The organism is Streptomyces jeddahensis, assembly GCF_001642995.1.
Classification (GTDB): domain Bacteria; phylum Actinomycetota; class Actinomycetes; order Streptomycetales; family Streptomycetaceae; genus Streptomyces; species Streptomyces jeddahensis.
In genome coordinates, this window is record NZ_LOHS01000091.1 from 1 (window position 1) to 49743 (window position 49743).

Here is a 49743-nt window from a genome sequence, read left to right on the forward strand (position 1 = left end):
CCGTGGCCCCCATGGGGCGCGGCGGGCGCTGCCGTGTCACGCGTGACGCCTCGTGCTACATGATCGGGTCGGGCTCGCGGGCCAGGTCCGCGGCGCCGACCAGGCCGGCCTTGTTGCCGAGCTGGGCGGCGATGACGTCGGCCACGGGCCGCCAGTTGCCGCCGACCAGCCAGCGCTTGTACGACTTGCGGATCGGGTCGAGGACCAGCTCGCCCTCGTCCGAGAGCCCGCCGCCGACGATGAACGCCGACGGGTCGAAGAGCGATGCCAGGTCGGCGAGGCCCGCTCCGGCCCAGCGGGCCAGCTCGCGGTACGAGTCGACGGCGACGGGGTCGCCTTGGCGGGCGGCCATCGAGATGTGCTTGCCCTCGATGCCGTCGGGCGTGCCGTCGCCCATGGAGAGCAGGATCTGCGCGTTCTCGGGGGTGGCGTTGGCCCGCTGCTTCGCGTACCGCACGAGGGCGCGCCCCGATGCGTACTGCTCCCAGCAGCCCTGGCTGCCGCAGCCGCACAGCAGGCCGTCGGGCACCATGCGGATGTGCCCGAACTCGGCGGCCACGCCGAAGTGGCCGCGTCGCAGCTTGTTGCCGATGATGATGCCGCCGCCGAGGCCGGTGCCCAGGGTGATGCAGATGACGTTGCGGTGGCCCTTGCCCGCGCCGAACTTGTACTCGCCCCAGGCGGCCGCGTTGGCGTCGTTCTCGACGACGACCGGGAGGCCTACGCGGTCCTCCACCTCGGCCTTCAGCGGCTCCTGCCGCCAGTCGATGTTGGGTGCGAAGTACACGGTGGAGCGCTGGCGGTTGACGTACCCCGCCGCGCCGATGCCCACGCCGACGATCTCGTGGCCTGCCCGCGCGCCCTCCACGGCGGAGGCGATGGCGTCCACGATGGCCTGCGGTGTGGTGGGGGTCGGCACCTTGAAGGTCGAGAGGATGTTGCCTTCCTCATCGACCACGCCGGCCGCGATCTTCGTGCCGCCGATGTCGACGCCGATGGTGAGTCCCATGTGTCCCTCAGTTTTCGGTCGAGCCCCGCTAAGGCCCACCGTACCGCCTGCTGGGGACGCTCTCAGTCCAGGTCGATGTGTTCCCCGGGACCCGGTCCGTCGTCCTTGGGGCCGGGGCCGCGGGTCCACCGCCGTTCCTGTGCCTCGACGGCGGAGCGGTAGGCGGCGAGGAGCTCGGAGCCGGCGGCCGCCAGGTGGTCGAAGACCTCCGGATTGCGCTCGATCACGGGCTCGACGGCGGCCTTGGCCTGCTGCACGAACTGGTTGACCATCTGCTGCGCCGCACCTCCCGCGGCCGCGCCGAACAGCGGCGACTGGAGGCCGGAGAGCTTGTCCGCCACGGCGTCGACGAGTTTGCGCAGCTCCTCGGCTGCCGAACCGGGCTGGGCCCCCTGCGAGGCGCGGCGGCGCGCCTTCTCGGCCTCGAGGTCCTCGGCGCAGGCCTTCGCCCAGGCGTCGGCGTCGAACGGTCCGGCGGCCTGCGCGTCCTCGCCCGGGACGTGCGCCTCGTCGGCGGGTCCGGAGTCGGGGTGGTCGGTGGCGTCACTCATGAGGACAGACTCCTGCAGGGACCGGGGCTGGTGTCTTCGACGTTACCCGAACGGCGGTGCGCCCTTCACCGTACCGGGCCACAGATCCGGGTCCGGGGCGAAACGGATGCGCAGCTCGCCGTCGCGCAGGCCCGCCCCGTCCACGGTGCAGCGGCGCAGCGCCGACGGCAGCGGGACGATCCGGCGGAACCGCCCGGCGGTGACGACGAGTTCGTCGCCCCGGCGGATCAGCTCGAGCTCGTCCCGGGCACCGCCGGGGAGCGGGATGTGCCAGACCAGCACGCCGTCGTCGGCGAGACGGTCGGCGACGGGCCATTCCACCGGGGCGGGGGCGGCCGAGGGCGGGGGCGCGTCGAGGGCCGCCAGGTCGTCGGCGCCGCGTGGGTCCCGGCCCAGGTGCGCCACTTCGCGGACCGTGTACGCGCCGTCCCACTCGGCGAGCACCTTGCGCTGCTGGGCGGCGAGGCCGCCGAGCCACGGGTCGGCGGACGCCTCGGGCAGCACGCGGTTGGCGATCAGCGCGTCCGTGCGCAGCCCGTGCAGGGCGAGGCCGGTGGCGGCGGTACGCACGGCGTCGGCGCCCGCGGGGCCCGGCTCGGCGACCAGCCGTACCGTCGTGGCCGGGTCCTCGATGACGGCCTGGACGCCTGCGAGTTCGAGGTCCCACCGGGCGGCCGTCTCGTACAGCCAGGCGCCGGGCATGGGGACGCCGGCGATGCGGCCGAGCATCGGGCGCAGCGCGCGGGCGGCCTGCCGTTCCGGGGGCAGCAGCCGGCGCAGATAGCGGCGCAGCTGTTCCGGCAGCGCGAGGACGTCGACGGCCTCCGGGGTCGGGGGCAGGTCCACGACCAGCAGGTCGTACGGGGCCGCTGCCGCGTCGCGCAGGGCGCGCAGCAGGGCCAGTTCGGCGCTGCCGGGGAGGGGCGTGAGCTCCTCGTCGTCGAGGCGGGCGGCGCCCAGCAGGTCCAGCGCCGGGGCGGCGCGGTCCTGGAAGGTGAGCAGGTCGTCCCGGAACCCCTCCGCCGGGTCGGGCCGCACCGCCGTGAGGCCCGGCTCCGGCTGGACCGGGTCCGCGCCGGTGGGCACGCCGAGTGCGGCGCCCAGGGTGTCGGTGCGGTCGGCGGAGATCACGAGGGTGCGGGTGCCCTGGCGGGCGGCCTGGAGTGCGGTGGCCGCCGCGAGGGTGGTGCGGCCGGCGCCGCCGGGGCCGGTCAGGAGGATGGTGCGCATGGGCTCCCTAGCGGGGCTTAGGTACTGGAAGCGGCACCCGCCGTCGTGGGTTGTGCTCACCCGTTCCGCCCTGGGGTACCGCCCAGGCCCTTAAGGCACTGGGGGAGGAACGATTGCCCACAACGAGTCACGCGGAGCGACTGCCCACAACGGGAGCAACGGCTGCTGGCTACTTCGACTCGACGCGCTTCTTCAGGCCTGCCAGGGCGCGGTCGATGATGACCTTCTCCGCCTTGCGCTTGATCATGCCGAGCATGGGGATCTTGACATCGACGGTCAGCTGGTAGGTGACCTCGGTGGCGCCCGGGCCCGCGGGCTTGAGGATGTACGAGCCGTCCAGGGAGCGCAGCATCTGGGACTTGACGAGGGTCCAGCTGACCTCGTTCTCGCCCGTCCAGGTGTACGCCAGCGTCTGATCGTCCTTGATCGCGCCCGCGTCCATGACGAGGCGCACCTGCTCGGCGCGGCCCTTGTCGTCGGTGGCCAGGACCTCGGCCTCCTTCACCTCGCCCGTCCAGTCCGGGTAGCGGGCGAAGTCGGCGATCACCGCCATGACGTCGGCCGGTGCCGCCTCGATGGTGATGCTCGAGCTGGTGTATTCCGCCATCGCCGTGGCTCCTCCAGTTACGGTCCGCTCAGGGCAGGTGTCCATGCAGCGTGAAGGCTACCGCGCACACGTCCGCATGCCGTCACCCGTCCTCGCGTCTCGCGTCCCGCACACCCCGCCGAGCCCTCACCACTCCAGGGCGAAGGGCCGGCCGGAGCCCGCGAAGTGCCCGACGTTCACGCACTCCGTGGCCCCGATGCGCATGCGGCGCACCAGCGGCTGGTGGACGTGGCCGAACAGCGAGTAGCGGGGCCGGGTGCGCCGGATCGCGTCCAGGAGGGCGCGGCTGCCGCGCTCGAAGCGGCGCGCCACCGTGTCGTAGACGAGCTCGGGGACCTCCGGCGGGATGTGCGTGCACAGCACGTCGACCTCGCCGACGGCCTCGATCTTGGCGGCGTACTCCTCGTCGCTGATCTCGTAGGGCGTACGCATCGGGGTGCGCAGGCCGCCGCCGACGAAGCCGAAGACCAGGCCGCCGATCTCGACGCGCTCGCCGTCGAGCACGGTGGTGCCGGGTCCCGCGTACTCGGGCCAGAGGTCCGGCATGTCGACGTTGCCGTAGGTGGCGTACGTCGGGGTGGGGAAGGCCGCGAACATCTCGGCGTACTGCTTGCGTACCGCCTTCTCGATGGCCGTCGCACGGTCCGTGCCGATGCCGGCCCACAGCGCGGCGCCGAAGGCGCGGGCCTCCTCGAAGCGGCGGGCGGTGCGCAGTTCGACGATGCGGTCGGCGTTCTCCCGGCCGAAGAGATCGGGGAAGATGCCGCGGGAGTGGTCGGCGTAGTCGAGGAAGAGGACGAGGTCTCCGAGGCAGACCAGCGCGTCGGCGCCGTCGCCGGCTCTCGCCAGGTCGCGGGCGTTGCCGTGCACATCGCTGACCACGTGGATTCTGGTCCTGCTGTAATCGATGTGTGTAGCTGCCATGGTGATCACCCTAGAGCTGCCGGTCAAACGTGGGTAGAGGGGCCCGGACCTGCGGTAACTTCCCAGTCGGGAATTGCTTGGACTACTGTGCCCGAAGCATCGCCATGCACATGTGACGCAGCGAACATCTGGCCCTGACCCCCTATCGGAGAGGCCGTACCGATCGGTAACGTCCGGGCAGTCCAGTTGTGCTCAGGGTTTCAACTACTGACTCCCGATGAGCACGCCCTGCCCGAGCCTTGGACCGCACCGTCGCATACGCACACCGTCGTGGCGCCAGTGCCCTATGAGGAGCAGCAGTCTTGCGCGAGTTCAGCCTTCCGGCCCTGTACGAGGTCCCTGCGGACGGCAACCTGACCGACATCGTCCGCAGAAACGCCGCACAGCATCCGGACGTCGCCGTCATCGCCCGCAAGGTCGACGGCGTCTGGCAGGACGTCACCGCCGCGGCCTTCCTCGCCGAGGTACAGGCCGCCGCCAAGGGCCTGATCGCCTCCGGAGTACGTCCGGGCGACCGCGTGGGGCTGATGTCCCGCACGCGCTACGAGTGGACGCTCCTGGACTTCGCGATCTGGAGCGCGGGCGCGGTCACCGTGCCGGTGTACGAGACCAGTTCGCCGGAGCAGGTGCAGTGGATCCTCGGTGACTCGGGCGCGGTCGCCTGCATCGTGGAGCTCGACACGCACGCGGCCGCCGTGGAGTCCGTACGCGACCGGCTGCCCGCACTCGGCCCGGTCTGGCAGATCGAGGCCGGCGCCGTCGACGTGCTGCGGCGCGTCGGCAAGGACGTCGACGACGCGACCGTCGAGGAGCGCAGCTCCATCGCCAAGGCGGACGACCCGGCGACCATCGTCTACACCTCGGGCACAACGGGCCGCCCGAAGGGCTGTGTGCTGACGCACCGCAGCTTCTTCGCGGAGTGCGGCAACCTCGTCGAGCGGATGCGGCCGCTGTTCCGTACCGGCGAGTGCTCGGTGCTGCTGTTCCTGCCGCTGGCCCATGTCTTCGGGCGGCTGGTGCAGGTGGCGCCGATGATGGCGCCGATCAAGCTCGGCTGCGTGCCGGACATCAAGAACCTGACCGACGAACTGGCCTCGTTCCGGCCGACGTTGATCCTCGGCGTGCCGCGCGTCTTCGAGAAGGTCTACAACTCGGCGCGGGCCAAGGCGCAGGCGGACGGCAAGGGCAAGATCTTCGACAAGGCCGCGGACACGGCCATCGCGTACAGCCGGGCCCTCGACACCCCGTCGGGCCCGTCGCTCGGCCTGAAGATCAAGCACAAGACCTTCGACAAGCTCGTCTACAGCAAGCTGCGCGCCGTGCTCGGCGGGCGCGGGGAGTACGCGATCTCGGGCGGCGCGCCGCTGGGTGAGCGCCTCGGCCACTTCTTCCGCGGCATCGGCTTCACGGTCCTGGAGGGCTACGGCCTCACGGAGTCCTGCGCGGCCACGGCCTTCAACCCCTGGGACCGGGCGAAGATCGGCACGGTCGGGCAGCCGCTGCCCGGGTCTGTCGTGCGGATCGCGGACGACGGCGAGGTCCTGCTGCACGGTGAGCACCTGTTCAAGGAGTACTGGAACAACCCGGGCGCGACCGAGGAGGCGCTGGCCGACGGGTGGTTCCACACCGGCGACATCGGCACGCTCGACGAGGACGGCTACCTCAGCATCACCGGCCGCAAGAAGGAGATCATCGTCACCGCGGGCGGCAAGAACGTGGCCCCGGCGGTGATCGAGGACCGTATCCGGGCGCACGCGCTCGTCGCCGAGTGCATGGTCGTCGGCGACGGCCGCCCGTTCGTGGGCGCGCTCGTCACCATCGACGAGGAGTTCCTGGGCCGCTGGGCCGAGGACCACGGCAAGCCGGCCGGCTCCACAGCGGCGTCCCTGCGCGATGATCCCGACCTCGTCGCGGCCATCCAGAGCGCCGTGGACGACGGCAACGCGGCCGTCTCCAAGGCCGAGTCCGTACGCAAGTTCCGCATCCTCGCGACGCAGTTCACCGAGGACTCCGGGCATCTGACCCCGTCGCTGAAGCTGAAGCGGAATGTGGTGGCGAAGGACTTCGCGGACGAGATCGAGGCGATCTATCGCGGGTAGCCCCTCGTTGTGGGCAGGCGTTCCGCAGGGCGGAACGGGTGGGCACAACGCCACGACGGCGGTGCGCCTGCATCGAACAGGGCCCCCTCGCGGGGGCCCTGTTCGCTTTCCCCTACAGCAGCGCCTCAAGCCGCTCCGCCAGTAGATCCCACCGCCACCGCTCCTCGACCCACTCCCGGCCCCGCTCGCCCATCCGCTTGCGCAGTTCCGGATCGGCGAGCAGGGTGACGATCCGCTCGGCGGAGGCGCCGGGGTCGCCGCCAGGGACGACCCACCCGGTCTCCCCGTCGAGCACCGCGTCCGGCGCCCCGCCGGAGTCCCCCGCGACGACGGGAAGCCCGGTCGCGGACGCCTCCAGGTACACGATCCCGAGCCCCTCGACGTCGAGACCGCCGCGCCGCGTACGGCACGGCATGGCGAACACGTCACCGGCGCCGTAGTGGGCGGGGAGCTCCTCCCAGGGCACGGCCCCGGTGAGCCGTACGGACCGGGTGACCCCGGTCTCCTCCGCGAGGCGCCGCAGCTCCTTCTCGTACGGCCCGCCGCCCACGACGAGCAGCACGGCATCCGGCTCCTTCGCCAGGATCTGCGGCATCGCGCGGATGAGGGTGTCCTGCCCCTTGCGCGGCACGAGGCGCGAGACGCAGACCACGACAGGCCGGTCGGTCAGGCCCAGCCGGGCGCGGACCGCGTCCCCGCCGGAGCCGGGGTGGAAGGTCTTCTCGTCGACGCCCGGTGGCAGCTGGACCATGCGCGCGGCCGCCTCGGGCGACAGCGCGGCGGCGATCCGGGAGCGCGTGTACTCGCCGAGGTAGGTGAGGGTGTCCGTCGAGTCGCCGATCCGGCGCAGCAGCCCGCGGGATGCGGGCAGCTGGGCCCAGCCGGCCTCGTGGCCGTGCGTGGTGGCCACAAGACGTTCGGCCCCGGCGCGGCGCAGCGCGGGCGCCATCAGCCCGAGCGGCGCGGCCGCCCCGAACCACACCGACGTACAGCCGTGCTCCCGCAGCAGCGACACGGCGCGCCGCGTCACCCGCGGCGTCGGCAGCAGCATGGTCGTACGGTCGCGTACGACGGTGAAGGGCTGCTCGGCGTCGAAGGCCGCCGTGGCCTCGACGCCCTCGCGGCTCCGCTTCCAGGTGGAGGCGTAGACGACGACCCGCTCCGGGTCCAGCCGCAGCGCCATGTTGTGCAGAAATGCCTGGATACCGCCGGGCCTGGGCGGAAAGTCGTTGGTCACGATCAGCGTCTTGTGCATCGTGGCGACAGTACCGAACGGTCGAGCATCATGGCTCTTGCACAGGTCGCCCCGGCATCATGACTGCTCAGGCGCCGGAGAACACGGACGAGGTGGGCATGGCTGGAGCACGTTGGACCCGGATCCCGGCGTACGTCTGGATCCTGACGGCCTGGGGGCTCAGCCGGACGCTCCTGCTGCTCTACGTCTTCAAGGTGTTCGTCTTCCCCGGCCCCGATGTGACGAGCGACATCTCGGTCATCTACCAGGGCTGGTACGAGGTGCTGCGCACCGGCACCTTCCCGCTCGACGACGTCACCTGGCAGTACCCGCCGGCCGCCGCGCTCGCCGTCCTCTCCCCCGCCCTGCTGCCCTCCCTCGACTACGCGTCGGCCTTCTTCGTGCTGGCTTTCCTGGCCGACGCGCTGGTGCTGGCCCTGCTGCTCTACGCCGGCGGGCGGCCGGGCAAGACGCTGCGCGGCGCCTGGGTGTGGGTCGCGGGTGTGGCCCTGCTCGGGCCCACCGCGTACGCCCGCTACGACCTGATGGTGACGGCCGTCGCGGTCGCGGCCCTGCTGGCGGGCGCGCGGCGGCCCCGCATGATGGGCGCGCTCGCGGGGTTCGGTGCGCTGCTGAAGGTGTGGCCGGTGCTGGTCCTGGTCGGTGCGGTGCGCGAGGCCCCGGCCGGCGGCGTGGGGCGCTTCAGGTGGCCTCGCGCCTGGACGTCGGCGGCCGTCACCGGCGGCCTGATCGCGCTCGTGTTCATCGCCGCCATGCCCGGCGCGCTGGCGTTTCTGACCTTCCAGCGGGACCGCGGCACCGAGGTCGAGTCGCTCGGCGCGCTGGTCTTCCACACGGCGCGGCATTTCGGCTGGTCGGGGCAGGTGCTGCTCAACTACGGGTCGGTGGAGTTCCTGGGCCCGTACGTGCCGCTGGTGAGCATGCTCGCGCAGGTGCTGTCGGTGCTGGCCCTCGGCTGGCTGGTGCTGTGGCGGCTGCGCGCCCGCGTCTGGTCGCCGGCCACGCCCGCGGACGCGGCCTTCGTGGCCGTCCTGCTGTTCACGGTCACCAGCCGGGTCATCAGCCCGCAGTACATGGTGTGGCTGGTGGGTCTCGCCGCCGTGTGCCTGGTCTTCCGCGGCAGCCGCATGACGGTGCCGGCCTGGCTGGTGCTGGCCGCGACGCTGGTCACGCTGCTGGAGTTCCCCGTGTGGTTCTCGCACGTGGTGGCCAGCGATGCGCTGGGCGTCACGCTGCTCTACGTACGCAACGGGCTGCTGGTGGCGGCGACCGCCACCGCCGCCGTGCGCTTGTGGCGGCACACGGTGTCGCGGGCGCCGTCCCCGGAGGCGCGCCCGCTGCCCGCTCAGGCGGCCCGGGACCAGGAGGTCCTCCGGCCGTCCTGAACCGCGTGTCCGCTGACGTGACGCGTTGGCGCACCCGCCGTCGTGGTGTTGTGCCCACCCGTTCCGACCTGCGGAACGATTGCCCACAACAGTAGGCCCGCAGCCGCCCACCGGGACGTACGGCTAGGCGCCAGACCGAGGACGTACATCCCGGCGCGGCCCCGACCCACCCACCGGCCGTGGGCGAACCACCCACCGGCCGGCAGACGCACGCGGCCAGGCGGCCCACCGGGCAGACCGCGCACCGTCACGCACCCACCTCGGCCCGCAGGTAGTCACGCCACCGCGCGGTGAAACCCGCCGGCGTGATCTCGAGCACGTCCCGCAGGGCGTCCTCGACCGCGCCCCGCCGCTCCTTGTGCGCACCCACGGCACGGTAGAACGCGTTCAGCTTCTCCTCGCCCCAGTCGCGGGCGATCATCCGGCAGGCGAGCCACCCGCCCTCGTACGCCTCCGCGAGGCGCTGCGCGTCGCCTCCGAAGCGGAAGTCCTCGTCGTCGGGCAGCGCGCCCGGCAGCCGCCCGGCCCGCACCGCACGTGCCAGTTCGGGCGCGGCCTGCTCGGCGGTGCGTCCCGTGCCGCGGTAGCCGACCCAGTCGGCGTAGCCCTCGGAGAGCCACAGCGGGGTCGCGGCCGAGGTGTGCGCACGGGTGGCCACATGGGTCGTCTCGTGGGTGAGGACGACCTGGCGGCCGAACGCGCTGAGCACGCCGAACGCCTCGGGGTTGATCACGATACGGTCGGCCGGCGCCTTGCCGGCGCCACCCACCTCGCCCGTGGTGACGGCCGCTATGCCGCGGTACCCGGACGCCGGCGCCCCGAGCAGCTCCCCCATGCCGTCCAGCGACCTCGGCACCAGGACGACGACGCGCCCCGCCCATGCGCCGCCCCAGGCGTCCTGCACGGCGGGCACCGCACGGTCGGCGAGGCCCGCGTACCGCCTCAGCACCTTCTCGTCCTGCGCCACGCCGAGGACGAGGCTGTGTGCGCCCCGTACGACCCGGACGGGACCCTGCTCCCACAGCTGCTCGGCGGTGTCCTTCGCGGGCCGGTCGGAGGTGACGTACCAGCGGCCGTCGCGGTGCTCGAGGCGGAGGGTGCGGGCCGCGTCCACCGCTCCGCGGTCGTAGCCGTCGAGTCGGTAGCGCAGGTCGACGGCCGCCGTGGCACGGGAGCCGGAGCGGTCGAAGCGGGTCAGCCGGTACTCCCAGGAGGACAGCGGTACGTCCTCGAGGTTCTCGAACTCGGCGCGCCCGACGCCGTCTTGGCCTGTGGCCAGATACGCCGTCTCGTCCCGGTCCAGCACCGCGTCCGCGCGCCGGTCGAGGAGACGCTGCACCTCGGCGGCGGCCGTGTCGCGCGCCACGGGCCCGCCGCATCCGGCGAGCCCGCAGACGAGGGCGAACAGCGCGCACCACAGCACCACCATCCGGGAACCACGCCGTCGACCAGCCACCTTTCCGATCGTACGGGGCGGCATGGGGTGGATCGGACCCCCGTGACGCCGGAAGCCAGGCTCAGACCCGGGTCACCGAGGAGACCGGCATCATCCCCACGGGGTCGTAGCGCACAGGTGCGCCGGGGTAAGGCGCGTGAATCACCTGACCGTTGCCCACGTACATCCCGATGTGGCTCGCGTCCGAGCGATAGGTCACGAGGTCGCCTGGCCGGGCGTCGGCGAGGGACACCTGCCGGCCCGCGTACCGCTGCTCCTGCGAGGTGCGCGGCAGCGCGACGCCCGCCTGCGCGTACGACCACTGCATGAGGCCCGAGCAGTCGAAGCCCGACGGCCCGTTGGCGCCCCACACATAGGGCAGTCCGATGGCCGAGCGGGCGGCGGCGACGGCGGCCGCGGCCCGCGCCGACGGCGGCAGGGCGGAGCCGATCAGATCCGCGAGCGGGGTGCGATCGCTGCGCGAGACCCTGTCGTAGGCCTCACGCTCCGCGGCCGGCAGCGCGTTGAGCAGCCGCCTGGCCTCGGCGAGCTTGTGCTCGACGGTGCGCTTGTGGCGGGCCACGTCCTTGCGGCTCTTCTGCAGCTCCGCGAGCCGGGCTGCGGCTTCCGTGCGCTCCTGGGCGAGGGCGCGCTGGGCCTCCTGGAGGTCCTCGAGCCGGCCGGTCTGCCGGGCGCTCACGCGGTCAAGGGTCGCCGCCTTGTCGAGATAGCCGTCCGGGTCGGAGGAGAGGAGGAGCTGGACGGAGGGATCGATGCCGCCCGAGCGGTACTGCGCCCCGGCGAGCGCCCCGAGCGCCCCCCGCATGGTGTTGATGCGCTCCTGTCCGCGGGCGATCCGGTCCTGGGCGTTCTTCACCTCGGTGCGCAGCATGTCCATGCGCTCGTCCGCGGTGTTGTACGCCTCGGTGGCCTTCTCCGCCTGCTCGTACAGCCGGTCCACCTCGGCGCCGACGTCCGCCGGGTTCTCCCGGGGTGCGGCGCCAGCCGGTGCGGCGGTGAGCGCCGCCGCCGCGGTGGCGGCTGCGGTGGACAGGACGGTGACGGTGGCTCCGCGCCCGCTCCGGCCGAGGCCGGAGTGTGCGCGGCGGCGATGGGACCCCACGGGTGACCGCTCTCCCTTCCGCTGACGAACCCCCGGTTCCGGGGGAAACGACGGCAGACAGTAGCCCGGCGATTACACGGAGACAAAAGGCCGGCGGCTGTTCGAACAGCGCGACGCCCCGCCGGACACGCAGGTCACCGACGGGGCGTGGGATGAGCGGACGGTGCCGGAATTCCCCCGATCGGGGGTCTCGGCCACGGACGGCTCAGATGCGGACGACTCGGCTACGGACGGCTCAGACCCGCACGCCGAACTGGAACGGCATGTTGTTGATCGACTCGTAGCGGACGACCGCGCCGGGCTTGGGGGCGTGCAGGATCTGGCCGTTGCCCGCGTAGAAGCCGACGTGGTGCAGGTCGCTGTAGAAGAAGACCAGGTCGCCGACCCTGAGGTCGCTCTGCGAGTAGATCCGGGTGCCGATGTTGGCCTGCGCCTGCGAGGTGCGGGGTATGGAGACGCCGGCCTGGGCGTACGCCCAGGAGGTGAGGCCGGAGCAGTCGAAGGAGCTGGGACCGCTGGCGCCGTAGACGTAGGGCGAGCCGAGCTTGCTCTGGGCGGCGGAGTAGGCCGAGGCGGCACGGCCGGAGGCCGCCTGGCCGCCCCCGAGGGCGCTGCGGGCGCTGGCGCGGTTGGCGCGCTCTTCCTCGGCGGCCAGGGCCGCCTTCTCCGCGGCGGTCAGAGAGTTGAGTACCTTCTGCGCCTCGGCGAGCTTGCTCTGGATCTGCTCCTTGTTCTCGCGGAGCTCCTTGCGGGTCGTCGCGAGGTCGGCGAGCTTGTCGGCGGCTTCCTGTCGCTGCTGGGCGAGCGAGCGCTGCTTCTCCTGGATCTTGCGGAGCGCCTCGACCTGCTGGCTGCTCAACTGGTCGAGCGTGGACGCCTTGTCGAGGTAGTCGTCCGGGTCGGAGGAGAGGAAGAGCTGGACGGACGGGTCGATGCCGCCCGAGCGGTACTGGGCGCTGGCGAGCGTACCGAGGCCGTCCCGCAGCTCGTTGAGCTCGTCCTGGCCGCGTGCGACCTTGTCCTGCAGATTGTCGATCTGCTTCTCGAGCTTCTGCTGCTTCTCCTTGGCGCCGTTGTACTCCTCGGTCGCGTGCTCGGCCTCTTCGTAGAGCTTGTCGACCTTGGCCTTGACCTCGTCCTTGCTGGGCTTGGCGCTCGGCGCGGCGTTGGCCGCCTGCGAGGTGAGTGCCACGGCTGCGGCGGCGGTTGCGGTGAGCACAGTCACACGGGTGCGGCTCGGCTGCTTGGGTCGACGGTGGGACGCCACGGGGGCGAGCTCCTCTTCCTCCAGCCGCCTACCGAACGAGGTGGGCGGTGCCCCTCCGCCGTCGCTCCCGATAAGCGATCACCCGAGCGGAGGTTCGAGGCCAGACCCTAGTGACCCGACTGTGATCAGTTCAAATCATCCTCATAAAAAACACCGTCACCCAGCGCATTCTTTGCCCTGAACTCACGTGCGGTGATGTCCGCTTGACGCTACGTTGCGTGAAGACTTCGCCAATTCGGGCATTACGCCCAGAGGTTACGCATGAGACATGCGCGGCCTATGTCTCCTATGGGAACAGGACTCGCTTACTCCGCTTAGCCGCGCGAAAAGCGCTTCAGGAGCACCGCGGAGGCGACCGGCCGAGCCCCCACCTTCGCGACGCCGTCGGCCACTTCGCGGTCGGTCGAGACGACCACCACGGGCCGCCCCGGCGGCTCGGCGCGCACCAGCTGGCGGATCAGCTCGTCGGCCGTCACGCCGGGCTTGGAGAACAACACCCGGACCCCGCGCGGCGGCGCGAGCAGCACGGGCGCGGCGAGCTCGGCCCCGTCGAAGACGCAGGTGACCTCGGCACCGGTCTGCGCGGCGAGCAGCGAGAGCTGCCCGAGCAGCCGCAACCGCTGCTTCTCGAGCGGCATCTGCGGATAGCCGGTCTTGGTGACGTTGTAGCCGTCCACGACGAGGTGCACCTGGGGCAGCGCGAGCAGCTGGTCGAGGACGGCCGGGTCGCTGTCCGACAGCGCGCGGGCCGCGATGTCCTTCGGGGTCATCCGGCCCGGCTCCACCGCGTCCACGGTCTCGGCCGGCCGTACGGAGACGGGCGGCAGGGCCAGTTCGCGGCGCAGCCCCTGGGCGGCGTCCAGGACGGTGTCGAGCAGCAGCCGTACGCGCATGTCCTCGACGCTGCGGCCCTCGCGCGCCGCCCGGCGGCTCGCCTCCAGCGCCGCCTCGGTCTCCGAGAGCCGCGCCTTGAGCCGCCGCGCCTCGCTCTCCGCGGCGGACAACTGCGCCTGGCCCTCGGTCCGTACGGCGTCGGCCTCGGCCCGTGCCTTGCGCAGTGCGGCCTCGCCGCGCTTGACGTCGCTGAGGGCCGCGCGCAGCTTGCGCTGCAGCGCGTCGGCCTCCTTCTTGGCCGACTCCAGCTCCGTGCGCAGCCGTTCCGTGTCGATCCTGGTCTGGTCGCGGGCCGCAGTGAGCTCCTCGCGCAGCCGCTCCAGCTCGGCGCGGGTCTCCTCGTCGGCGCGCTCGGCGTGCGCCCGCTGGGCCTCCTCGCCCGCGGCGGTCACCAGCTTCACCCAGCCCGCGGGACGCAGCACATAGGCCGCGGCCGCGACGTCCAGGGGGTCCGCGGCCGGGGGCGGTGCGCCCGAGTCGAGCGCACCGGCGAGTTCGGGCTGGGCCTCGCGCAGCCGCTCCGCGATGCGCTGGCGGAAGATCGGGTCCGTCTCCACGGCCGCCGCCATCGCGTTGGCCGCGAACTTGGCGCGCCGGCTGGGCGTGAAGCGTGCGTACTGTCTGAGCTGCGCGGGCAGTTCAGTGAAGGTCAGCCCGCCGAAGCCGTCCGACACGATCTGGACGACCCGGCGGCGCACGCCGTCGGGCAGCGGGCGGTCGAGCACCTCAGCGGTGCCGTCGGCCGGCTCCCCGCCTGTGGTCTCCACCATCCGTCACCCCAAATGCTTGTGCGGGGCCCGCTCCAGTCAGGAGCCGGCTCCCGGCCTGTCGACGAGTTCCACCTGGTCCACCGCGTTGCACCAGCGGCAGCGCACCGACTCGATGGTCTCACTGACCACCTCGCGCTCCTCGACGGTCGGTTCCCCGGCCAGATCGAGATGCACGTACTCGACGACCTTCGACGAACGGGTCACGTCGAACCGCGTGAGATTGCCGCAGAGCGTGCAGCGCCAGCGGGTCTGGGCCGTCGGCAGGGGAACCGTCATCGTGCCGTCGCTTTCCTTCGAGCTTCAGTGTTCAAGGCTCGCCTCGGGAGCACGGGTGCGCCTGTATCCATGGTGCGTCCGTTTACCTGGTGCGGATGGCACGTAACCCTACGGCCTGCCGGGTACCCCGTGCTCGGGCCCCGGTCGCGGCGAGGCGGTCCGCACGGCTTGGTCCCGTTACGTCATGCTCTGACCGTGATGGGAAAACGGCGTGGTGGCCTGCGCACGGCGATTCACCGGGCGCTGGGGGTACCTCCCATGCCCTCAAGGCAATGGGGGAGGGGCCGGACCGCCCCCGTGACCTACGGCGTGATGGTCCTGTGCTGCCTGATCTTCGTCACCGGACCGGCCGCCGCACTGAACCCCGTGTACGGCACCGGACAGGAGCTGATCACCGCCCAGGTGGCGTACTTCGAGCGCTGGGGCGTGGTGCCCGCGGAGCTGTTCAGCGGGGCGCCGCGGGCAGCTATGACCCCCGCCACGGCGCTGTTCGTGCACGGCAGCTGGCTGCACCTGATGGGGAACATGCTCTTCCTGTACGTCTTCGGCGTGATGGCCGAGGAGCACATGGGCCACATCGAGTTCGCGCTGTTCTATGTGGGCTGCGGCTATCTGGCGCTGCTCGGCTACGCCGCCGCGCACGCGGGCTCGCAGCAGACGCTGGTGGGCGCGTCAGGGGCGATCTCCGCGGTCCTCGGCGCGTTCCTGTTCCTGTTCCCCCGGGCCCGCGTCACCAGCCTGTTCCCGTTCCTGTTCTTCCTGCCGCTGCGCTTCCCGGCCTGGGTGGTCCTGCCCTTCTGGGTGGCGCTGCAGTGGATGGCGATGAGCCGCCCGAGCCAGGGCCCGGGCGTCGCGTACCTGGCCCACCTCGTGGGCTTCTCGCTGGGCTTCCTCTATGCGTGGGCGCGGTACGGGCGGCGGGAGAAGGCGTACGGCAGGGCTACAGTGAAACCCCAGCCCGCGGCCACTGAGGGAGACAGCAAACCGTGATCACCGCGATCGTGCTCATCAAGACCAGCGTGGACCGGATCCCGGAGATCGCCGAATCCATCGCCGCGCTGGACAACGTCAGCGAGGTCTTCTCGGTGACGGGCACCTACGACCTGATCGCCATGGTCCGGGTCAAGGACCACGACGACCTGGCGGACGTGATCCCCGGCCGGATCAGCAAGATCCCGGGCGTGGAGGCCACGGACACGCATGTCGCGTTCCGTACGTACTCGCAGCACGACCTGGAGGCGGCGTTCGCGATCGGCCTCGACTCGTAACCCCGTACCGCAGTGCGGGACGCCGGGACGACGCGGAGATGAAGAGTTCTTCATCTCCGGCTCATCCCCGCGGCGCGTCGGGGCACGCAGGATCGCCTCATGGTCTTCTCCCACCGCATGGCCGCCCTGGCCGCCGTCGTGGCGATACCCCTGGGCATCGCCGCGACCAGCTACGCCCTGACGGACAGCCCCGACACACCCCGGGTACCGCCCAAGGTGGAGCTGGACAGCGGCTCGCCGTCGGCCACCCCCACCACCCCGGAGCCGACACCGAGCGACGAGGTCGTGTCCCGGCCACCGGTCAGCGACAACCCCACGGACGACGATGACGACGACGGCGGCACGGGAGGCCGGGACGACGACGGACCCGGCGACGACGACGGACCGGGCGACGACGGCTGAGCCCGGGCGGCGGGTCTCCGCCCGGGTCCGCATCCTGCTGTGGCTGCTGCTCATGATGGCCGTGGCCTTCGCCGCCGTCGCCGCGACCACCCGCTCGATCCTGCTGCGCGACGTCGACCACCGGGTGGACCAGCTGCTCGCGCAGGAGACCGGCGAGTTCGCCCATTTCGAGGAGCGCGGCGTCGACCCGGAGACCGGCCGGCCGTTCACCGATCCGGCGCGGCTGCTGCGGGTCTTCCTGGAACGGCAGTACGCCGACCCGGACGAGGAGCTGATCGGCCTGGTGGGCCGGCCGGGCACGGACCCCGCACAGCTCACCCAGCCGCGCGAGATCGACGTCAGGCGGCCCCTGCACGAGGACTCCGACGCCGGGCGCCGTATCTTCGAGTCGCCGGAGGCCTCCGGCACCCTGCACCGCGCCGCGGGCGAGATCCGCTGGGCCAAGGTCGTCGTCGCCCGGCACGGCGGCGAACCGGAGGCCGCCTTCGTCGTCGCCTTCCATCCGGCAGGCGAACAGGCGGGCGCGGACGAGGTGTTCCGCATCCTGCTCGCCATCTCCGGCGTCGCCCTGCTGATGACGACGGGCATCGGGTGGGTCGTCGCGGGGCGCATCCTCAAGCCGGTACGGCTGGTGCGCACCGCGGCCGCGCAGCTCACCGAGCAGGACTTGACCCGGCGTATCCCGGTCCGCGGCCGCGACGACGTCGCCGCGCTCGCCGAGACGTTCAACGCGATGCTCGACCGGCTGGAGCGCGCCTTCGCCGCCCAGCGCCAGTTCGTCGACGACGCCGGGCACGAGCTGCGTACCCCGATCACCATCGTGCGCGGCCATCTCGAGCTGATGGGGGACGACCCCGCCGAGCGCGAGGAGACCCTGCGCCTTGTCACCGACGAACTGGACCGGATGAGCCGGATCGTCGAGGACCTGCTGCTCCTCGCCAAGGCCGAGCGCCCCGACTTCGTCAGGCCCGAACCGGTGCAGCTCGCCGAGCTCACCGCGGACGTCTACGTCAAGGCCCGCACCCTGGGCGACCGCCGCTGGGAGCTGGCCGAGACCGCCGACCGGGAGGTGCGCCTCGACCCGCAGCGCATCACGCAGGCGATGGTGCAGCTGGCGCAGAACGCCGTGCAGCACACCGGCCCGGGCCAGCCGATACGCATCGGCTCACGCGGCACGGACCGCGGTGTCGAGCTGTACGTCGCGGACTCGGGGCCCGGCGTGCGCCCCGAGGACGCCGAGGTGATCTTCGAACGGTTCCGCCGCGGCACGGCCCGCCGCGGCACCCGCTCCTCCGGGGCCGGTCTTGGCCTGGCCATCGTCAAGGCGATCGCGGAGGGCCACCGGGGACGGGTACGGCTGCGCGACACGGAGGGCGGCGGCGCCACGTTCGTGCTCGTACTGGAGGAGGAACGCCCATGGGCATGATCGGGGACGGAACGTGAACCGCATACTCATCGTCGAGGACGAGGAGCGCATCGCCTCCTTCGTGGAGAAGGGTCTGCGCGCCAACGGCTTCACCACGACGGTCGTCGCCGACGGCGACACGGCCTACGAGTACGCACTGACGGGCGGCTTCGACCTGGTGGTCCTGGACATCGGGCTGCCGGGCCGGGACGGCTTCACGGTGCTGCGCGAACTGCGCGAGGCCCGGGTGACGGTGCCGGTGATCGTGCTGACCGCCCGGGACTCCGTACGGGACACGGTGGCGGGCCTGGAGGGCGGCGCGGACGACTGGATGACCAAGCCGTTCCGCTTCGAGGAACTCCTTGCGCGCGTGCGGCTGCGCCTGCGCACCGCCGCCAGGGCACCCGAGGTCACCGTGTTGCGCAGCGGCACGCTGTCGCTGGACCTGCGCACCCGCCGGGCGCGGGCCGGGGAGCGGACGGTGGATCTGACGGCTCGTGAGTTCGTGCTCCTGGAACTGTTCCTGCGCCACCCCGGGCAGGTGCTCTCGCGCGAGCAGATCCTGTCGCACGTGTGGGGATACGACTTCGACCCGGGCTCCAACATCGTCGACGTGTACGTGCGGGCGCTGCGCAAGAAACTGGGGGCGCAGCAGGTGGAGACGGTGCGCGGGATGGGCTACCGACTGGCGGGCTGACTGCCGGCCTTGCGGGAGTCATACGGCGTTGCGGGTGTCATGAAATTCCCTTCATGTACGGCTCATCAAGGACTCACCGCATCAGTGAACGCTCGATGGCGTGACCCTGAACCTGCGGAACACCGCGACACTCTGCGTCGCGCTGTCCCTCTGCGCCCTGCTGCTGGTGCCCGGGAACTTCCCCGGGCTCAGCGGTGACGCCCGCCTGACGCTCGCCGTCTTCGCCCTCGCGACCTGCGCCTGGATCGGCACGACGGTCGACGACACATACATCGCGCTGGGCGCGGGACTCGCACTGACGGCCACCGGCGTGATCAGCAGCGAGACGCTGTTCGGGACGCTCGGCGACGCGACGGTGTGGCTGCTGATCTGCGCCTTCGTCCTCGCCGCGGCCGTGGCGCGCAGCGGGCTCGCGGGGCGGGCCGCGGCCTTCCTCGTCGGCGGGGCGCGCAGCGTGCGGCAGTTGGTGCACCTGACCACCGCGGCGCTGGTCGTCACCGCCTTCGCGGTACCGGCCACCTCGGGCCGGGCCGCGCTCGCGCTGCCGGTCTTCCTCGCGCTCGCCAAGGCCCTGGCGGACCGCAAGCGCCTGGTCGTGATGCTGGCGCTGCTGTTCCCGACCGTGATCCTGCTGTCCGCGGTCGCCACGCTGATCGGTGCGGGAGCGCATCTGATCACCGTGTCGGTGCTGTGGGAGGCGACCGGCGAGCGGATCGGCTTCACGCAGTGGCTGCTCCTCGGCCTGCCGCTGGCGGTCGTCTCGTCCCATCTGGCGGCGGAGGCGGTGCTGCTGACGACGACCAGGCGCGCCGACCGGCGCGGCCCGGTCAAGATCACCGCCGAACAGATCCAGGAGCACAGCGACGACCCGGTCACCGGTCCCTGGACGCCCGCCGAGACCCGCTGTCTCCTGCTGCTCGGCACGGTCGTCGCCCTGTGGTGCAGCGAGCCGCTGCACCAGGTACCGCCCGCCGTCGTGGCCCTGATCGGAGCGGTGGTCGCGGCCTCTCCGGCGCTCGGCACCGTACGCCTGAAGGACGCCCTGAAGACCGTGCCGTGGTCGCTGCTGCTGTTCATGGCGGCGACGATGGCGATGGGCGTGGCACTCGCCGATTCGGGGGCGGCGACGTGGCTGGTGGGCGGCGTCCCGCTCGATGTGTCGCCCTGGCTCTTCCTCGCCGTCGTCACGGCGGTCAGCACGGCGGCGCATCTGATCCTGCAGTCCCGCTCGGCACGCTCGTCCGTACTCGTCCCGCTGGTGGTCGCCGCCGCGGCAGCCGCCGGCGTCAACCCGGTCGCTGCGGCTCTCGCCTCCACGGCCGCGGCGGGCTTCTGCCACACGCTCCCCGCCTCCGCGAAGCCGGTCGCCCTGTTCGCCGACCTTCCCGGTACGCCCACCTACACCCCGCGCGACCTGCTGCGCCTGTCCGCCGTGCTGGCCCCGCTCACCGCCGCGCTCGTCCTGCTCTTCGCCCTCGCCGTGTGGCCGCTGCTCGGCGTCCCCGTCCGCTGACCTCACCCAAGGAGCCCCGATGCTCACTCGTATCGCCGTCGCCCCCAGCGGCTTCAAGGAGTCCCTGTCCGCGCCTGACGCCGCCAAGGCCATTGCCGAGGGCGTTCGCCGCGTCGTCCCCGACGCCGACGTCGACCTGATCCCGCTGGTGGACGGCGGCGAGGGCACGGCCGCCGCGCTGGCCGCGGCCCGTGGCGGCCGGCTCGTCTCGCTGCCCGCGACGGGCCCGGTCGGCGAGCCGGTCGGCACCCACTTCGCGCTCCTCGACGCCCACACAGCGGTCGTCGAGATGGCGGCGGTCGCGGGTCTGTCCCTGGTCCCGCGCGGCCTGCGCGACCCGGGCGCCACCACGACGTACGGCGTCGGCGAGCTGATCCGCGCCGCGCTCGACGCGGGAGCACGCCGCATCCTCGTCGGCTGCGGCGATTCGGGTACGTCGGACGGGGGCGCCGGTGCCCTCCAGGCGCTCGGCGCGAGGCTGCTGGACGCGAACGGCTGGGAACTGCCGCCCGGAGGCGCCGCGTTGAACCGGCTCCACCGCATCGACCCGTCACACCTCGACCCACGCCTGCACGAAACCGAACTGCTCGTCGCCTGCAACCCGTTCAACGTGCTGTGCGGCGAGCGCGGAGTCGCCCGCGTCTTCGGCCCGCAGAAGGGCGCGACGCCCGCCCAGGTGGAGGAACTGTCAGCCGCCCTGGAGCGCTGGGCGGACATCCTCACCCGCGACCTCGACGTGCGCACCGACCTGCACCGCGGGCCCGGCACGGGCGCCTCCGGCGGCCTGGGGGCCGGACTCGCCGCCCTCGGCGCCCGTCTGCTCCCCCGCTTCGACGTCCTCCTGGACCACCTCGACCTGGACACCCGCCTTGCACGCGCCGACCTGGTCGTCACCGCCGAGGGAGCACTGGACCACCAGACACCCCTCGGCAAGATCCCGGCCGAAGTGGCCCGGCGGGCCAAGCGGTTCGGACGCCCGGTCCTCGCCCTGGCCGGCACGATCGGCGAGGGCGCCCACCAGGTCCGGTCCTCGGGCGTGGACGCGTACAGCTCGATCCTGCCCGCGCCGGTCACGCTGCACGAGGCGCTCGGCCGCGGCGGCGAGTTCCTCACCGACGCGACGGAACGCGCCCTGCGCATGATCCTTCTCGGCGCCCGGCTGCCGTACCGCCCGGACCTCGTGCCTCAGGCAGAGGTGTCAGGAACGCAACGCCCGTCCTCGGTCCGGTAGTTCCACCGGGCACCGTCCCGGACGAGCTCCTTGACGGCCCGCACGAACCGCTCGACGTGCTCGTCCGGCGTGCCCGCGCCGAAGCTCACCCGGATGGCGTTGAGCGACTTCTCACCGGGGGCGGCCTCGGGCGCACCGCACTCCCCCTGCGCCTGCGGCTCGCTGCCGAGCAGAGTGCGTACGAGCGGGTGGGCGCAGAACAGCCCGTCCCGTACACCGATCCCGTACTCCGCGGACAGCGCGGCCGCGAAGTGCGAGCTGTTCCACCCTTCGACCACGAAAGAGATGACCCCCACCCGGGGCGCGTCATCACCGAACAGCGAGAGCACCCGCACCTCGGGCACCTCGGCGAGCCCCGCCCGCACGGCCGCGACCAGCTGCTGCTCCCGCGCGACCAGCCCATCGAACCCGGCCTCGGTGAGCGCCTTGCACGCCGACGCGATCGCATAGGCACCGATCACATTGGGGGAACCGGCCTCGTGGCGCGCGGCGGTGGTGTGCCACTCCACGTCCACCCCACCGTCCGCGCGCCGCGCGACCTTCCGGCTGGCGCCACCACCCGCGAGATACGGCTCCGCGTCCTGCAGCCAGTCGGCGCGCCCGGCGAGGACACCCGACCCGAACGGCGCGTACAGCTTGTGCCCGGAGAAGGCCACCCAGTCGACGTCCAACTCCCCTATCGACACGGGGTGATGGGGGGCGAGCTGGGCTGCGTCGAGCACGATCCGCGCACCGTGCGCATGCGCGGCGGCCGCCAGCTCCCGAACGGGCCACAGCTCACCGGTCACGTTGGACGCCCCGGTGACACAGACCAGCGCCGGCCCGTAGGGATCACGGTCCGCCAACGCCTGCTCCAGCGTCCGCACGGCCTGCTCCGGCGTACGAGGCGCGTCGAGATACGTCACCCGCGCATCGCGCCACGGCAGCAGCGACGCGTGGTGCTCGGTCTCGAAGACGAAGACCTGGCACCCCTCGGGCAGCGCGGCGGCCAGCAGATTGAGCGAATCGGTGGTCGACCGGGTGAAGACGACCTGGTCCCCGTCCCGGCAGCCGAGGAACTCCGCGACGGTCCGCCGCGCGTTCTCGAAGAGGTCCGTCGACAGCTGCGACAGGTACCCGGCGCCGCGGTGCACGCTCCCGTAGTACGGCGCGTACGCCGCCACGTCGTCCCACACCCGCTGCAGTGCCGGGGCGCTCGCGGCGTAGTCGAGGGCGGCGTACGTGACCTCGCCGCCGGTGACGAGCGGGACGAGGACATCACGCCCCAGAACGGGCAGCGGGGTGCAAACGGACTGGTCGGCGGCAGCGGTGGAGACAGACATGGTGAACTCCCGTGAAAACAAAGCGAATCGACTGCGCAAGCAGGCATGACAGCTCAAGCGCAGAAGAAGGGTGAAAGGTGAAAAAGGGTGTCGGAGAAGGGGCCTGACGCCCTATCGCATTCGCTTGCTCACGAGACAGCTCCTCGAGGACCAGGACCCCAGGAACCGAACAAGGGGTCCGCGCTTGCCGCAGACCCCTCTGCCTGCGGCCAGGTCTTCACCCGGGGCACCCCGCCACGGACGGAGGGTTGCCGGACAGCGGGCCGGGGCCTGGTCGCTGTCGCTCATGACCTGTCGAGAACTATGCCAGATGATCGCGGCGCCGCAACCGCTGTCCGCATCGCGGACAGCGGTTGCACCGTCTTACGGTGCGCGATGCTGCCGCACAGGTACGACGTGGGGGCACCCGCCGTCGTGGGTTGTGCCCACCCGTTCCGCCCTGCGGAACGATTGCCCACAACGCGAACGGCTCGCGCCGCCACAACGGTCAACCCGCAGGCGCCCTCCGGCCGAAGGGGACGTGGCGGGATGTGCGCCCGCAGCGGCTGGCGCAAAGTGTGGGCCAACCCGACGACGTACGGCTCGGCGCCAGACCGAGGACGTACATCCCGGCGCGGCCCCGACCCAGCCACCGGCAGGTGGCGAACCGGAGCGGACCCGCGGACGCGTACGCCCCGACCCACCCACCGACAGGCGGCGCACCAGCCACCCACCAGCCGCGGGCCGGGACCCCCGCTCAGCCCACCACCAGGCGACCCGGCCCTACGAGTTACTCGCAGCCACCCACCGCTCCAGCACCCTCCGAGCCGCCCCAGAGTCGATCGACTCGGCGGCCCGCTCCATCCCGGCACGGATCTGCTCCACCAGCGACCCCTCGCCGGGCGAGAAGGCGACCAGCGCCGCCGCCGAGTTGAGCAGCACGGCGTCCCGTACGGGCCCGGGCTCGCCGGCCAGCAGCCGGCGGGCCACATCGGCGTTGTGGGACGGGTCCCCGCCCCGCAGCGCCTCGACCGGCACCAGCTCGATCCCGACGTCCCGCGGATCAAAGCTCTCCTCGCGCACCGCCCCGTCCCGTACGACCCACACCCGCGAGGTGGAGGTCGTCGTCAGCTCGTCGAGCCCGTCGTCGCCGCGGAACACCAGCGCGGACGAGCCGCGCTCGGCGAGGACGCCGGCCATGAGCCCCGCCATCCGGGTGTCGAAGCAGCCGATCGCGGACGCGGTGACCCGGGCGGGGTTGGTCAGCGGACCGAGGAGGTTGAACGAGGTCGCGATGCCCAAATCCCGCCGGACCGCCCCGACGAACCGCATCGCGGGATGGAACTTGGCCGCGAAACAGAAGGTGATCCCGGCCTCCTCCACCACCTGCGCCACACGCTCGGGCGACAGGTCGAGGTTGATGCCCAGCTTCTCCAGCACATCGGAGGACCCGCTCGCCGAGGACGCGGCCCGGTTGCCGTGCTTGATCACCCTGGCCCCGGCCCCCGCGATCACGATGGCGGACATCGTCGAGATGTTGACCGTCTTGGCCCGGTCGCCGCCCGTACCGACGATGTCGACGGCAGGCCCGGGGATGTCGAGCGGCTGCGCGTGCGCGTACATCGCCTCGACGAGGCCGGTGATCTCCTCGACGGTCTCTCCCTTGGCCCGCAGCGCCACCATGAAGCCCGCGATCTGGGCGTCCGTGGCCTCGCCGCTCATGATGCGGTCCATGGCCCACGCCGTGTCGCCGGAGCTCAGGTCCTGCCGGGCGAGCAGTGCGCTCAGCACCTCGGGCCAGGAACGGCCCGCCGCGGTGTCGCCTCCTGCGGGGGTCACAGCGCTCATATGCCGCTCCTGGGGCTCAGCCCGGGCGGACGCTCGTACACGGAGACCCCCGCCGACCGGACATCACGTACAGGGCTCCGCACGAGGCCCCGCCCTGGGTCTCGTATACGGATGGAACCCACCCTATCCAGGCCATGGCACGGCAAAGAGCCCCGTCCAAGCAATGGACGGGGCTCCTGCCGTGGCGACCCTCAGGTCTTCAGCTGTGTGATCAGTGGTGGCCGTGGCCGCTCGTGATCTCCTTGAACTCCTCGACGGTGGGCTTGGGGATCTGGTGGCCCTCGCCGTAGTAGTTCTTCGACAGCTTGGCCCGCAGCTTCTCCGAGGCCGGGATCTTGCGCTCCACGCCGTGCTCGTCGACCTTCGGGCCGATCTCGACGGGCTCGTACTGCTCGTGCGCCGTGAGCGTGTGCAGCTGCTCCTGGCTGAGCGGCTCGTGGATCTCGATGAACTCACCGTGCGGCAGGCGCTTGATGATGCCGGACTCGCGTCCGTGCAGCACCTTGTCGCGGTCGCGGCGCTGCAGACCGAGACAGATCCGCTTGGTGACGACGAACGCGATGACCGGTGCGACGAAGAACGCGATCCGGACGAACCAGGTGACGGCGTTGATCGACAGGTGGAAGTGCGTGGCGAACAGGTCGTTGCCACCACCGATCAGCATCACGCAGTACCAGGTGATCCACGCGACGCCGACGGCCGTACGCGTCGGGGCGTTGCGCGGGCGGTCCAGGATGTGGTGCTCGCGCTTGTCGCCGGTGACCCAGGACTCGATGAACGGGTAGACCGCGATCGCGACCAGCACCAACGGGAAGATCATCAGCGGGATGAAGACACCCAGGACGAGCGTGTGGCCCGCGAAGTCGATCTCCCAGCCCGGCATGGCACGGATCAGGCCCTCGGAGAAGCCCATGTACCAGTCGGGCTGCGCACCGGTGGACACCTGGTCGGGACGGTACGGACCCAGGGACCAGATCGGGTTGATCTGCACCAGCGCCGCGATGACCGCGATGACGCCGAAGACCAGGAAGAAGAAGCCTCCGGCCTTGGCCATGTAGACCGGCATCAGCGGCATGCCCACGACGTTGTTGTTGGTCCGTCCGGGACCCGCGAACTGCGTGTGCTTGTGGTAGAAGACCAGGATCAGGTGGGCCACCACCAGGCCGAGCATGATGCCCGGCAGCAGGAGCACGTGGACCGCGAAGAACCGGGCCACGAAGTCGCCGCCGGGGAACTCTCCGCCGAACAGGAAGAACGACAGGTACGTGCCGACGATCGGCACGGACAGGACCGCGCCCTCCATGAAGCGGACACCGGTGCCGGAGAGCAGGTCGTCCGGCAGCGAGTAACCGGTGAAGCCGGTGAACATGCCGAGGACGAACAGCAGGAAGCCGAACACCCAGTTGATCTCACGCGGCTTGCGGAACGCGCCCGTGAAGAAGACGCGCATCATGTGCACGAACATGCCCGCGAGGAAGACCAGGGCCGCCCAGTGGTGGATCTGCCGGATCAGCAGACCGCCGCGGACGTCGAAGCTGATGTGCATCGTCGAGTTGAAGGCCTCGGACATCAGCTGGCCCTGCAGCGGGACGTAACTGCCGGTGTACTCCACCTCGTTCATCGACGGGTGGAAGAACAGCGTCAGGTACACACCCGTGAGGATGATGATGATGAAGCTGTAGAGGCAGATCTCGCCCAGCATGAAGGACGGGTGGTCCGGGAAGACCTTGCGCAGGTTGGCCTTGGCCAGGGAGTAGATCCCCAGCCGGCCGTCGGCCCAGTCGGCGACGCGCTCGCCGGCCGGTGCCTTGCCTCGTGCGTCTGTGGTCGTCGTAGTACTCATCCGCGCTCCCAGAAGGCAGGGCCGACGGGCTCTTCGAAGTCGTCGAGCGCCTCGAGGTAGCCCTCGTCATTCACACCGATCCGCAGCTGCGGCAGTGCGTGACCGGCCGGGCCGAAGATCACCTTGCCGCCGTCGGCGAGGTCGAAGGTGGACTGGTGGCACGGGCAGAGGACGTGGTGCGTCTGCTGCTCGTACAGGGAGATCGGGCAGCCCACGTGGGTGCAGATCTTCGAGTACGCCAGGATGCCCTCGTGCGACCACTCCAGGGTCTGCTTGTCCTTGATGTTGTCCGGCTGGATGCGGACGAGCATCAGGGCCGCCTTGGCGATCTCCTTCTGGAAATCGTGGTCGTGCTCCTCCAGACCCTCCGGCTGCGCGAAGGTCAGCGAACCGACGGCGATGTCCGAGGGACGCATCGGCTCGTGGGTGTTCTGGTTGATCAGGAGCTTGCCCGGCTTCCACAGCGTGTGGCGGAGCTTGGTCCCGGGCAGCGGGCCCAGGTCGCGCAGCAGGACGATGCCGGAGAGCGGGAAGAGGGCCAGCGCACCGAACATGGTGTTGCGGATCAGCTTGCGCCGGCCGAGCGCGGACTCCTTGGCGCCCTGCTTGAAGTCGGCGATGACCTTCGCCTTGACCTCGGGCGTTGCCTCGATCGCGTGGCGCTCGTCGACGATCTCCTCGTCGGACATCAGGGTGCGGGCCCAGTGGACCGCGCCCGCGCCGATGGCGAACAGGGCGACGCCGAGCGTCATGCCCAGCGCGAAGTTGAGCGCGCTGATGTGCCCGATCGGCCACACGAAGATGTTCTGGTCGATCGGGATGGTCACGTAGGAGGCGATGAAGCCGATCGTGGCCAGCATGGACGTCGTGAACAGGAGGGCGACGGTGCGCTCGGAGCGCTTGGCGGCCCGTTCGTCGATGTCCTGGATGCGGTGCTCGTGGGGCGGCAGCCCCGGGTCGGCGAACGGGTTCTCCTCGTCCGCGACCGCTACGGCGGCACCGTGCTCGTCCTGCGCGGTGGGCAGGTTCTTCTCTGGAATGTCTTGGCTACTCATGACTTCTTGGCCTTTGCGGTCCGAGCGGCGACCCAGATGGCGACCGCGACCAGTGCACCGAGACCGAAGATCCAGCCGAAGAGGCCCTCGGTGACCGGCCCGAGGCCGCCCAGGTTGAGGCCGCCCGGCTCGACGGTGTCATCGCTGTTGACCGCGTGGAGGTACCCGATGATGTCCTTCTTGTTCTGCTCCGACATCGTCGTGTCGGGGAAGGACGGCATGTTCTGCGGGCCCGTCTGCATGGCCTCGTAGATGTGCTTGGGGTCCACGTCCTCGAGCGAGGGGGCGTACTTGCCGTGCGTCAGGGCGCCGCCCTTACCGGTGAAGTTGTGGCACTGCGCGCAGTTCGTACGGAAGAGCTCACCGCCCTTGGCGATGTCCGCACCCTCGGGGCTGTACAGCTCCGCGGTGGGGATGGCCGGGCCGGCTCCCAGGGATGCGATGTACGCCGCGAGCTGGTCGATCTCGGCCTGCGTGTAGATGTTCTTCTTCTTCGGCACCTGGGCGCCGGGCTGCTGGGCCGGCATACGGCCGGTGCCGACCTGGAAGTCGACCGCGGCGGCACCGACACCCACCAGGCTCGGGCCGTCGGAGGTGCCCTGACCGCCCGTCCCGTGGCAGCTCGCGCAGCCCACCGAGTAGAGCTTCTTGCCCTCGTCGATGGCGAGGGACTGGGAGGTTTCTTCGGCCTGTGCCTTGTCCGCCGGCGCGAACACGGCGTACAGCCCCCCGGTGCATGCCAGCGCGAGGAGTAGGACGACGACCGCCGCCAGCGGATGGCGTCGTCGTGCGGAGAGCTTTTTCACGGATTACCCCGGTGTCAGGATCTTCTGCGTCGGTGCTTCTGGGATGGATCGGCTGTGGAGAGCGATCCGTATTACTTGATCATGTAGATCGTGGCGAAGAGGCCGATCCAGACGACATCGACGAAGTGCCAGTAGTAGGACACGACGATCGCTGCGGTCGCCTGCTCGTGGGTGAACCTCCGGGCCATGTACGTCCTGCCGAGGACCAGCAGGAAGGCGATGAGACCGCCCGTCACGTGAAGGCCGTGGAAGCCGGTGGTCAGGTAGAACACAGAGCCGTACGGGTCGGACGAGAGCGAGAGGCCCTCGTGCTTGACCAGCTCCGTGTACTCGAAGACCTGACCGCCGATGAAGATCGCACCCATGATGAAGGTGACGATGAACCACATCCGGAGCTTCTTCACGTCACCGCGCTCGGCGGCGAACACGCCGAGCTGGCAGGTGAGGGAGGAGAGCACCAGGATCGTGGTGTTCGTCGCCGAGAACGGGAAGTTCAGGGCGTCCGCCTTCTCATGCCAGAAGTCCGGACCGGTCACCGATCGCAGGGTGAAGTACATCGCGAAGAGGGCCGCGAAGAACATCAGCTCGGAACTCAGCCAGATGATGGTTCCGACGCTGGTGAGGTTCGGCCGATTGACCGACGGGATCGCGTGCCCGGTTTCTACTGTCGTTGCTGTCGCCACGACCGACATTATGTCGGTCGCTTATCCCGCCCTCACTACGGGGGGTGCCGTTCGGAGTGTCCCCCGCGTGTGTGCAGCCCATATGGCCCACGGGAGGGCCTTTGACGGCAGGTGTTGACGGGCGGTTGCAACAGGTGTTGACGAGGGGTGCGAGGGAGTAGCATCCGGCGCAACGGCAGACGAAGAGTTCCCGACCAACGACGCGGAGGAACAATGCAGCCGACGGCCACGGTGCTGGTCTACAGCAACGACGCGAGCACCCGCGAACAGGTCCGGTTGGCGACGGGCCGCAGGCCGGCCGCAGACGTTCCCGTCGTCGAGTTCATCGAGTGCGCGACGCTCCCCGCGGTCCTGAAGGAGCTGGACCGGGGCGGTGTGGACGTGTGTGTGCTGGACGGCGAGGCGGCCCCGGCGGGCGGCATGGGCGTGTGCCGCCAGATCAAGGACGAGATCTTCCGGTGCCCGCCGGTGCTGCTGCTGATGGGGCGGCCGCAGGACGCCTGGCTGGCCACCTGGAGCCGTGCGGACGCCGCGGTGACGCTGCCGGTCGAGCCGGTGGAGTTCGCCGACGCCCTGGCCGGTCTGCTGCGCAGCAGGCGGGCCGTGGGGGCCTGACGGCCCCCGTGGGTCGTGCCCCGCGGGCGTCAGGCGCCCGCGGGGGTCACACGCCCGGGCGCAGCCGCGCCATCTCCGCCCGTCCGGGGCCCTCGGGGGTTCCGCCATGCACGGCGCTTCCGGCGCGCCAGTTCTGCCAGCTGAGGTTCCAGTCGCCGAAGCCGTTGCCGAACGGGTCCATCTGCTCGCCGTTGCTGTTGACGACCTTCACGATGTCCCCCTGGTTGAACGTCCGGAAGAACCAGGAGGCGTTGGAGGTGCTCATGCCGACGCATCCGTGGCTGACGTTGGCCGAGCCCTGGGAGCCCACGGACCAGGGCGCGGCGTGCACGTACTCACCGCTCCAGGTGACCCGCGTCGCGTAGTACACGGGCAGGTCGTACGACTCGGAGCTGCCCGCCGCGATGCCCACCGTGCTGCTGCGCATGCGGACGTAGTACTCCTTTTCGAGCACGACCTTGATGCCGTTGCGGGTCTCGAAGCCGGGTTTGCCGGTGGTGACCGGGATGGTGTTGATCACTTTGCCGTTGCGGTAGACGGTCATGGTGTGGGTCGAGGCGTCCGTCACGGCCTCCAGGCGGTCGCCGATGGTCAGCTTCACCGGTGTCGACGCGGCGCCCCAGAGGCGGTCGCCGACCTTGATGCCCTCGAGATTGCTGCGTACGTCGATGGTGGTGCCCGGTGCCCAGTACTGCTCGGGCCGGTAGTGCAGCGTCTTGTCGTCGACCCAGTGCCAGGCGCCCTGCACGGCTGGGCGTGTGTCGACTCTCAGGGCGCGCTCCACGACGCCTCTGGCGGCCTTGTCCTTCACGGGGGCGCTGAGTTCCGCGGTGATCGGCTGGCCCACGCCATAGGTTCCCGACTCGGGTCCGAAGGTGACCTGCAGCCGTTTCTTCTGGTCGGCCGGTCCTGTGTCGAAGGTGAGGACCTTGCGGCCGGGGGCGCCGTCACCATTCTCGGTGCTCACGCGGACCGTGTAGCTGGTGCCTGCGGCGAGGGGGGTGGTGCTGTGCCACCGCGTGCCGTCGGCGGACAGCTCGCCCGGGACATAGCGTCCTGACGCATCGGTGGCGGTGACGTCGGTGATGCGCCCTGCCCCGCCCTGGGTGGTGATCTCCAGGGGCTTGTCGGGGTCTGCCTTCTGGTTCCCCGAAGGGCCGTTGAAGACAATCTGGTCCGCTGCGTCGTACGGCTGCGCGGAGAGCGGGTTGCCGTCGAAGCTGCAGGAGGTGGCGCCGAACGCGACCACCAGAACGGTGCAGCTTATGACCGAGCGGATTCGCGAAGTGTGGCTCATGGGCCAACGCTAGAAAGCTTCGTCATCCGTAGCTCGTCATGTAGCCCGTACGGGTGTGTTCGTTACTGCATACGAGGGGGCCCGGACACTCCTGACGGTGTGTCCGGGCCCATGATCGTTGTGATCGTGTTATTGGTTCTGGTTCTCGCCGCGGTAGTACTCGAAGACCCAGCCCCACAGGCCGATCAGGATGATCGGCGCCGAGAAGTACAGCAGCCACCATCCGAAGATGACGCCCAGGAAGGCGAGCGAGCCGCCGATGCCCAGTGCGAGCGGCTGCCAGCTGTGTGGGCTGAAGAAGCCCACCTCACCGGCGTCGTCCGCGACGTCGGCCTCCTTGTTGTCCTGCGCACCCGCGTCGACCCGCCGGGCCGTGAAGGCCAGGTAGTAGCCGATCATGATGGCCAGGCCGAAGGCCAGGAAGAGCGCCGTCGTACCGGCCGGCTCCTTCGACCACACGCCATAGACGATCGCCATGACGAGGATGAAGACGCTCAGCCAGATGAACATCTTGCCCTGGATCTTCACTTGCCGGCCTCCTTCTCGGTGGAGATGGCGCTGGCACCGTGACCGGCGTGACCGAGCGGCTCGAGAGCGGCGATCTCGGGGTGGTGCAGGTCGAACGCCGGGGATTCGGAACGGATCCGGGGCAGCGTGAGGAAGTTGTGCCGCGGCGGCGGGCAGGACGTCGCCCACTCGAGCGAGCGGCCGTAGCCCCACGGGTCGTCGACGCCGACCATCTTGCCGTACTTGGCCGTCTTCCAGACGTTGTAGAAGAACGGCAGGATCGACAGGCCGAGGACGAACGAGCTGATCGTCGAGATCGTGTTCAGCGCGGTGAAGCCGTCGGCCGCGAGGTAGTCCGCGTAACGACGCGGCATGCCCTCGGCACCCAGCCAGTGCTGCACCAGGAACGTGCCGTGGAAGCCGATGAACAGCGTCCAGAAAGTGATCTTGCCGAGCCGCTCGTCCAGCATCTTGCCGGTGAACTTGGGCCACCAGAAGTGGAAGCCGGCGAACATCGCGAACACCACGGTGCCGAACACCACGTAGTGGAAGTGCGCCACCACGAAGTACGAGTCCGAGACGTGGAAGTCCATCGGCGGCGAGGCCAGGATGACACCCGTCAGACCACCGAAGAGGAAGGTGATCAGGAAGCCGATCGACCACAGCATCGGCGTCTCGAAGGACAGCGAGCCCTTCCACATCGTGCCGATCCAGTTGAAGAACTTCACACCGGTCGGGACCGCGATGAGGAACGTCATGAACGCGAAGAACGGCAGCAGCACACCGCCCGTGACGTACATGTGGTGCGCCCACACCGTCACCGACAGACCCGCGATCGAGATCGTCGCCGCGATCAGACCGATGTAACCGAAGATCGGCTTACGCGAGAAGACCGGGATGACCTCGGAGATGATGCCGAAGAACGGCAGGGCGATGATGTACACCTCTGGATGGCCGAAGAACCAGAAGAGGTGTTGCCACAGCAGTGCGCCGCCGTTGGCAGCGTCGAAGATGTGCGCTCCGAACTTGCGGTCCACCTCGAGGGCGAAGAGCGCCGCGGCGAGGACCGGGAAGGCCAGCAGCACCAGCACACCGGTGAGCAGCACGTTCCAGGTGAAGATCGGCATGCGGAACATCGTCATGCCCGGCGCGCGCATGCAGATGATCGTGGTGATGAAGTTGACCGAGCCGAGGATCGTGCCGAAACCGGAGAAGGCCAGACCCATGATCCACATGTCGGCGCCGACACCCGGCGAGCGGACCGCGTCCGACAGCGGCGAGTAGGCGAACCAGCCGAAGTCGGCCGCACCCTGCGGGGTGAGGAAGCCGCCCACCGCGATCAGCGAGCCGAACAGGTACAGCCAGTAGGCGAACATGTTCAGCCGCGGGAACGCCACGTCGGGCGCGCCGATCTGCAGCGGCATGATCCAGTTCGCGAATCCGGCGAACAGCGGCGTCGCGAACATCAGCAGCATGATCGTGCCGTGCATCGTGAACGCCTGGTTGAACTGCTCGTTCGACATGATCTGCGTGCCGGGACGGGCCAGTTCGGCGCGCATGAAGAGCGCCAGCAGACCGCCGATCACGAAGAAGGCGAACGACGTGGCGAGGTACAGCGTGCCGATCGTCTTGTGGTCGGTGGTCGTCAGCCACTTCACCACGACGTTGCCGGGCTGCTTCTTCCGTACCGGCAGCTCGTTCGCGTACGACTCGGCTGCAGCGGCACCCTGGGGTTCGTTGAGGATGCTCACGTGGTCTTCGTCTCCCGGTTCTTTTCGTGCGTCGTCTGCTCGATGCCGGCCGGGACGTAACCGGTCTGGCCCTTCTTCGCGAGCTCTTCCAGGTGCTGCTGGTAGCGCTCCGGAGACACGACCTTCACGTTGAAGAGCATCCGGGAGTGGTCGACGCCGCACAGCTCGGCGCACTTGCCCAGGAAGGTGCCTTCCTGGTTGGGGGTCACCTCGAAGGCGTTGGTGTGGCCCGGGATGACGTCCTGCTTCATGAGGAACGGCACCACCCAGAAGGAGTGGATGACGTCACGCGAGGTGAGGACGAAGCGGACCTTCTCGCCCTTGGGGAGCCACAGGGTCGGGCCGGGGTTGTTCGTCTGCGGGTTCCGCTCACCCGGGATGCCGACCTCGTAGACACCGCCGGCGTTGGCCGGGAAGTCGTCCTTGAACCGCTGCGGGATCGCGGCAAGGTTCTCGTCGGTCTTGGCATCGCCGGTCGAACCCGGCACGTTCTCGATGTAGTTGAAGCCCCAGCTCCACTGGTAGCCCACCACGTTGATGGTGTGAGCGGGCTTGTCGGAGAGCTGGAGGAGCTTCGACTCATCGCGGGCCGTGAAGTAGAAGAGGACCGAGACGATGATGATCGGGACCACGGTGTACAGCGCCTCGAGGGGCATGTTGTACCGGGTCTGCGGGGGGATCTCGACCTTGGTGCGGCTGCGCCGGTGGAAGAAAGCACTCCACAGGATCAGGCCCCACACCAGCACGCCGACGGCGAGCGCGGCAGCCCAGGACCCCTGCCACAGGGAGAGGATCCGGGGAGCCTCCTCCGTGGTCGGGGTGGGCATACCAAGGCGGGGGAAGTCCTTGTATGTGCAACCGGTGGCGGTCGCCAGGACCAGGCCCGCAGTCAGTGCCTGCAGCAGCTTCCGCCGCATCGGGCGCCGCGGCGAGCGGTCGGAGCCGTTGGGACTCACGTAGCGCCTTCCCGAGAGTCTCGCCCGCGCTGTTGGCTGCGGCCTTCTCTGCTGGTCGGTCGCCGCCCTGCGTCGGGCAGGGGTTTGGATGTTTATGCGGACCAAACCCTACTGGACGCTTTTTTGGGCCGCGCGGGGAGGGTGCCCAACGCGCCGCCCGACTCCCCGAAGGAGTGCTGTTTGCCCTGTGGGACCCCCCGTGGCGTGCGGATCCGCCGCGGTCCCGGCCCCCGGAATCCCCCGCTCCGGGCGTGCCCTGACGCCCTCTCGGGCCAGGAGTTAGCGTGTGGGCGTGCCCTACTTCGACGTCGCTTCCTCGGCTCCTCTCCACCCCGTCGCCCGCCAGGCGCTGCAGGCCTCGCTCGACGAGGGGTGGGCCGATCCCGCCCGGCTGTACCGCGAGGGGCGGCGCGCCAGGATGCTGCTCGACGCCGCACGGGAGGCGGCGGCCGAGGCGGTCGGATGCCGCCCGGACGAGCTGGTCTTCACCTCGTCGGGCACGCGCGCGGTGCACTCCGGGATCGCCGGGGCTCTCGCCGGACGCCGCCGCACCGGCCGTCACCTGGTCGTGTCAGCCGTCGAACACTCTTCGGTGCTCCATGCCGCGGCGACGCACGAGAGCGCCGGCGGGACGGTGACCGAGGTGCCGGTGGACCGCGCCGGTTCGGTCTCGGTCGAGGCGTACGCGGATGCCCTGCGCGAGGACACGGCGCTGGCCTGTCTGCAGTCCGCCAACCATGAGGTGGGCACCGAGCAGCCGGTCGCGGAGGTGGCCGAGGCATGCCGGGCGGCCGGGGTGCCGCTGCTGGTGGACGCGGCGCAGTCGCTGGCCTGGGGCCCGGTGCCGGGCGACTGGTCGGTGCTCACCGGGAGCGCCCACAAATGGGGCGGTCCGGCGGGCGTCGGGCTGCTCGCCGTGCGCAAGGGCGTCCGGTTCGCGCCCCAAGGGCCCTCGGACGAGCGGGAGTCGGGGCGGGCGGCGGGCTTCGAGAACATCCCGGCGATCGTCGCGGCCGCCGCTGCCCTGCGTGCCGTACGGGCGGAGGCCGCCGCGGAGGCTCCCCGGCTGCGGGAGCTGACGGAGCGGATCCGGGCGCGGGTGCCCGAGCTGGTGCCGGACGTCGAGGTGGTCGGCGATCCGGTGCGCAGGCTGCCGCATCTGCTGACGTTCTCCTGTCTCTACGTCGATGGAGAGACAGTGCTGCACGAGCTGGACCGGGCCGGTTTCTCCGTGTCGTCCGGTTCGTCGTGCACGAGCTCCACACTGACCCCGAGCCATGTGCTGCGGGCGATGGGGGTGCTGAGCGAGGGCAACGTACGGGTGTCGCTGCCGCTGGGGACACCGGAGGAGGACGTGGAGCGCTTCCTGGAGGTGCTGCCCGGAGTCGTCTCCGACGTGCGCCGGAAGCTGGGCGCCCCCGAGGCGGGCCCTCGGCCCGCCGCATCGGAGTCCCTGGTCGTCGACTCCCTCGGCAAGCTCTGCCCGATCCCCGTGATCGAGCTGGCCAAGGTCATCGGCGACGTGCCGGTCGGCGGTACCGTCACCGTCCTCGCCGACGACGAGGCGGCGCGCCTCGACATTCCCGCGTGGTGCGCGATGCGCGGGCAGGAGTACGTGGGCGAGGAGCGGGCCGAGCGGGGGGCGGCGTACGTCGTACGCCGCCTGAGCTGAGCCCGCGTTCCAGAGATCAGGCCAGGTGCGCCTGGACTTCAGCCGCGGCCTCGTGGCCGTAGGCCTTGGTGAAGCGGTCCATGAAGTGGCCGCGGCGCAGCTGGTACTCCTGCGTGCCGACCGTCTCGATGACCAGCGTCGCCAGCATGCAGCCGACCTGGGCCGCCCGCTCCAGGCCGACGCCCCAGGCCAGGCCGGAGAGGAAGCCGGCCCGGAACGCGTCGCCGACGCCTGTCGGGTCGGCCTTGACCTCCTCCTCGGGGCAGGCGACCTCGATCGGGTCCTCGCCGTCCCGCTCGATGCGCACGCCGCGCGAGCCCAGGGTGGTGACCCGGTGGCCGACCTTCGACAGGATCTCCGCGTCGGTCCAGCCGGTCTTGGACTCGATGAGTCCCTTCTCGTACTCGTTGGAGAAGAGGTACGCGGCACCGTCCAGCAGTATCCGGATCTCTTCGCCGTCCATGCGGGAGATCTGCTGCGAGAAGTCGGCGGCGAACGGGATGCCCCGGCTGCGGCACTCCTCGGTGTGCCGCAGCATCGCCTCAGGGTCGTCGGCGCCGATCAGTACGAGGTCGAGGCCGCCGACCCGGTCGGCGACCGCCTTGAGCTCGATCAGCCGGGCCTCGCTCATCGCGCCCGTGTAGAAGGAGCCGATCTGGTTGTGGTCGGCGTCGGTGGTGCAGATGAAGCGGGCGGTGTGCAGCATCTCGGAGATCCGGACCGAGGCCGTGTCGACGCCGTGCCGGTCGAGCCAGGCGCGGTACTCGTCGAAGTCGGCGCCGGCGGCCCCGACCAGGATCGGCTTGGTGCCGAGCTGCCCCATGCCGAAGCAGATGTTGGCGCCGACACCGCCACGGCGTACGTCGAGGGCGTCGACCAGGAAGGAGAGGGAGACCGTGTGCAGCTGGTCGGCGACCAGCTGGTCGGCGAAGCGGCCGGGGAAGGTCATCAGATGGTCGGTGGCGATGGAGCCGGTGACTGCGATACGCACGGCGAGGACACGCTCCTGCGGGGATGGGTGGGGCGCGTGAAGCGCTCTCTTTACGGACTGGTCGGACTGGCTGGTGGCTGCGGATGGCGACGGTTTCACGCTACCGGGTCCGCGCACCCGCACTGAAGTGGCAAAACTACCGGATGGTAGGGCTTTGTCGGCGCGGCTCGCGCTGCTTACGGTGCCGTTATGACGAACTTCAGGGCCAGGGAATCCGCTCCGCTCGACGGTCCGCTCGACGTGGAAGGGGGGCTCGCGGCGCTGCGCGGCGACTGCGCCCGGATGGTCCCGCACTGGGTCGCGCCCGCCGAGGAGACTCCGCGCCCCGTGCCGCCGTCCCACATCCACGGCGTCGTCGTTCCCCCGAAGTCCGCGCGGCTGCTGGACGCGATGTCCGATTACGGCGACTGAGCGACGGCTTACGGCGACCTGGCGACGCCGGGGAACCGCCCGCTCGTCCGCTGCGTCCCATCGCTGTCCCCCGTGGAGGGGATGCGGACTACGACCCCTCCCCTGCCCGGACTGGGTTCCGGTGGCCGGAGGGGCTCCAGGGACGACAGTGAAGGTGAAGGAGCGATGCGGTGAGCACCGAGCGACCCGACAACGACGCAGCCGTTCCACGCCGGAAGCGCAGGCCGCTGGCTGTCGCCTCGGTCGCGGCCGCTGTGCTGCTGGCCGGTGGCGGCGGGGCGTACTTCGCCGCGACGACGTCCGGCGGCGACGGCAGGGAGTCCGGTGCCCCGTCCGGGGACGGGAGCACTCCGCCCCCGCTCGCACTGGACGGCTATACGGAGAGCCCCGGCGAGGGCATCGCTCCGGGCGAGCCCGACCCGAACGGCGCGACGTACCGGGCGACCGGCAAGCTGCCCGAGGGACCGGACTCGGCCGCCGTGTACCGCGCGCGGGGCGAGGTCAGCGCGTCCGAGGTGACGCGGCTGGCGAAGGCGCTCGGCGTCGAGGGCACCCCGAAGGTGTCGGACGGGACGTGGCGGGTGGGGCCGGCGAAGGACGGTTCGGGTCCGTCGCTGCAGGTCACCAAGCAGGCGCCGGGCACGTGGACCTTCAGCCGGTACGCGCCCGGAGCGAGCGACGACTGCAAGAGCGCCACCAAGTGCTCCAATACGGGCACCCCCGGTGGTGAGGGCGACGCGGTCAGCGAGCAGGTCGCAAAGAAGGCCGCCGCTCCCGTGCTCAAGGCGCTCGGCCAGGACGACGCGAAGCTTGACGCGCGTCAACTCATGGGCGCGGTGCGCGTGGTCAACGCGGACCCGAAGATCGGCGGGCTGCCGACGTACGGCTGGTCGACCGGCATCCAGGTCGGTGCGGACGGCCAGGTGGTGGGCGGCAGCGGCCAGTTGGCGAAGCCGGTGAAGGGCGACACGTATCCCCTGATTAGCGCCGGGAAGACGCTGGATCTGCTGAACAGGGCCGCGCTCGGGGGCGGGCGCGTAGGCATCGGAGGCTGCGCCAGCCCCGTACCGCTGGAGGGGCCGGAAGAAGGGCAGGAGGCGAAGGACGCGCCCTGTGCCACCGCCGCCTCCCCCGCGACGCCTCAGACCGTCGCCGTGCGGGGCGCGACGCTCGGGCTCGCGGTGCACTTCGTGGACGGGCGGCAGACGCTCGTTCCGTCGTGGCTCTTCGATGTGCGGCCGAAGGGGGCCGAGGACAGCTTCACGATCACTCATCCGGCGGTGGATCCCGAGTACCTCAGGGCAGCGGACACGCCCAGCGCGGAGCGGGCCGAGCCGAGCCCGCGGCCGAGCACGCCGGGCGGCGGGGACGAGTCGGTCAGCACACCGCGCGGCGTGCACATCGAGTCGTACAGCGTGGACGGGCGGTCGCTGACGCTGCACTTCTGGGGCGGCGTCTGCAGTGACTACTCGGCGTCGGCGAGCGAGAGCGCGGACAAGGTGACCGTGACGGTGACCGAGACCCCGCAGGAGCCGGGCAAGGTCTGCATCATGATCGCCAAGGAGCTCAAGGAGACGGTGACACTCGAGAAGCCGCTCGGCGACCGGAAGGTCGTGGACGCTACCGGGGGCGGGACGGTGCCACGGAAGTAGCAGTGCCGCGGAAGTAGCAGTGCTTCGACACACGAAAGGCGGCGGCCCCCCGTTCGGGGGGCCGCCGCCTTTCGTCGTCCTCTCCGCCTCCGGCCGGAGGCGGAGGGATCAGCCGGCTCAGCTGAAGGAGTCGCCGCAGGCGCAGGAACCCGTCGCGTTCGGGTTGTCGATCGTGAAGCCCTGCTTCTCGATGGTGTCGACGAAGTCGATCGAGGCGCCGCCCAGGTACGGAGCGCTCATCCGGTCGGTGACGACCTTCACGCCGCCGAACTCCTTGACGACGTCGCCGTCGAGCGAGCGCTCGTCGAAGAAGAGCTGGTAGCGCAGGCCAGAGCAGCCGCCGGGCTGAACGGCGACGCGCAGCGCTAGGTCGTCGCGGCCTTCCTGGTCGAGCAGGGCCTTGACCTTGGCCGCGGCGGCGTCGGTCAGGATGATGCCGTCGGTGACGGTGGTGGTCTCGTCCGATACGGACATCTACATCTCTCCCGGGTTGTACGGAGACTGCTTGCCGACGGTTGCAACCGGCGGGGCCGCGGATTCATTCCGGGCCGAGTGCTCTGTCTTCGACTTTCCTTCGTTTGCCTCCTCATGCTCGCACATGGAATGGGGAAGCGGCATGGGACGTTGTGCACGGTCGGCCGCGACGTACTCGGCCTCCGGGAATGCGTCACATCGACGCGATGGCCATCGTCAAACTGACGTGAACCGGTTATGATAGATAGCGTCATTTCGACGAAAAGTAGATGTCCCAGCAATCCCGCTTGATCCATCCGATCGAAGCGAGCCGCAGAACAGAAAGGGTGCGTGTCGTGACCACCGCCCAAACCCGTCAGGAGCTCGACGTCCAGCCGACGCCGCTCGCCCTGCTGCTGCTCGGCCGCGAGGCCGACCCCCGGAGCGAGCGTGGCGTCGAATGCCCGGGCGACCTGCCCCTGCCGTCCGACCCGGACCTGGTGGAGCGCGCCCGGGCGGCCAAGGAGAAGCTCGGCGACAAGGTCTTCGTGCTCGGCCACCACTACCAGCGCGACGAGGTCATCCAGTTCGCGGACGTCACGGGTGACTCCTTCAAGCTGGCCCGGGACGCCGCCGCGCGCCCGGAGGCGGAGTACATCGTGTTCTGCGGTGTGCACTTCATGGCCGAGTCCGCCGACATCCTGACCAGCGACGACCAGAAGGTCGTACTGCCGGACCTCGCGGCGGGCTGCTCCATGGCCGACATGGCGACGGCCGAGCAGGTCGCGGAGTGCTGGGACGTGCTGACCGAGGCGGGCATAGCCGAGCAGGTCGTGCCCGTCTCGTACATGAACTCGTCGGCCGACATCAAGGCGTTCACGGGCAAGCACGGCGGCACCATCTGTACGTCGTCCAATGCCAAGCGGGCGCTGGAGTGGGCCTTCTCCCAGGGTGAGAAGGTCCTCTTCCTGCCGGACCAGCACCTGGGCCGCAACACCGCCGTACGCGACCTCGGCATGACGCTCGAGGACTGCGTGGTCTACAACCCGCACAAGCCGAACGGCGGGCTCACCGCGGAGCAGCTCCGCGACGCCAAGATGATCCTGTGGCGGGGCCACTGCTCGGTGCACGGGCGGTTCAACCTGGACTCCGTGAACGACGTGCGCGAGCGCATCCCGGGCGTCAACGTCCTGGTCCACCCCGAGTGCAAGCACGAGGTCGTCTCGGCCGCGGACTACGTGGGCTCGACCGAGTACATCATCAAGACGCTCGAGGCGGCGCCGGCCGGGTCGAAGTGGGCCATCGGCACGGAGCTGAACCTGGTCCGCCGGCTGGCCAACCGCTTCGCGGACGAGGGCAAGGAGGTCGTGTTCCTCGACCGGACGGTGTGCTTCTGCTCGACGATGAACCGGATCGACCTGCCGCATCTGGTCTGGGCGCTCGAGTCCTTGGCGGACGGCAGCCTGGTGAACCGGATCGAGGTCGACAAGGAGACGGAGGCGTTCGCCAAGCTGGCGCTTGAGCGGATGCTGGCGCTTCCGTAGCGCTCGCGCTTTGCGGTACGCCGAAGGGGGCGCCCCTCTGTTGAGGGGCGCCCCCTTCGTTTGCCCCCGTGGCGCCGGGGGCGTCTGCGACGCGTGCCGGGTTCTCGCCGTCGGCGCGTGCGGGGCCTCGGCCGCTGCGCGGCCGGGCTCGTCCTCACCCACCGCCCATGAAAATCCCCGGCCCTGGTCCGCACCACGGTGGCGCGGACCAGGGCCGGAGTTCAGCCGATGTGCGGGGCACCCGCCGTCGTGGGCTGTGCCCACCCGTTCCGCTGGGGGCACCCCCAGGCCCTTAAGGCACTGGGGGAGGAACGACTGCCCACAGCGGGCGGTAGCGGCTAGACGCGCGCCGGCTCCGGCTCCGGCTCGTCGGACTCCGAGTCCGCAGACTCGGAGTCCATCGGAACCCCGGCCTTCCTCGCGCGCTTCGCCGCCTTCTTCTTGGCCCTGCGCTCCTTGCGGATTTCAATCATCGCGTAGAGCGTCGGGACGAGGAGCAGGGTCAGCAGCGTCGAGGTGATGAGGCCGCCGATCACGACCACCGCGAGCGGCTGGGCGATGAAGCCGCCCTCGCCCGTGATGCCCAGCGCCATGGGGAGCAGCGCGAAGATCGTCGCCAGGGCGGTCATCAGGATCGGGCGGAGGCGGTGGCGGCCGCCCTCGATGACCGCCTCGACCGTGCCGTAGCCCTGGGCCCGGTACTGGTTGATGAGGTCGATCAGCACGATCGCGTTGGTGACCACGATGCCGATCAGCATCAGCATGCCGATCATCGCCGGGACGCCCATCGGAGTGCCCGTGGCGACCAGCAGGCCGATCGCGCCCGTCGCCGCGAACGGAATGGAGACCAGCAGGATCAGCGGCTGGACGAGCGACCGGAACGTCGCGACCAGCAGCATGAAGACGATCGCGATGGCCGCCAGCATCGCCAGGCCGAGCGAGGCGAACGCCTCGTCCTGGTCCTCCGAGACACCGCCGATGGACGCGGTGGCGCCTGCGGGCAGGTCCAGCGCGTTGATCTTGGTCTGGAGTTCGGTGCTGACCGCGCCCGTGTTGTCGCCGGTCGGCTTCGCCGTGATCGTCGCGGCGCGCTGGCCGTCGATACGGGTCATGGAGACCGGGCCGTCGACGAGCTTGACGTCCGCGATGTCACCGAGCTTCACACCCGGGCCGAGCTGCAGCTTCTTCAGCTCGGACAGCGTGTCCGCGGGCTTCGCCGAGCGGATGACGATGTTCCGCTCGGTGTCGTCCAGGACCGCCTTGCCGGTGGTGGTGCCGCGCACCGCCTGGGCGACGGCCTGGCCGAGGGTGGTGTCGTTGAAACCGGCCGCGGCCGCCTTGTCGTTGGCCTTCACCGAGATCCGCGGCACCGACTGGGACAGGTCGCTGGTGACGTCCGTGACGTTGTCCAGCGTGGCGACCTCGTCGCGGACCTCGTCCGCTGCCTTGCGCAGGACGTCCGCGTCGGCGGCCTTGACCACGACGCTCAGGTCCTGGCTGCCGAAGCCGTCCCCGGCCGCGATGGTGGTCGTACCGATCCCGGAGAGCTTGCCGAGCCCCTCCTCGATACGGCTCTGGACGTCCTCGTACGACGCCGAGTCGGCCAGCTTGACCTGGTACGACGCCTGGTTGGTGTCCGTACCGCCGCCGAACGCCGCCATGAAGCCGGAGGACCCGATGGTGACCTGGTAGTCCTCGACGCCCTCGACGCCGTCGAGCATCTTCTCGATCTTCTTCGCCGACGCGTCGGTCTTCGCCAGGCTGGTGCCCGGCTTCAACTCCTGCTTGACGGTCAGGACTTCCTGCTCGCCCTGGTCGAAGAAGTTGGTCTTCAGCATGGGTGCCATGCCGAAGGTGCCGATGAGGATCACGATCGCGAGGGCCAGGCTGGTGAGGCGGCGGCGCGTCGCGAAGCGCAGGACGGGGACGTAGAGGCGCTGCAGCCAGCTGCGGGCCTCCTTCTCCTCGGCCTTGCGGCGGGCCTCCTCCGGGTCGGCATCCCGCACGTCCTTGGGGGCGCGCAGGAACCAGTACGACAGGACGGGCACGACCGTCAGCGACACGAGCAGCGAGGCCAGCAGCGCCGCCGTGACCGTCAGCGAGAACGAGCCGAACAGCTCGCCCACCATGCCGCCGGTCAGACCGATGGGCAGGAAGACCGCGACGGTGGTCAGCGTGGACGACGTGACGGCGCCCGCGACCTCGCGTACCGCCTTGAGGATCGCCTCTTGGCGCTCCTCGCCGTAGCCGAGGTGCCGCTTGATGTTCTCCAGGACGACGATCGAGTCGTCGACGACGCGGCCGATGGCGATGGTCAGCGCGCCCAGCGTGAGCATGTTGAGGGACAGGTCGCGGGTCCACAGCACGATCAGCGCGAGGACGACCGACAGCGGGATCGACACCGCGGTGACCAGCGTCGAGCGGATCGACGCGAGGAACACCAGGATGACGAGGACCGCGAAGACCAGGCCCAGGGCGCCCTCGGTGGTGAGGCCCTCGATGGACTTGGAGACCGCGGGGCCCTGGTCGCTGACGACGGTCAGCGTCGCGCCGGAGCCGAGGTCCTTGCGGAGGTCCGGCAGCTTGTCCTTCACCTCGTTCGAGATGGCGACCGCGCTGCCGTCGTTGTCCATGGTGACCATGACGGCGAGGCTGGGCTCGCCGTTCGTCCGCGTGAGGGAGGTCGCGGTGGACGGCTCCTGCTTCACGGTGGCGACGTCACCCAGGCGTACGGGCTTCTTGGCGCCCTCGCCCGTGACCATCAGGTCCTTGATCTGCTGCAGCGAGGTGAAGCCGCCGCCGACCTGGACGGTGCGGTTGGCGCCGTCCTCGTCGAAGGAGCCCGCCGGGACGGTCGCGCCGCCCGCCTGCAGGGCCTGGCCGAGCGCGGCCGGGCTCAGGCCCGCGCCCGCCAGCTTGCCGTTGTCGGGCGTGACGGTGACCTGGAGGTCCCGGACACCGTCGACGGTGACCTGGCCGACGCCGTCGATGTCCTCGAAGGCCGGCACGACGGTGCTGTCGAGCTGGTCGGCGAGCGCCTGCTGGTCCTTGTCGGACGTGACTGCGAGCACGACGGTCGGGATGTCGTCCGTGGAACCGGCGACGACCTGCGGGTCGACCTCGTCGGGCAGCTGGGCGCGGGCCCGGTTCACGGCCTGTTGGACGTCGGCGACGAGCTGCTGTGTGTCGGGGCCGTAGTCGAACGACGCCATGATGAGGGCGTTGCCCTCGCTGGCCGTGGAGGTGATGCCCGTGATGCCGTCGACGGCCTGGATGGTGTTCTCGAGCGGCTCTACGACCTGCTTCTCGACCACATCGGGAGACGCGCCCTGGTACGGCGCCACCACGGACACCATGGGCAGTTCGATGGAGGGCAGCAGTTGCTGCTTGAGCTGCGGGATCGCGATGGCACCGAAGACGATCGCGACGATCGACATCAGCCCGATCAGGGCCCGTTGCGCGAGGCTGAATCTGGACAGCCAGGACATAGGGGTACGGTCTCTCTTCCGTGGCCGGCATGTGAGGCAGGAAGGGCGCAGATCAGCGCCCGCCTTACACCTTGCGGCATCGGCGAGGGGCGATCCGTCGCCCCCAGGTGCCCTTCCTTTATGCGGCGCCTACTGCGCTCGTAGTACGGGCGGTACACCCGTGGGTTCACGTCACGACCCCGACGGTCCAGGACGCCCCGGGACACCCGAGGAAGTCCCGGGATGCAGGCGGATGCCCCTGGATGTCACATCACGTCACTCTTGGGCGGACCAGGCCGGACTCGTATGCGATGACGACGAGTTGTGCCCGGTCGCGGGCGCCGAGCTTCGCCATGGCGCGGTTGACGTGGGTCTTGACGGTGAGCGGGCTGACCTCGAGCCGCTCGGCGATCTCGTCGTTGGAGTGGCCGCCCGCGACCTGGACCAGCACCTCGCGCTCCCGGCCGGTGAGCGCCTCGAGGCGTTCGGTGTGGACGGGGTCGCCGCCGCCTTGCGTACCGTCGCTCTGCGCCAGGAACGTGGCGATCAGCCCCTTGGTGGCCGCCGGGGACAGCAGCGCCTCTCCCCCGGCCGCGACCCGGATGGCGTTGAGCAGTTCCTCGGGTTCCGCGCCCTTGCCGAGGAAGCCGGAGGCACCGGCCCGCAGCGACTGCACCACGTACTCGTCGACCTCGAACGTGGTCAGCATGACCACCCGCACCTGGGCGAGAGCCGGGTCGGCGCTGATCAGCCGGGTGGCGGCGAGGCCGTCCGTGCCCGGCATACGGATGTCCATCAGCACGACGTCCGCGGACTGCTCCTTCGCCAGCCGGACCGCCTCCGCACCGTCCGACGCCTCGCCGACGACCTCCATGTCGGGCTCGGAGTCGACGAGCACACGGAACGCGCTGCGCAGCAGCGCCTGGTCGTCGGCGAGCAGCACCCGGATGGTCATACGCGGTTTCCCGTCCCTTCCGCGGCAGTGGCCTGGCGCGCGTGGTTCTGGACCGGCAGGATCGCATGAACGCGGAATCCGCCGGCGGGACGGGGTCCCGCGGAACAACTGCCGCCGAGCGCGGTGACCCGCTCCCGCATGCCGAGCAGCCCGTGCCCGCCGCCGTCCTGGGGCGCGCCCTCGTGGCCGGGCCCGTCGTCCAGCACGGTCACCTCGAGGCCGGGTCCCACGCGTACGACGCTGACCTCGGCCTTCGCCTCGCTCCCGGCGTGCTTCTGCACATTGGTGAGCGCCTCCTGGATGACGCGGTACGCGGCCAGGTCCACCGCCGCGGGCAGCTTCGTGCCGTGATCGGCACGGGCCACCTCCACCGTGAGGCCCGCGTGCCGGAAGGTGTCGACGAGTTCGTCGAGGCGGTGCAGGCCCGGGGCGGGCTCGGTGGGTGCCTCGGGGTCTCCGGTCTGCCGCAGCAGGCCCACGGTGGCGCGGAGTTCGTTGAGGGCTGAGCGGCTGGCCTCGCGTACATGGGCGAGGGCCTCCTTTGCCTGGTCGGGCCGCTTGTCCATGACGTGCGCCGCGACCCCGGCCTGGACGTTGACGAGCGCGATGTGGTGCGCCACCACGTCGTGCAGATCGCGGGCGATCCGCAGCCGCTCCTCCGCGACCCGGCGCCGGGCCTCCTCCTCACGGGTGCGCTCGGCCCGTTCGGCGCGCTCCCGGATGGCCTGGACGAAGTCGCGGCGGCTGCGGACGGCGTCGCCCGCGGCCGCGGCCATACCGGTCCAGGCGAAGACGGCGATGTTCTCCTGCGCGTACCAGGGGAGCGGGCCCGCGAGCATTCCGGCCGCCGTCAGCACGGTCATGGTGGGCAGGGCGACCCGCCAGGTGGTGGTCCGGTCGGTGTGGGCGGCGACGGTGAAGAGCGCGACGACCGCGCACATCGCGACGGGGGTGCGCGGGTCGCCGGTGACCAGTTCCACGAGGGAAAGGGCGCCGGTCGCCGCCAGCACGGTCATGGGGCGCGCCCGGCGGAGGACCAGCGCGGCCGCGCCCAGCACCATCAGGGTGAGGCTGGGCGCGTCGGGGGTGCGGGTGCCCCACTTGGGGCCTCCGTGGTGGCCGGGGTCGGCGAAGGAGCCGACGATCATGCAGGCGAGGACGGCGGTGGCGAGGGTGGCGTCCCAGGCCCGGGGGTGGGTCTGGAGCCAGGCCCTCGCCCGGGTCCAGGTACCTGGGGTCTGGGGAGTGGTCACGTCCAGCCACGGTACGGGGCCCTGGCGGGCGGCGGAACGGGGGCTGGGGTGCGCTGTCGTTTTGGGGTGCCCCCCGCGTCGTGGGTGGGGTGCGGGTGCCCGTCGGCCGGGCGGGCCTTACAGCCGGGGTGCTGTGCGGGTGCCCGTCGGCCGGGCGGGCCTTACAGCCGGGGTGCTGTGCGTCGTGGGCTGTGCCCACCCGTTCCGCCCCAGCGGAACGACTGCCCACAGCGGTGCTGCGGTACAGCGGTACGCCGGGGCTAGCCCCCCGGGATCAGGCCGTCGTCGCTCAGGAGGTCTCGGACCTCCTCCAGGGTGGCGTCGGGGGACGGGAGGATCAGTTCCGAGGGTTCCAGGGAGTCGTCGGGGAGGGGGGTGCCCAGTTCGCGGACCTTGTCCAGGAGCGCGTGCAGGGTCTCGCGGAAGCCTGGGCCGTCGCCGCGCTCCACCTCGGAGAGGAGCGCCTCGTCCAGCTTGTTCAGTTCGGCGAAGTGGCTGTCGGCCAGCTTCACCTGCCCCTCCCCCATGATCCGTACGATCATGTCGTCCTCCTCGGACGTGAGCGAGACTTCCGGCGGCGTGGCTACTGCTTGTCGAAGCGCGGGGTGTCCTGCTGCTGGGACTGCTGCTGTCCCTGGTTGCCGGCCGTGCCGCCCTCGATCGCCTGCTGCTGCGTCGTACCGCCGGCCAGCTCGGCCTTCATGCGCTGCAGTTCCAGCTCTACATCCGTACCACCGGAGAGCCGGTCCAGCTCGGCCTGGATGTCGTCCTTGGCCATGCCGGTCGGGTCGTCGAGGGCGCCGGAGGCGAGCAGCTCGTCGATCGCGCCGGCCCGCGCCTGGAGCTGGGCCGTCTTGTCCTCGGCACGCTGGATCGCCAGGCCGACATCGCCCATCTCCTCGGAGATGCCGGAGAAGGCCTCGCCGATCCGGGTCTGCGCCTGGGCCGCAGTGTAGGTGGCCTTGATGGTCTCCTTCTTCGTGCGGAAGGCGTCCACCTTCGCCTGCAGCCGCTGGGCCGCCAGGGTGAGCTTCTCCTCCTCGCCCGACAGGGTCTGGTGCTGCGTCTCCAGGTCCGTCACCTGCTGCTGGAGCGCGGCGCGGCGGGAGAGCGCCTCACGGGCCAGGTCCTCACGGCCCAGCGCCAGCGCCTTGCGGCCCTGGTCCTCCAGCTTGGCCGACTGAGTCTGGAGCTGGTTGAGCTGCAGCTCCAGGCGCTTGCGCGAGGTCGCCACGTCGGCGACGCCGCGGCGCACCTTCTGCAGCAGCTCAAGCTGCTTCTGGTACGAGTAGTCGAGGGTCTCGCGCGGGTCCTCGGCCCGGTCCAGGGCCTTGTTCGCCTTCGCGCGGAAGATCATCCCCATACGCTTCATGACACCGCTCATGGGCTTCGCGCGCCCCCTTCTGACGGACTCCAGCTCCCAGGTCTTCAACAGAACCCACAGTACGGGCCCTGCCTCCATTACCGCACTGTTCGGGGACCGATGCGCTCATCCCCAAGGACGACTGCTGACGGCTGACCTCCGGCCCAGGGAGTAGGTGGCCCTCCCGGGGCCCGCCGGAAACCTTCCGGCTGCGTACCTTGCATACCCCTTGAGTCTGATCTGCCCCGCCACAGCCGCGTGGTGTTGCCGGTAGAGACGTACGGTGTTGCCGGATCGTTCCCCACCGGGCTGGGGTCCATGCAGGCGCACCCCGTACCCTTGGTTTTTGTGTTCCGTAGCCGTGCCAAGGAAGAGAAGGCCCCCGCCGACAAGGCGCCGGTGACCGACTCCAAGCAGACCCGTGACCCGCAGGCCCCCAAGGGCCGCCCGACGCCCAAGCGCAGCGAGGCCCAGTCGCAGCGCCGCAGCGTCGCCAATTCCTCCCTGACGCGCAAGGAGGCGGCGAAGCGTGCGCGCGACGAGCGCCGTGCGCAGATGGAGCGGCAGCGCCAGGCGCTGGCGAGCGGCGACGAGCGCTATCTGCCCGTCCGTGACAAGGGTCCGGTCCGGCGGTTCGCGCGCGACTTCGTGGACTCGCGGTTCAGCATGGCCGAGTGGTTCCTGCCGCTCGCGGTGGTCATCCTCGTCCTGAGCATGATCCGCATGCCGGCCGTCCAGAACATCGCGCTGCTGCTGTGGCTGTTCGTGATCATCCTGATCGTCATCGACTCGATCGTCATCGGGATCCGGCTGAAGAAGCAGCTGAACGCGCGCTTCCCGGACCAGCCGAAGCGGGGCGCCGTCGCCTACGCCCTGATGCGCACGCTCCAGATGCGTCGTCTGCGGCTGCCGAAGCCGCAGGTCAAGCGCGGAGAGCGGCCCTGAGCGCAGAGGCTTTCACGCGAGGCGCCGGCGCCTGGCTGGAGGGGCTCGGGGGGTTGCGCAACGCCGTACGCCAGGAACTGGTGGCGCGGCAGCTCGACGAGCAGCTGGCGGGGTGCTTCCCCGTCGGGCAGCGGCTCCGCGTCCTCGACGTCGGCATGGGCCAGGGCACGCAGGCGCTGCGGCTGGCCCGCGCCGGGCACAAGGTGACCGGCCTGGAGCAGGACCCGAAGATGGTCGCCGCGGCGCGCGAGGCGCTGGCCGCGGAGCCGGAAGGCATACGGCAGCGGGTGCGGCTGGTCGAGGGCGACGGCCGGGACACGGGCGTGCACTTCCTGCCCGGCAGCTTCGACGTGGTGCTGTGCCACGGCGTGCTGATGTACGTCGAGGAGCCGGACCCACTCCTTGCGGGCCTCGCCCGGATGCTGGCTCCCGGCGGGCTGCTGTCGCTGCTCGTACGGAACGGCGACGCGCTGGCGATGCGGCCGGGGCTGGCCGGCGACTGGGACGGGGCGCTGGTCTCGTTCGACACCGATGCGTATACGAACCGGCTGGGGCTGCGGGTGCGGGCGGATCGGCTGGACGCGCTCACCGCGACGCTTGCGGGGATCGGGGCGCCGTTGCGGGCCTGGTACGGGGTTCGTGTTTTCACGGATACGGCGGCCGACGACGCGGGGGTTCCCTCTGACTTCGGCGCCCTCCTCTTGGCGGAGGAGCGCGCCGGGCGCAGGGATCCCTATCGCCGGGTGGCGGCGCTGCTTCATTTGTGCGGGGTGCGGGGCGGGTGACCTGCGGTCCGCTGGGGGCGCTCTGCCCTGGCGGGCGCTGGACTACGGTTTCGGCGCGCCGTACGTCGTGGTGTTGTGCCCACCCGTTCCGCCCCAGCGGAACGACTGCCCACAACGGTCAGCGGCGTAGCTGCCCACAACGGTGACCCCCACCGGCCCGCAGGCGCCCTCCGGCCGAAGGGGACGTGGCGGGATGTGCGCCCGCAGCGGCTGGCGCACAGTCCGGGCTCGCCCGACGACGTACGGCTC

General features: G+C 70.6%; 44 protein-coding genes and 1 riboswitch. Of the genes, 16 read left to right on the forward strand and 28 right to left on the reverse strand.

From position 1 onward, the window contains the following. Positions 1 to 55: 55 nt before the first annotated feature. From STSP_RS20850 to STSP_RS20870, 5 genes are all read right to left on the reverse strand, one after another. On the reverse strand, positions 56 to 1009 hold the full coding sequence (locus STSP_RS20850) for an ROK family glucokinase (protein WP_067280229.1): 954 nt from the start codon (positions 1007 to 1009) through the stop codon (positions 56 to 58). A 62-nt stretch (positions 1010 to 1071) separates the two neighbouring features. Then, entirely contained in the window at positions 1072 to 1560 is a 489-nt protein-coding gene (locus tag STSP_RS20855) for a DUF5304 domain-containing protein (protein WP_067280233.1), read from the reverse strand. Between the two features lie 42 nt (positions 1561 to 1602). After that, positions 1603 to 2790, reverse strand: a complete 1188-nt coding sequence (locus STSP_RS20860) for an ArsA family ATPase (RefSeq protein ID WP_067280235.1) — start codon at positions 2788 to 2790, stop codon at positions 1603 to 1605. Positions 2791 to 2959: 169 nt separating this feature from the next. Continuing rightward, positions 2960 to 3397, reverse strand: coding sequence for an SRPBCC family protein (locus STSP_RS20865; protein ID WP_067280237.1), 438 nt, complete (start codon positions 3395 to 3397; stop codon positions 2960 to 2962). A gap of 126 nt (positions 3398 to 3523) precedes the next feature. Next, on the reverse strand, positions 3524 to 4321 hold the full coding sequence (locus STSP_RS20870; protein ID WP_078067363.1) for a metallophosphoesterase family protein: 798 nt from the start codon (positions 4319 to 4321) through the stop codon (positions 3524 to 3526). A 302-nt stretch (positions 4322 to 4623) separates the two neighbouring features. Here STSP_RS20870 and STSP_RS20875 point away from each other — a divergent pair, with 302 nt between their 5' ends. Beyond that, positions 4624 to 6420 carry an AMP-dependent synthetase/ligase gene (locus tag STSP_RS20875; protein ID WP_067280243.1) on the forward strand — a complete coding sequence of 599 codons (1797 nt, stop codon included), beginning with the start codon at positions 4624 to 4626 and terminating at the stop codon, positions 6418 to 6420. Positions 6421 to 6532: 112 nt separating this feature from the next. On the opposite strand, the gene STSP_RS20880 is transcribed toward STSP_RS20875, so the two are convergent. Continuing rightward, a complete protein-coding gene (locus STSP_RS20880; RefSeq protein ID WP_067280246.1) occupies positions 6533 to 7675 on the reverse strand; it encodes a glycosyltransferase family 4 protein in 1143 nt (380 codons plus the stop codon). 98 nt (positions 7676 to 7773) lie between these two features. Between STSP_RS20880 and STSP_RS20885 the strand changes: the two genes are divergently transcribed. Then, positions 7774 to 9060, forward strand: a complete 1287-nt coding sequence (locus STSP_RS20885) for a glycosyltransferase 87 family protein (protein ID WP_067280332.1) — start codon at positions 7774 to 7776, stop codon at positions 9058 to 9060. A gap of 247 nt (positions 9061 to 9307) precedes the next feature. Here the strand turns inward: STSP_RS20885 and STSP_RS20890 are convergent, their stop codons facing one another. The 5 genes from STSP_RS20890 to STSP_RS20910 all read right to left on the reverse strand — a co-directional run bounded on the left by STSP_RS20890 (position 9308) and on the right by STSP_RS20910 (position 14825). Continuing rightward, positions 9308 to 10516, reverse strand: a complete 1209-nt coding sequence (locus STSP_RS20890) for a hypothetical protein (protein ID WP_232789736.1) — start codon at positions 10514 to 10516, stop codon at positions 9308 to 9310. Positions 10517 to 10577: 61 nt separating this feature from the next. Further along, positions 10578 to 11618, reverse strand: a complete 1041-nt coding sequence (locus STSP_RS20895; protein ID WP_067280252.1) for a C40 family peptidase — start codon at positions 11616 to 11618, stop codon at positions 10578 to 10580. Positions 11619 to 11853: 235 nt separating this feature from the next. After that, positions 11854 to 12885: a C40 family peptidase gene (locus STSP_RS20900; protein WP_067280255.1), complete on the reverse strand. Its 1032-nt coding sequence runs from the start codon at positions 12883 to 12885 to the stop codon at positions 11854 to 11856. A gap of 314 nt (positions 12886 to 13199) precedes the next feature. Further along, entirely contained in the window at positions 13200 to 14549 is a 1350-nt protein-coding gene (locus tag STSP_RS20905; protein WP_067280257.1) for an NYN domain-containing protein, read from the reverse strand. 36 nt (positions 14550 to 14585) lie between these two features. Then, on the reverse strand, positions 14586 to 14825 hold the full coding sequence (locus STSP_RS20910; RefSeq protein ID WP_067280259.1) for a hypothetical protein: 240 nt from the start codon (positions 14823 to 14825) through the stop codon (positions 14586 to 14588). A 258-nt stretch (positions 14826 to 15083) separates the two neighbouring features. Here STSP_RS20910 and STSP_RS20915 point away from each other — a divergent pair, with 258 nt between their 5' ends. The 7 genes from STSP_RS20915 (at position 15084) to STSP_RS20945 (ending at position 21341) form a co-directional block, all read left to right on the forward strand. Beyond that, positions 15084 to 15815: a rhomboid family intramembrane serine protease gene (locus STSP_RS20915; protein ID WP_067280262.1), complete on the forward strand. Its 732-nt coding sequence runs from the start codon at positions 15084 to 15086 to the stop codon at positions 15813 to 15815. Continuing rightward, entirely contained in the window at positions 15812 to 16093 is a 282-nt protein-coding gene (locus STSP_RS20920) for an Lrp/AsnC family transcriptional regulator (protein ID WP_067280264.1), read from the forward strand. The genes STSP_RS20915 and STSP_RS20920 overlap by 4 nt, the downstream gene beginning before the upstream one ends. A gap of 99 nt (positions 16094 to 16192) precedes the next feature. Beyond that, a complete protein-coding gene (locus STSP_RS20925; protein WP_067280267.1) occupies positions 16193 to 16495 on the forward strand; it encodes a small secreted hydrophilic protein in 303 nt (100 codons plus the stop codon). 55 nt (positions 16496 to 16550) lie between these two features. Further along, entirely contained in the window at positions 16551 to 17921 is a 1371-nt protein-coding gene (locus STSP_RS20930; protein ID WP_067280334.1) for a sensor histidine kinase, read from the forward strand. 13 nt (positions 17922 to 17934) lie between these two features. Further along, positions 17935 to 18597: a response regulator transcription factor gene (locus STSP_RS20935; RefSeq protein WP_067280270.1), complete on the forward strand. Its 663-nt coding sequence runs from the start codon at positions 17935 to 17937 to the stop codon at positions 18595 to 18597. 100 nt (positions 18598 to 18697) lie between these two features. Beyond that, positions 18698 to 20110 (forward strand): SLC13 family permease, encoded by a 1413-nt coding sequence (locus tag STSP_RS20940; RefSeq protein ID WP_067280273.1) that lies wholly within the window; start codon positions 18698 to 18700, stop codon positions 20108 to 20110. 19 nt (positions 20111 to 20129) lie between these two features. Then, positions 20130 to 21341 carry a glycerate kinase family protein gene (locus STSP_RS20945; protein WP_067280275.1) on the forward strand — a complete coding sequence of 404 codons (1212 nt, stop codon included), beginning with the start codon at positions 20130 to 20132 and terminating at the stop codon, positions 21339 to 21341. On the opposite strand, the gene STSP_RS20950 is transcribed toward STSP_RS20945, so the two are convergent. From STSP_RS20950 to ctaE, 6 genes are all read right to left on the reverse strand, one after another. After that, the gene (locus STSP_RS20950; protein ID WP_067280278.1) at positions 21296 to 22663 is read right to left on the reverse strand and encodes an aminotransferase class V-fold PLP-dependent enzyme; all 1368 of its coding nucleotides are present in this window, start codon (positions 22661 to 22663) and stop codon (positions 21296 to 21298) included. The genes STSP_RS20945 and STSP_RS20950 overlap by 46 nt on opposite strands. A gap of 175 nt (positions 22664 to 22838) precedes the next feature. Next, a riboswitch (SAM riboswitch) is annotated at positions 22839 to 22955 on the reverse strand. A gap of 470 nt (positions 22956 to 23425) precedes the next feature. After that, on the reverse strand, positions 23426 to 24490 hold the full coding sequence (gene trpD, locus STSP_RS20955; protein ID WP_067280280.1) for an anthranilate phosphoribosyltransferase: 1065 nt from the start codon (positions 24488 to 24490) through the stop codon (positions 23426 to 23428). 211 nt (positions 24491 to 24701) lie between these two features. Beyond that, positions 24702 to 26333 (reverse strand): cytochrome bc1 complex cytochrome b subunit, encoded by a 1632-nt coding sequence (gene qcrB, locus STSP_RS20960; RefSeq protein WP_067280283.1) that lies wholly within the window; start codon positions 26331 to 26333, stop codon positions 24702 to 24704. Next, positions 26330 to 27388 carry a cytochrome bc1 complex Rieske iron-sulfur subunit gene (gene qcrA / locus STSP_RS20965; RefSeq protein ID WP_067280286.1) on the reverse strand — a complete coding sequence of 353 codons (1059 nt, stop codon included), beginning with the start codon at positions 27386 to 27388 and terminating at the stop codon, positions 26330 to 26332. Before qcrA ends, qcrB begins: the two co-directional genes overlap by 4 nt. After that, positions 27385 to 28194: a cytochrome bc1 complex diheme cytochrome c subunit gene (qcrC, locus tag STSP_RS20970; RefSeq protein WP_067280289.1), complete on the reverse strand. Its 810-nt coding sequence runs from the start codon at positions 28192 to 28194 to the stop codon at positions 27385 to 27387. The genes qcrA and qcrC overlap by 4 nt, the downstream gene beginning before the upstream one ends. 71 nt (positions 28195 to 28265) lie before the next feature. After that, entirely contained in the window at positions 28266 to 28886 is a 621-nt protein-coding gene (ctaE, locus tag STSP_RS20975) for an aa3-type cytochrome oxidase subunit III (protein WP_067280292.1), read from the reverse strand. Positions 28887 to 29090: 204 nt separating this feature from the next. On the opposite strand from ctaE, the gene STSP_RS20980 reads away from it, so the two are divergent. Then, entirely contained in the window at positions 29091 to 29492 is a 402-nt protein-coding gene (locus STSP_RS20980) for a hypothetical protein (protein ID WP_067280293.1), read from the forward strand. A gap of 46 nt (positions 29493 to 29538) precedes the next feature. On the opposite strand, the gene STSP_RS20985 is transcribed toward STSP_RS20980, so the two are convergent. The 4 genes from STSP_RS20985 to ctaC all read right to left on the reverse strand — a co-directional run bounded on the left by STSP_RS20985 (position 29539) and on the right by ctaC (position 34003). After that, a complete protein-coding gene (locus STSP_RS20985; protein ID WP_067280296.1) occupies positions 29539 to 30789 on the reverse strand; it encodes a L,D-transpeptidase in 1251 nt (416 codons plus the stop codon). A 129-nt stretch (positions 30790 to 30918) separates the two neighbouring features. After that, positions 30919 to 31317: a cytochrome c oxidase subunit 4 gene (locus STSP_RS20990; protein ID WP_067280299.1), complete on the reverse strand. Its 399-nt coding sequence runs from the start codon at positions 31315 to 31317 to the stop codon at positions 30919 to 30921. Continuing rightward, positions 31314 to 33047: an aa3-type cytochrome oxidase subunit I gene (gene ctaD, locus STSP_RS20995; RefSeq protein WP_067280301.1), complete on the reverse strand. Its 1734-nt coding sequence runs from the start codon at positions 33045 to 33047 to the stop codon at positions 31314 to 31316. Before ctaD ends, STSP_RS20990 begins: the two co-directional genes overlap by 4 nt. Next, a complete protein-coding gene (gene ctaC, locus STSP_RS21000) occupies positions 33044 to 34003 on the reverse strand; it encodes an aa3-type cytochrome oxidase subunit II (RefSeq protein ID WP_067280304.1) in 960 nt (319 codons plus the stop codon). The genes ctaD and ctaC overlap by 4 nt, the downstream gene beginning before the upstream one ends. Before the next feature lie 292 nt (positions 34004 to 34295). On the opposite strand from ctaC, the gene STSP_RS21005 reads away from it, so the two are divergent. Further along, the gene (locus STSP_RS21005; RefSeq protein WP_067280336.1) at positions 34296 to 35675 is read left to right on the forward strand and encodes a cysteine desulfurase/sulfurtransferase TusA family protein; all 1380 of its coding nucleotides are present in this window, start codon (positions 34296 to 34298) and stop codon (positions 35673 to 35675) included. A gap of 16 nt (positions 35676 to 35691) precedes the next feature. On the opposite strand, the gene STSP_RS21010 is transcribed toward STSP_RS21005, so the two are convergent. Then, the gene (locus STSP_RS21010) at positions 35692 to 36666 is read right to left on the reverse strand and encodes a carbohydrate kinase family protein (protein WP_067280307.1); all 975 of its coding nucleotides are present in this window, start codon (positions 36664 to 36666) and stop codon (positions 35692 to 35694) included. Between the two features lie 189 nt (positions 36667 to 36855). Between STSP_RS21010 and STSP_RS21015 the strand changes: the two genes are divergently transcribed. Next, the gene (locus STSP_RS21015; RefSeq protein WP_067280310.1) at positions 36856 to 37077 is read left to right on the forward strand and encodes a hypothetical protein; all 222 of its coding nucleotides are present in this window, start codon (positions 36856 to 36858) and stop codon (positions 37075 to 37077) included. A gap of 170 nt (positions 37078 to 37247) precedes the next feature. Beyond that, a complete protein-coding gene (locus STSP_RS21020; RefSeq protein WP_067280311.1) occupies positions 37248 to 38729 on the forward strand; it encodes a hypothetical protein in 1482 nt (493 codons plus the stop codon). A gap of 117 nt (positions 38730 to 38846) precedes the next feature. Here STSP_RS21020 and erpA read toward each other — a convergent pair whose 3' ends face one another. After that, a complete protein-coding gene (gene erpA / locus STSP_RS21025) occupies positions 38847 to 39203 on the reverse strand; it encodes an iron-sulfur cluster insertion protein ErpA (protein WP_067280313.1) in 357 nt (118 codons plus the stop codon). Positions 39204 to 39538: 335 nt separating this feature from the next. Here erpA and nadA point away from each other — a divergent pair, with 335 nt between their 5' ends. Then, positions 39539 to 40726 (forward strand): quinolinate synthase NadA, encoded by a 1188-nt coding sequence (gene nadA, locus STSP_RS21030; RefSeq protein WP_107441359.1) that lies wholly within the window; start codon positions 39539 to 39541, stop codon positions 40724 to 40726. A gap of 338 nt (positions 40727 to 41064) precedes the next feature. Here nadA and STSP_RS21035 read toward each other — a convergent pair whose 3' ends face one another. The 5 genes from STSP_RS21035 to STSP_RS21055 all read right to left on the reverse strand — a co-directional run bounded on the left by STSP_RS21035 (position 41065) and on the right by STSP_RS21055 (position 47785). Beyond that, positions 41065 to 44214: an efflux RND transporter permease subunit gene (locus STSP_RS21035; RefSeq protein WP_067280317.1), complete on the reverse strand. Its 3150-nt coding sequence runs from the start codon at positions 44212 to 44214 to the stop codon at positions 41065 to 41067. A gap of 250 nt (positions 44215 to 44464) precedes the next feature. Further along, on the reverse strand, positions 44465 to 45148 hold the full coding sequence (locus tag STSP_RS21040; RefSeq protein ID WP_067280318.1) for a response regulator: 684 nt from the start codon (positions 45146 to 45148) through the stop codon (positions 44465 to 44467). After that, positions 45145 to 46401 (reverse strand): sensor histidine kinase, encoded by a 1257-nt coding sequence (locus STSP_RS21045; RefSeq protein ID WP_067280322.1) that lies wholly within the window; start codon positions 46399 to 46401, stop codon positions 45145 to 45147. Before STSP_RS21045 ends, STSP_RS21040 begins: the two co-directional genes overlap by 4 nt. 260 nt (positions 46402 to 46661) lie before the next feature. Further along, entirely contained in the window at positions 46662 to 46943 is a 282-nt protein-coding gene (pspAA, locus tag STSP_RS21050) for a PspA-associated protein PspAA (RefSeq protein ID WP_067280324.1), read from the reverse strand. Positions 46944 to 46984: 41 nt separating this feature from the next. After that, positions 46985 to 47785, reverse strand: a complete 801-nt coding sequence (locus tag STSP_RS21055) for a PspA/IM30 family protein (protein ID WP_067280338.1) — start codon at positions 47783 to 47785, stop codon at positions 46985 to 46987. A gap of 297 nt (positions 47786 to 48082) precedes the next feature. Here STSP_RS21055 and STSP_RS21060 point away from each other — a divergent pair, with 297 nt between their 5' ends. Then, the gene (locus tag STSP_RS21060) at positions 48083 to 48709 is read left to right on the forward strand and encodes a DUF3043 domain-containing protein (protein ID WP_078067368.1); all 627 of its coding nucleotides are present in this window, start codon (positions 48083 to 48085) and stop codon (positions 48707 to 48709) included. Positions 48710 to 48789: 80 nt separating this feature from the next. After that, positions 48790 to 49494: a class I SAM-dependent methyltransferase gene (locus STSP_RS21065; RefSeq protein WP_067280330.1), complete on the forward strand. Its 705-nt coding sequence runs from the start codon at positions 48790 to 48792 to the stop codon at positions 49492 to 49494. Positions 49495 to 49743: the final 249 nt, after the last annotated feature.

Excerpts from the sequence above, each read along its gene's own strand:
- STSP_RS20850 (WP_067280229.1), bottom strand. The coding sequence starts at position 1,009 with ATGGGACTCACCATCGGCGTCGACATCGGCGGCACGAAGATCGCGGCC.
- STSP_RS20855 (WP_067280233.1), bottom strand. The coding sequence starts at position 1,560 with ATGAGTGACGCCACCGACCACCCCGACTCCGGACCCGCCGACGAGGCG.
- STSP_RS20860 (WP_067280235.1), bottom strand. The coding sequence starts at position 2,790 with ATGCGCACCATCCTCCTGACCGGCCCCGGCGGCGCCGGCCGCACCACC.
- STSP_RS20865 (WP_067280237.1), bottom strand. The coding sequence starts at position 3,397 with ATGGCGGAATACACCAGCTCGAGCATCACCATCGAGGCGGCACCGGCC.
- STSP_RS20870 (WP_078067363.1), bottom strand. The coding sequence starts at position 4,321 with ATGGCAGCTACACACATCGATTACAGCAGGACCAGAATCCACGTGGTC.
- STSP_RS20880 (WP_067280246.1), bottom strand. The coding sequence starts at position 7,675 with ATGCACAAGACGCTGATCGTGACCAACGACTTTCCGCCCAGGCCCGGC.
- STSP_RS20885 (WP_067280332.1), top strand. The coding sequence starts at position 7,774 with ATGGCTGGAGCACGTTGGACCCGGATCCCGGCGTACGTCTGGATCCTG.
- STSP_RS20905 (WP_067280257.1), bottom strand. The coding sequence starts at position 14,549 with ATGGTGGAGACCACAGGCGGGGAGCCGGCCGACGGCACCGCTGAGGTG.
- STSP_RS20910 (WP_067280259.1), bottom strand. The coding sequence starts at position 14,825 with ATGACGGTTCCCCTGCCGACGGCCCAGACCCGCTGGCGCTGCACGCTC.
- STSP_RS20915 (WP_067280262.1), top strand. The coding sequence starts at position 15,084 with ATGCCCTCAAGGCAATGGGGGAGGGGCCGGACCGCCCCCGTGACCTAC.
- STSP_RS20925 (WP_067280267.1), top strand. The coding sequence starts at position 16,193 with ATGGTCTTCTCCCACCGCATGGCCGCCCTGGCCGCCGTCGTGGCGATA.
- STSP_RS20930 (WP_067280334.1), top strand. The coding sequence starts at position 16,551 with ATGGCCGTGGCCTTCGCCGCCGTCGCCGCGACCACCCGCTCGATCCTG.
- STSP_RS20945 (WP_067280275.1), top strand. The coding sequence starts at position 20,130 with ATGCTCACTCGTATCGCCGTCGCCCCCAGCGGCTTCAAGGAGTCCCTG.
- STSP_RS20950 (WP_067280278.1), bottom strand. The coding sequence starts at position 22,663 with ATGTCTGTCTCCACCGCTGCCGCCGACCAGTCCGTTTGCACCCCGCTG.
- trpD (WP_067280280.1), bottom strand. The coding sequence starts at position 24,490 with ATGAGCGCTGTGACCCCCGCAGGAGGCGACACCGCGGCGGGCCGTTCC.
- qcrB (WP_067280283.1), bottom strand. The coding sequence starts at position 26,333 with ATGAGTACTACGACGACCACAGACGCACGAGGCAAGGCACCGGCCGGC.
- qcrA (WP_067280286.1), bottom strand. The coding sequence starts at position 27,388 with ATGAGTAGCCAAGACATTCCAGAGAAGAACCTGCCCACCGCGCAGGAC.
- ctaE (WP_067280292.1), bottom strand. The coding sequence starts at position 28,886 with ATGTCGGTCGTGGCGACAGCAACGACAGTAGAAACCGGGCACGCGATC.
- STSP_RS20980 (WP_067280293.1), top strand. The coding sequence starts at position 29,091 with ATGCAGCCGACGGCCACGGTGCTGGTCTACAGCAACGACGCGAGCACC.
- STSP_RS20985 (WP_067280296.1), bottom strand. The coding sequence starts at position 30,789 with ATGAGCCACACTTCGCGAATCCGCTCGGTCATAAGCTGCACCGTTCTG.
- STSP_RS21015 (WP_067280310.1), top strand. The coding sequence starts at position 36,856 with ATGACGAACTTCAGGGCCAGGGAATCCGCTCCGCTCGACGGTCCGCTC.
- erpA (WP_067280313.1), bottom strand. The coding sequence starts at position 39,203 with ATGTCCGTATCGGACGAGACCACCACCGTCACCGACGGCATCATCCTG.
- STSP_RS21035 (WP_067280317.1), bottom strand. The coding sequence starts at position 44,214 with ATGTCCTGGCTGTCCAGATTCAGCCTCGCGCAACGGGCCCTGATCGGG.
- STSP_RS21040 (WP_067280318.1), bottom strand. The coding sequence starts at position 45,148 with ATGACCATCCGGGTGCTGCTCGCCGACGACCAGGCGCTGCTGCGCAGC.
- pspAA (WP_067280324.1), bottom strand. The coding sequence starts at position 46,943 with ATGATCGTACGGATCATGGGGGAGGGGCAGGTGAAGCTGGCCGACAGC.
- STSP_RS21055 (WP_067280338.1), bottom strand. The coding sequence starts at position 47,785 with ATGAGCGGTGTCATGAAGCGTATGGGGATGATCTTCCGCGCGAAGGCG.
- STSP_RS21060 (WP_078067368.1), top strand. The coding sequence starts at position 48,083 with ATGCAGGCGCACCCCGTACCCTTGGTTTTTGTGTTCCGTAGCCGTGCC.